This window comes from Flavobacterium sp. K5-23 (genome assembly GCF_023278045.1).
Classification (GTDB): Bacteria; Bacteroidota; Bacteroidia; order Flavobacteriales; family Flavobacteriaceae; genus Flavobacterium.
On sequence record NZ_CP056783.1, the window covers coordinates 1,512,843 to 1,570,513 of the forward strand.

Here is a 57,671-nt window from a genome sequence, read left to right on the forward strand (position 1 = left end):
ACTATTTCAAAGAAAGACGTTGCGTCTTTTAAATTGAGAAAAGGGATGCCAATTGGTGCAAAAGTAACCTTACGTGGAGAAAGAATGTATGAGTTTTTAGATAGACTTATTACTTCAGCTTTGCCACGTGTTAGAGATTTTGGTGGTATTAAAGCTACTGGTTTCGACGGAAGAGGAAATTACAACCTTGGAGTTTTGGAGCAAATCATTTTCCCAGAAATTGATATTGATAAAGTAAACAAAATTTCAGGAATGGATATATCTTTTGTTACTACTGCTAAAACAGACAAGGAAGCAAAATCATTATTGGCTGAATTAGGATTACCTTTTAAAAAGAATTAAGTTATGGCTAAAGAATCAATGAAAGCCCGTGAGGTTAAGAGAGAAAAAACGGTAGCTAAGTATGCTGAGAAAAGAAAAGCTTTGTTAGAAGCTGGAGATTTCGTAGGTTTGCAAAAACTTCCTAAAAATGCTTCACCAGTTCGTTTGCACAATAGATGTAAAATAACAGGTAGACCAAGAGGGTATATGCGTCAATTCGGTGTTTCACGTGTAACATTCCGTGAAATGGCTAATAATGGATTGATACCAGGAGTTAAAAAAGCATCTTGGTAGAAACGTGATTTATCACGTTTGTTCAAAAGAATTATAAATTGATTAAAGGTTCGGTAAATGAGTATTTGCCGAAAACCATAATCGCAAATTAATACATATGTATACAGATCCTATTGCGGATTATTTAACAAGAGTTAGAAACGCTGTGGCCGCAAACCACAAAGTTGTCGAAATTCCTGCTTCTAATCTAAAAAAAGAAATCACAAAGATCTTATTTGATCAAGGTTATATCTTAAGTTACAAATTTGAAGACAACGCTGTACAGGGTTCAATCAAAATTGCTTTGAAGTATGATAAAGATACTAAAGAGTCAGTAATTAAAGATATCCAAAGAATTAGTAAACCAGGTTTACGTAAATATTCAAGTTCTTCTTCTATTCCAAGAATCCTTAACGGATTAGGTATTGCAATTGTTTCTACATCAAAAGGATTGATGACAGGAAAAAAAGCAAAACAACTTAATGTTGGTGGTGAAGTAATTTGTTACGTATACTAATTAAATATTCTATAAGATGTCAAGAATAGGTAAAAGTCCAGTTGTAATACCTGCTGGAGTAACTGTTGAAGTTGCTGGTGGTATTATAACGGTAAAAGGAAAAAATGGTCAACTTACACAGGAGTTTTCGGACGTAACTGTAACAGTTGAAGACGGTAAGGTTCTAGTTGAAAGATCGTCTGATCACAAAGACCAAAGAGCAAAACACGGTTTATACAGATCTTTAATCAATAATATGATTATCGGTGTGACTGATGGTTTTACAAAATCTTTAGAATTGGTAGGAGTTGGTTATAGAGCTTCAAATCAAGGACAAAAATTAGATTTAGCTCTTGGATATTCTCACAATATTGTTTTAGAAATTGCTCCAGAAGTAACTTTAGAAACTATATCTGAAAAAGGTAAGAACCCAATAGTGAAGTTAACATCATTTGATAAACAACTTTTAGGTCAGGTTGCGGCAAAAATTAGAGGTTTCCGTAAGCCAGAACCATACAAAGGAAAAGGTGTTAAATTTGTAGGTGAAGTATTAAGAAGAAAAGCAGGTAAATCAGCTTAAAAAATAAGATTATGTCATTAACAAAATCTGATAGAAGACAGAGAATTAGATATAGAATTAGAAAAACGATTAGTGGTACTGCTACTAATCCAAGACTTTCTGTATTTAGAAGTAATAAAGAAATCTACGCACAACTAATTGATGATGTGAATGGAGTAACTTTATTAGCTGCATCTTCAAGAGAAAAAGAAGTAGAAAAAGGTACAAACGTTGAAGTTGCTACTGCAGTTGGAAAACTTGTAGCAGAAAAAGCGTTAAAAGCTGGGATTGAAGTAGTAACTTTCGATAGAGGAGGTTATTTATATCACGGTCGTATTAAATCATTAGCAGAAGGCGCGAGAGCGGCTGGGCTTAAATTCTAATATAGTATGTCTAATAGTAAATACAAGAATGTAGAGCTAGTAAAACCAAGTGGTCTTGAATTAAAAGACCGTTTGGTAAGTGTTAATCGTGTTACTAAAGTTACAAAAGGTGGTAGAGCTTTCGGTTTTTCTGCTATTGTAGTTGTAGGTGATGAAAATGGTGTTGTAGGACACGGATTAGGAAAATCTAAAGATGTTTCTGAAGCAATTGCGAAAGCAGTAGAAGATGCTAAGAAAAATTTAGTAAAAATTCCTTTGAACGGTCTATCAGTACCTCACGAACAAAAAGGTAAATTTGGTGGTGCACGTGTATTCTTAATTCCTGCCTCTCATGGTACAGGAGTTATTGCTGGTGGAGCTGTTCGTTCAGTTCTTGAATCAGTAGGTATTCACGATGTATTATCTAAATCACAAGGATCATCAAATCCTCACAACGTAGTAAAAGCAACTTTTGATGCTTTATTACAAATGAGAAGCGCTTACACTGTTGCAAAACAAAGAGGGGTTTCTTTAGAAAAAGTTTTTAAAGGTTAATTCAAGGAAATTATGGCTAAATTATTAGTAAAACAAGTTAGAAGTAAAATCAACTGTCCACTTGATCAAAAAAGAGGATTAGAAGCTTTAGGTCTACGTAAAATGGGTCAGGTTGTTGAACATGACTCAAACCCTGCAATCCTTGGGATGATAAATAAAGTTAAACACTTAGTTTCTGTCGAAGAAGCTAAATAACAAATACTGTTATGAATTTAAGTAACTTACAACCAGCTGAAGGGTCAACACACAATCAAAATAAAAGATTAGGTAGAGGAGAAGGTTCTGGAAAAGGTGGTACTTCTGCAAGAGGTCACAAAGGAGCAAAATCTCGTTCTGGTTATTCTAAAAAGATTGGTTTTGAAGGAGGGCAAATGCCACTTCAAAGACGTGTGCCTAAGTTTGGTTTTACAAACATCAATCGTAAAGAATACGAAGGTGTGAATCTTGATACACTTCAATTATTGGTAGACAATGGTGTGATTACAGATACTGTCGATATGACAACATTTGTTGCAAACCGTTTGGCTACTAAAAATGAAATCGTTAAGATTTTAGGAAGAGGTGAATTGAACGCTAAATTAAAAGTAACTGCTCACAAATTTACTGCTACTGCAAAAGCCGCTATTGAAGCTGCTGGAGGAGAAGCTGTAACAATGTAATTTTTCAATTAATATGAAGAAATTTATTGAATCAATAAGTAATGTTTGGAAAATCGAGGAACTAAAAAACAGAATCCTAATTACATTAGGTCTGCTTTTAGTTTATCGTTTTGGAGCTCAAGTAACTCTTCCGGGTATTGATGCAACACAATTAGCTAATTTAGCTGGTCAAACAAAGGAGGGAATTGGTTCAATTCTTGACATGTTTACTGGTGGTGCATTTTCTCAAGCATCTGTTTTTGCTTTAGGAATTATGCCTTACATTTCTGCCTCTATTGTTGTTCAGCTTATGGGAATTGCTATTCCTTATTTGCAAAAACTTCAAAATGATGGTGAAAGTGGTAGAAAGAAGATTAATCAGATCACACGTTGGTTGACTATTGTTATTACTTTAGTGCAAGGACCAACATATATCTATAATCTATACAGAACTTTACCTGGTAGTGCATTTTTATTAGGGTTTAATTCTTTTGAATTCTTATTTTCTTCAGTAATTATCTTAGTTACAGGTACAATTTTTGCCATGTGGTTAGGAGAAAAGATAACTGATAAAGGAATTGGAAATGGTATATCCCTTTTAATTATGGTAGGTATACTTGCTAGATTTCCTCAAGCATTTATACAAGAATTTACAACTAGAGTTACAAATAACAACGGTGGACCAATGTTATTGGTTATCGAAATTATTATATGGCTTTTAGTTATTATTGCATGTGTTTTATTAACAATGGCAATTCGTAAAATACCTGTTCAATACGCTCGTCGTACAACTTCAGGTGATTTCGAACAAGATATGATGGGTGGTAATAGACAATGGATTCCATTGAAGCTTAATGCTGCAGGGGTTATGCCAATTATCTTTGCTCAAGCTATCATGTTTGTACCTGCTGCATTAGCAGGATTGTCAAAATCAGATACTTCACAATCTATTGTTGGCGCTTTTAGTAATATGTTCGGTTTTTGGTATAACCTTGTATTTGCAACTTTAATAGTTGTGTTTACATACTTTTATACTGCGATTACCGTTCCTACTAATAAAATGTCAGATGACTTGAAAAGAAGTGGTGGATTTATTCCAGGGGTAAGACCAGGAGTAGAAACTTCTGATTTTCTTGACAAAGTGATGTCTTTGATTACCTTTCCTGGATCATTATTTCTTGCTTTGATAGCTGTGTTCCCAGCGATTGTTGTAAGTCTTATGGATGTTCAGCAATCTTGGGCAATGTTTTTTGGAGGTACCTCATTAATAATAATGGTTGGTGTCGCAATAGATACGATTCAACAAATTAATTCATACTTGTTAAACAAACATTATGATGGTTTAATGAAAAGTGGAAAAAATAGAAAAGCAGTAGCTTAATTTTATGGCAAAACAATCAGCAATAGAACAAGACGGGTCAATCATTGAAGCATTATCAAATGCAATGTTCCGTGTAGAATTAGAGAATGGACATATAGTAATTGCTCATATTTCTGGAAAAATGCGTATGCATTATATCAAGTTATTACCTGGTGATAAAGTGAAACTGGAAATGAGTCCTTACGATTTGTCAAAAGCAAGAATTACTTATAGATATTAAAGGATATTCACAATGAAAGTTAGAGCATCAGTAAAAAAGAGAAGTCCCGAGTGCAAAATTGTGCGTAGAAAAGGGAGATTGTACGTTATAAACAAAAAGAATCCTAGATTTAAACAAAGACAAGGATAGTTATGGCAAGAATAGCAGGGGTAGATATCCCGAAAAACAAGAGAGGTGTTATAGCACTTACCTACATCTTCGGATTAGGAAAAAGTAGAGCTATTGAGATTTTAGAAAAAGCTCAAGTAAGCCAAGATAAAAAAGTTCAAGATTGGAATGATGACGAGATCGGAGCAATTCGTGAAGCTGTTGGAGTTTTTAAAATTGAAGGAGAATTACGTTCTGAAGTTTCTTTAAACATCAAACGTTTAATGGATATTGGATGTTATAGAGGTATTCGTCATAGAACTGGTCTTCCTTTAAGAGGACAAAGAACTAAGAATAACTCTAGAACTAGAAAAGGTAAAAGAAAAACTGTTGCTAACAAGAAAAAAGCAACTAAATAATAAGTAATATGGCTAAAGCAACTGCAAAAAAACGTAAAGTTATCGTTGAATCAACGGGAGAAGCTCATATTTCTGCTACCTTCAATAACATCATCATTTCTTTGACAAACAAAAAAGGTGAAGTTATTTCTTGGTCTTCAGCTGGTAAAATGGGTTTTAGAGGTTCTAAAAAGAATACTCCATACGCAGCCCAAATGGCAGCAGAAGATTGTAGTAAAGTAGCTCTTGAAGCAGGACTTAAAAAAGTGAAAGTGTATGTTAAAGGACCAGGAAACGGACGTGAGTCTGCTATCCGTTCTTTGCATAACGGTGGAATTGAAGTTACAGAGATTATCGATGTTACTCCAATGCCTCACAACGGATGTCGTCCTCCAAAAAGACGTAGAGTTTAATAATATATTTAAGTATAACTAGGTAGAATATACGATTATCGAAGGATATGACCTGAATTCATAATCTCTACCTTAATTTAATTTTTTAGAAATGGCAAGATATACTGGTCCAAAAACTAGAATTGCTCGTAAATTTGGCGAAGCAATATTCGGAGATGATAAATCTTTCGAAAGAAGAAATTACCCACCTGGACAACACGGGATGGCTAAAAAAAGAGGTAAAAAATCTGAATATGCTATCCAGTTAATGGAAAAGCAAAAAGCTAAATATTCTTACGGAATTTTAGAAAAACAATTCAGAGGTTTATTTAAAAAAGCATCAGCTACTAAAGGTGTTACTGGTGAAGTTCTTTTACAATTATGTGAAGCAAGATTAGACAACGTTGTTTTTAGAATGGGTATCGCTCCTTCTAGAAGAGGTGCTAGACAACTTGTATCTCACAGACATATTACTGTTAACGGTGATGTTGTAAATATCGCTTCTTACCACCTTAAGCCTGGTGATAAAGTTGCTGTTCGTGAAAAATCTAAATCATTAGAAGCTATCGAACGTTCTTTATCTAATTCAAGTCATGTTTATGAATGGATTACTTGGAATAATGACGTTAAAGAAGGTACTTTTGTTACTGTACCAGCTAGACTTCAAATCCCAGAAAACATTAAAGAACAATTAATCGTAGAGTTGTACAACAAATAATAATTGACTTAGTCGAAATTTATGGCAATATTTAATTTTCAGAAGCCCGATAAAGTTATCATGATCGATTCAACCGATTTTGAAGGTAAGTTTGAATTCAGACCTTTAGAACCAGGATACGGATTGACCGTTGGTAATGCACTTAGAAGAGTTTTGCTTTCAGCATTAGAAGGTTATGCAATTACATCTGTCCGCATAGAAGGTGTAGATCATGAGTTTTCTACTATCTCAGGAGTTGTTGAAGATGTTACCGAAATTATTCTTAATCTAAAACAAGTACGTTTCAAACGTCAAATTGAAGATATAGATAATGAATCAGTTACTATTTCTGTTTCAGGTAAAGATCAATTAACAGCTGGTGATTTTCAAAAATTTATTTCAGGTTTCCAAGTTTTGAATCCAGAACTAGTTATCTGTAATTTAGATAGTAAAATCAAACTGGCTTTCGATTTAACAATCGAAAAAGGTAGAGGATATGTTCCTGCTGAGGAGAACAAAAAACAGAATGCTGCAATTGGAACCATTTTTACAGATTCAATTTTTACTCCGGTAAAAAATGTAAAATATGGAATTGAAAACTTCCGTGTAGAGCAAAAAACAGATTATGAGAAATTAGTTTTTGAAATAAAAACTGATGGATCAATCAATCCAAAAGATGCACTTACTGAAGCTGCCAAAGTTTTAATTCACCATTTCATGTTGTTCTCTGACGAAAGAATTACACTCGAGGCTGATGAGATCGCACAAACAGAATCGTATGATGAGGAATCATTACATATGAGACAATTGCTTAAAACTAAGCTTGTTGATATGGATTTGTCTGTAAGAGCATTAAATTGTTTGAAAGCGGCTGAAGTTGATACACTTGGTGATTTAGTATCGTTCAATAAAAACGACCTGATGAAATTCCGTAATTTTGGTAAAAAATCTTTAACTGAACTAGATGAACTAGTTGCAATTAAAAATTTAAACTTCGGAATGGATTTAGCAAAATACAAACTAGATAAAGAATAATCTAAGCCGCAAGGTTTAAATTTACATAGCAATGAGACACGGAAAAAAATTCAATCACTTAAGCAGACAGACTGCGCATAGAAAATCTATGTTAGCTAATATGGCTTGTTCTCTTATCGAGCACAAACGTATTAACACAACTGTTGCTAAAGCAAAAGCGCTTAAACAATTCGTTGAGCCTTTAATAACAAAATCTAAAGCAGATACGACTCACAATCGTCGTATTGTTTTTTCATACTTACGTAGCAAATATGCGGTAACTGACTTGTTCAGAGACGTAGCTGCTAAAGTTGGAGACCGTCCAGGTGGATACACTCGTATCATTAAAGTTGGAAATCGTTTAGGAGATAATGCTGATATGGCAATGATCGAATTAGTAGATTTCAATGAACTTTACAATGGTGGTAAAAAAGAAGTTACAAAAGCAAAAAGCCGTCGTGGTGGAAAAGCTAAAAAAGCAACTGACGCTACTGAAGCTCCAGATGCTGAAACTGAAACTTCAACAGACGCTGCTGAATAATTATGAAGATAATCATTCAATAAAATTTAAGGATAAGCTATTTATAGTTTATCCTTTTTTTTTGCTTTTTTTTGGATAACTAAATACATAAATATATGAAATCTATTAATCTTTTTTTGCTTTTTGCTTTTTTATATTCTTTGTCAGTTTTGTCTCAAGATAATAATTTGGGGGTCAAAACTACCATGAGATCTTTTGATAGTGAAATTAATATTGGTAAAGCGGGTCTTTGGATTCCTGGAAAAGACGTTGACAATTATGTTAAGGGTTCTTTATATTTATTTCCCAATTGGATTGGTCCTTATTACGTTTTTTCAAAAAACCGAAAAACCACACAGCTTTTGAATTTGAATTATAATTTAAAAACTAAGAATTTAGAGTATTTAATGTCAAACGATTCTGTTTTTCAATATGATTTAGATCAAATTGATCATTTGGTTTATTTGAATAAAACGTATAAAATTATCCAAAACACTCAATTAAATGGATTGTTTTTTGAAGTATTTAATGGTGATAAACTGAAAATATTCAAAGAAACCAGTATTGTTGTGGGAAAAGGTGGCTTTGACCGTCTTACACAAACGAAGTTAAATGAAGATAAATATGTACAGGTATATTCCTATTATGTTTTTGCAGATGGTAAGTACGAAAAAGAAAAAATAAACAAGAAATTTATCCTTAAAAACACAATTGATAAAGCGGATCTTATTAAAAAATTTGTTTTAAAATATAAATTGAACTATACATCAGATGATGATGTAAAAAGAATATTGAATTATTATTATTATTCCCTTTAAAAAATCAATGAAGGTGCTTTTTTCTTTTTAATTGAGTTCTCTTAGATTTCGTCAGAAGAGCTGCTAGCATAATTTTGACGTTAATGAGAATTTAGTATTTAGAATTTTTTGAATAAAGATGATTTAGATTTGAATGACTATTTATTATTGTAACAAAATGAAATAAAAACAATAATGAATATAGAATAAAGGCTTTTAGGACTGAAGTAATGTTGGCTTATATTTTATAAAACACCATCATAAAATTTGCTTCCATTGGATTAATGAATTAAATTTGCACAATATTTAACTACAGATGAAATATACAACAAGACAAAGCGCCATTCTTTTATTAAGTGATGGTACGATTTTTCACGGAAAATCAATTGGAATTAGCGGAACTACTTTTGGTGAAGTTTGTTTTAATACGGGGATGACTGGATATCAAGAGATATTTACGGACCCTTCCTATTTTGGACAAATTATGGTAGCGACTAATCCTCATATTGGAAATTATGGGGTAAATGAAAAAGAAGTTGAATCAGATGAAATTAAGATATCTGGTTTAGTTTGTAAAAATTTCAGTTTCAATTATTCGCGTGCAGATGCTTCAGGAAGTTTAGAAGACTATTTTATCAAGCAAAACCTAATATGTATATCTGATGTCGATACACGTGCATTAGTAAGTTATATACGTGATAACGGTGCTATGAATTCAGTTATTTGTACAGATGGTACTTCTATTGAAGAATTAAAAATTGCTTTACAAAAGGTCCCTGATATGAAAGGATTGGAGTTAGCTTCAAAAGTTTCTACAAAAGAACCTTATTTCTACGGAGATGAGAATGCTACTTATAAAATATCAGCTTTGGATTTAGGGATCAAAACTAATATCCTGCGTAATTTTGCTAAAAGAGATTGTTATATTAAAGTTTTCCCTTTTGATGCTTCTTATAACGATATGGCATCATTCAATCCTAATGGTTATTTCTTGTCAAATGGACCTGGTGACCCAGAGCCTCTTTCAAGTGCTATACAAGTTGCAAAAGAAATTATTGCAAATGACAAGCCATTATTTGGTATCTGTTTAGGACATCAAGTTATTGGATTGGCTAATGGGATTTCCACTTATAAAATGTTTAATGGACATAGAGGGATCAATCATCCGGTTAAAAACCTGATTTCAGGTAAGGGGGAAATAACTTCTCAGAACCATGGTTTTGCAGTAAATAAAGAAGAATTAGAAAACAATCCTGATTTAGAAATCACACACCTTCATTTAAATGATGGGACCGTTGCCGGAATGCGTATGAAGGACAAAAATTGTTTCTCTGTACAGTATCATCCGGAGGCTAGTCCAGGACCACATGACTCTTCTTATTTATTTGATCAATTTATTGAAAACATAAAAGGTTAAGATTTTACATATGTAAAACATAGTACTCTAATTTTAAAAAAGGCTTGCATTTTAATGTGCAAGCCTTTTTTTATGTTTTGTAGTGTTTCTTTTCTGATATAATTGAATCCTTTTGTTCTAAATATATAATTATAACGTTTTCGTTAATAAGATTCATTATTTTCATTATATCATTCCAAAAGATAGAATATATTTGTATTTTAAAAATTAAAATTAAAGAACATGAGTATAATTATCAAAATTCACGCAAGACAAATATTTGATTCTAGAGGAAATCCTACCATAGAAGTTGATGTAGTTACTGACAACGGTGTATTAGGAAGAGCTGCAGTTCCATCTGGAGCATCAACTGGAGAACATGAAGCAGTAGAGTTACGCGACGGTGGTAAAGCATTTTTAGGAAAAGGGGTTTTAAATGCAGTGAAAAATGTTAATACCCTTATTGGTGATGAACTTTTAGGGACTTCGGTTTTTGAACAAAATTTAATTGATCAAATGATGATTGATTTAGATGGTACCCCAAATAAATCTAATCTTGGCGCTAATGCTATTTTGGGAGTTTCTCTTGCTGTTGCAAAAGCAGCTGCAAACGAACTTGGTTTACCGCTATACAGATATATTGGAGGAGTTTCTGCAAATACATTGCCTGTTCCTATGATGAATATCATAAATGGAGGATCTCATTCTGATGCGCCTATTGCATTTCAAGAATTTATGATTATACCAGTTAAAGCTACTTCTTTTACTCATTCTATGCAAATGGGAACAGAGATTTTTCATAGCCTTAAAAAAGTATTGCACGATAGAGGATTAAGTACTGCTGTTGGGGATGAAGGTGGTTTTGCACCTAACTTACCTGGTGGAACTGAAGATGCTTTAGATACTATTAAAAAAGCCGTTGAAAATGCAGGTTATACTTTTGGTGACGAAATCAAAATTGCTTTAGATTGTGCTGCGGCAGAATTTTATGTAAATGGGAAATACGATTATTCAAAGTTTGAAGGAGATACTGGTAAAGTAAGAACTTCAGCTGAACAAGTTGATTATTTAGCTGAATTAACTGCTAAATATCCAATCATTTCCATAGAAGATGGTATGGATGAAAATGACTGGGATGGATGGAAAATGCTTACCGATAAAATTGGAGATAAAGTTCAATTAGTAGGTGATGATTTATTTGTTACTAACGTTACTCGCTTGTCTACAGGTATAGAAAAAGGAATTGCTAATTCTATTCTTGTGAAAGTTAATCAAATAGGTACTTTAACTGAAACGATTGCTGCTGTAACTATGGCGAAAAATGCGGGTTATACATCAGTTATGTCTCATCGTTCAGGTGAAACTGAAGACAATACTATTGCTGACTTAGCTGTGGCATTGAATTGTGGTCAAATTAAAACGGGTTCAGCTTCTCGTTCTGACCGTATGGCTAAGTACAATCAATTGTTGAGAATTGAAGAAGAACTTGGGAATACCGCTTATTTTCCTGGTAAAAATGCCTTCAAAATAAAGTAATTTTACTGTAAATATATTTAAAAGCCATTCATATAACTTGTGAATGGCTTTTTGTTTATAAATTTTAACAATTTCATTTTGGAATTCTCTTTTTAATTCATGTTAAATTTCTTAGATTTGGTAAATTATTATTTAATAAGATTTATTTCCAAATTATATTATGTCAAAAACAGCAACAATAGAAATTGATGGTAAGAGATACGAGTTTCCTGTAATAGTAGGAAGCGAAAATGAAGTGGCTATCGATATTAACAAATTAAGAGATTTATCGGGTGTAATTACCCTAGATCCAGGTTACAAAAACTCAGGTTCATGTACAAGTGATATCACTTTTTTAGATGGTGAACTTGGAATCTTGCGTTATAGAGGATATTCAATAGAAGATTTAGCTGACAAAGCTGACTTTTTAGAAGTTTCTTATCTTTTAATCTTTGGGGAATTGCCTACTAAAGTTCAGTTAGAGCAATTTGAAAATGATATTAGAAAACATACATTAGTTAACGAAGAGATGAAAAACATCATAGATGGTTTTCCTAGAACAGCACATCCTATGGGTGTTTTGGCTGCTTTGACTAGTGCTTTAACTGCATTTAACCCTAAATCAGTAAATGTTGACAATGATAAAGAGATGTACCACGCTGTTTGTAAAACGATGGGTAAGTTTCTAGTAATTGCAACTTGGACTTATAGAAAAAATATGGGTTATCCTTTGAATTATTATGATAATACAAAAGGGTATGTTGAGAATTTTATGCGTTTAATGTTTGAATTACCTACTGAGCCTTTTATGGCTAATCCAGTGATAACAGATGCATTAGATAAATTATTCATTCTTCATGCTGATCACGAGCAAAATTGTTCTACTTCAACGGTAAGAATGGTGGGTTCTTCTCACGCAGGTTTATTTGCTTCAATTTCTGCAGGTGTTTCTGCTCTTTGGGGTCCATTACACGGTGGTGCTAATCAAGCAGTACTTGAGATGTTAGAAGAAATTCATCAAAATGGTGGGGATGCTGACAAATATATGGCAAAAGCCAAAGATAAAAATGATCCTTTCCGTTTAATGGGATTTGGTCACAGAGTCTATAAAAACTTCGATCCAAGAGCAAAAATAATCAAAAAAGCTGCAGATGAAGTGTTAGCAACTCTAGGGGTTAATGATCCTATTTTAGCTATTGCTAAAAAACTGGAAGAGGCTGCTTTAGTAGATGAGTATTTTGTATCTAGAAAATTATATCCAAATGTAGATTTCTATTCTGGAATTATTTATCGTGCTTTAGGTATTCCTACTGATATGTTTACCGTATTGTTTGCGATAGGACGTTTACCAGGTTGGATTGCACAATGGAAAGAAATGCGTGAAAACAAAGAGCCTATTGGAAGACCTAGACAAGTTTATACAGGACCAACCTTAAGGGACTTCGAGTCAATTGATAAAAGATAAAAATATTTTTAAAAGCTTCACTTAAACGTGAAGCTTTTTTTATCTTTGATAAAAAAGGAAATTAAACACACTAAAATGAAATCCTTTTTTATTAGATTGAAAACCATAGAATTTTATTAATATTGAAATGAATTAGGATAACATTCATTTGCTCCTTATTAAATATCTTTGTGGTTTAATAAATACTCTAAATATAGATTGTGAAATAATAAACTTTGCTTCAGGTTTAAAGTTTTGGTTGTTAAAACTGAATCTTTAAACCTGAAATTTTAAACTTAAAAGATATGAAACAAACAACAAATTCCATACTAATGATTCGCCCGGTTGCGTTTCGTATGAATGAACAGACAGCTGTAAATAATTATTACCAAAAAGTGCTGGATGAACTTTTGCCAGCGACTGTTAATCTAAAGGCTCAGCAGGAATTTGATGCTTTTGTAGAAAAGCTAAAATCCGTAGGGGTAGATGTGACAGTATTTGATGATACATTAAATCCAGATACTCCAGACAGTATTTTTCCTAATAATTGGATTTCATTTCATGAAAATGGTGATGTAGCTTTGTATCCTATGTTTGCGGATAATCGACGTAGAGAACGTAGAGAAGAGATTCTTGATGTTTTGGAGGAAAAAGGGTTTCAAATTGAAAACATTGTTGATTATACCTCTGCAGAGGAGGATGGTTTTTTCTTAGAAGGAACAGGTAGTTTACTGCTTGATAGGGCTAATGGAATTGCTTATTGCGCTTTGTCACCTAGAGCTGATGAAGAACTTTTTATCGAATTCTGCGAAGATTTTGATTACGCGCCTGTTTTGTTTGAATCGTTTCAGACAGTAAATGGAGAACGCAAACTGATTTATCACACTAATGTAATGATGTGCTTAGGAGAAACTTTTGCGGTTATTTGTGCTGATAGTATAGATGATAAAAAAGAGCGCAAAATGGTTTTAGATAGCCTTAAAAAAGACAAAAAAGAAGTTGTTTTGATTACTGAAGATCAAGTCAATAATTTTGCTGGAAATATGCTAGAAGTTCGTGGAGCTAATGATAAAAGATATTTGGTTATGAGTTCTGCAGCTCACAAATGTTTAACAGATAAGCAAATTTTGCAATTGGAGAAACATGCTGAAATTTTGAGCTCAAGTTTAGATACCATTGAGGCTTGTGGTGGCGGAAGCGCTAGATGTATGATGGCAGAAATCTTCTTGCCTAAAGTATAAAGTTAACCGCGTTATCTTAAAATTATTTTTAAGGTAAATACAATAACAAAAAAGAGAAGCTATCCTAATGGGTAGCTTCTCTTTTTTGTTATTGTAAATTGTTTTTGACTATTGTAATAAACGAACTGATTATATATTGTACTCCAATGGCGATTACGATGAATCCTACAATTCTCGAGATGGCCACAATTCCAGATGCGCCAAGTATTTTTGCTAAATAATGGGCGCTCCTTAATACTATAAAAATAGAAACAGCAACTGCAAGTATAGCTAAAACGGATATGACGATTTCCGAAATTTCGTGATGTTCGTGATAAAAGGCAATAAGTAAAGACATTGATCCTGGTCCTGCAAGCATTGGGATGGCTAAAGGTGTCAGTGCTATGTCATTTCGTTTTTGAGCATCGCTTTCTACTTTTTTATTAACTCCTCTTTTCTTGTTGAAATTCCCCGTTAGCAATGAAAATCCAGAAGTGGCAATAACAATTCCTCCGGCGATACGTAAAGCTTCAATACTGATTCCAAAAAAAGATAAAACATATTCACCTAAAAAGAAGGAGATAATCAAAATCACAAATACATTGATGGCAGTCCACAATGAGATGCGGGATCGTTCTTTTTTATCATCATCTTGGGTAAGTCCCACGAAAATAGGTACAGTGCCAATTGGATTTAATACTGAAAAAAGTGCGGCAAATAAATAAATAAAAAGTTCCATGTTTTTTTGCGAAATTAGTTGGTTTAGATATGGAGAAGGTATTGTTTTAGATTAAGAAAAGGTTAAATTAAAAATGGCGAATGTTTTTTTTAACCTTAGAAAACGAAAGATATTAATTTTAATTGAAAACGGACTATAGTATTTTAGTACTTTTGCATAAAAATAATTATTAAAACATGAAAAATAAAAAAACTTTGGTTCTTGGCGCATCCAGTAAACCGGACAGATATTCATACAAAGCAATTACTATGCTTGTTGAAAAAGGACATTCTGTTTTAGCCATTGGTCAAAACGCGGGGGAAGTGGCAGAAGTTAAAATTAGAACTAAAGCAATTCCTTTGTCAAACATTGATACGATAACTTTATATTTAAATCCAGCGCGTCAACGTGATTATTACAATTATATAGTAGAGACAAAACCCAAGCGTGTGTTATTTAATCCAGGAACTGAAAATCCAGAATTATACCAACTGTTGGAATTAAATAATATAAAGTCTGAAGTTGCCTGTACATTGGTTTTGTTGGCTACAAACAAGTATTAGGTTAATTTCTATATTTTTTATTCAGGAGCTATTCCTGAATTTTAGTTAAACCACGCTGAAATTGCGTGGAATATCTTTCTGAAAAGCACCTTTACTTAAAAGGGTGTTTTCAATCTAACAAAGTTTTTTCATAATGTATTTTTTATAAATTGTCTGATTGCAAATTGATAAGTTAAAAAACAGTTTAATCAATTAAACAATTTGTTACATTTGTAGTTATGGAATTTTCTTCGAAATTAATTGAAAAAGCAGTAGGCGAAATGTCGCAATTGCCTGGTATAGGTAAGCGAACTGCGTTGAGACTTGTATTGCATCTCTTGAAACAGCCAAAAGAGCAAACCGGTTTTTTGACTCAGGCATTAATGAATATGCGGGAAGATATTAAATATTGTGTCAATTGTCATAATATTTCGGATAGTGCCACTTGTGAAATATGTGCTAATAAAAATAGGAATCATCAATTAGTTTGTGTCGTTGAAGATATTAGAGATGTTATGGCTATTGAAAACACAGCTCAATTTAGAGGGGTTTATCATGTGCTAGGTGGTAAAATATCACCTATAGACGGTATTGGTCCCAGCCAATTGAATATTAATTCACTAGTGGAGAAAGTTAAATTAGGATCAGTATCCGAGGTGATTTTTGCATTAAGCTCCACAATGGAAGGAGATACCACTAATTTCTATATTTACAAACAAATTGCGGAAGTAGATATTATGATTTCAACCATTGCTCGTGGAATTGCGGTAGGTGATGAATTAGAATATGCTGACGAAGTTACTTTGGGAAGGAGTATTTTACAAAGAGTTCCTTTTGAAAAAACATTTAGAAGTAATTAATTCGTTTTATAAAAAACTAAACTTTTTATATAGTAAATGAAAAGCTATATTTGTTACTTAAAATATTTAAATGAAAAGGAATAGACTCTATTTGTTGTTGTGTATTAACGTATTGTTTACTTCTTGTATTTCAACTCAAGACTTAATTTATTTACAGAAAAAAAACGGTCCTGAAATTGAAAATTCTATATCCTTAGTGGCTTCAAAGCCTTACAGATTGCAAACAAACGATGTTTTAAGTATTTCAATTAAGGCAATTGACCCAAAATTAGTTGCTATTTTTAGCACAACAAATGGTGCGGAGTCTAGTGGTAAGTCTGAGTCAGGATTGTATTTTGATGGTTTTACTGTTGATGACCATGGGAATATCAGGATGCCGGTTCTAGGCGAAATTAATGTGATAGGGTATACTCTCGACGAAATTAGAATCAGAATCGAAAAGCAGCTACTTTCAGAATATTTTAAAAAAGAGGCTAATATTTTTGTGACTGTTAAACTAGCCGGATTTAGATATACCATTAATGGCGAAGTAGGGAGTACGGGTACTAAGACGTTATTTCAAGAACATGTGAATATAATGGAAGCAATTGCTAATTCAGGGGATATAACTATAACAGGTAACAGGAAATCAGTCTCTATTATTAGGCAGTCACCAACTGGGAGCGAAATTCACGATATTGACCTTACTGATATAAACGTGATGAAATCCCCATATTTTTATTTGCAACCAAACGATTATATTTATGTAAAACCGCTTAAGCAAAAAACTTGGGGGACCGGGAAAACAGGGATAGAATCTTTGGGAACGATAATCACTTTGCTATCTTTGGCAACCACTACTTTTCTACTATTAAAAAATTAACACACCTTTCAAAGAATGTTAGACATAAAAGATTTTTCAATTTTTGAAAACCAAGTAAGTTTCGACTTTAAGGGATTCTTAATAAAAATAGGGAGTTATTGGATGTGGTTTTTAGTGAGTTTGCTAATCACTTTTACAATTGCTTACCAGGTTAATATTCGTAAAGAAAAAATTTACGGGATGGAAACCGTTATTTCCGTAAAGGAAGAAAGCAACCCATTATTCACTTCAAATACAAGTTTGGTTTTCAATTGGGGGGGTACTTCTGATCAGGTTCAAACAATTTCAACAACATTGCAATCAAGATCTCATAATGAATTGGTTGTTGATAAATTGCAATATTATATAAACTACTTATCACAAGGGGAATATAATCTTGTTGATGCCTATGGTGCAGTTCCTTTTTATGTAGATATCAATAAATCAAAAGGTCAGATTGCCGGTACTCTTGTAGGGATTACTTTTTTGAGTGAAACTGAATATGAGATTCGAATTCCTTTTGCTAATCCTAGTGTATCGTTAATAACTTATTCTGATAATTCTTATAGCACTACATCAGTAGTGGCAGGCGATTTTGTTAAAAAATTTAAAGTTGGGGAACCCGTTTCATTGCCTTTTTTGAATTGGAAATTGCAAATAAAAGACAACCCTGGTTTTTATAAAGGGAATGAATATTTTGTAAGTTTTAGTGATTTTGACGGAACAGTATCTGGATATAAAGGGGTAAATGTAAGGTCTGACGATAAAGGAGGTTCTATCATTACACTTGGAATGCAAGGAACCAATAAGGCTAGGATGGTCGAATATTTGAATTCGACAGTAAAAATGCTAATTAAAAGGCAATTAGATGGCAAAAACCAATTTGCAACTAATACCATAAGCTTTATAGACAGTACGCTTATAGATATGGAGTCTAAGTTGAAAGAGACTGGAAATGAGCTGAAAACATTTAGAAAAGATAAAAATATATTTGATATTGAGGAAGGTGGGGCTAAATTCTCGGATAAGATATTAGAGTTTGATGTGAAAAAGGACGAGATAACTCGTAAGACAGCGTATTATAATTCTTTAAAGGCTTATTTGAAAAACAGTACTGATTATTCAAAGCTTCCGGCTCCGTCAGTGGCGGGTATTGATGACCCAAATATTGTTGTAAATGTTTCTAAGTTGATTGCGCTTTCTACCCAAAGATCGGAAATGGCTTATGCTGTAAAAAGTGATAAGATATTCAAAGATTTTGATAATCAAATGGAGGCCATTAAAAATGTACTGTTAGTGAATATTGGATCGGCAAAATCTGCTTTACAGTACGATTTGGCTATGATTAACAGTAAAATAAATGAGGCGGAAAACACGATAAAACAATTGCCTGATGATCAACAGGAGTTAATTAAAATCAAAAGAAAATACGATTTAAGCGACAATATTTACAGTACCTTTTTACAGAAAAGAAGTGAAGCCGATATTGTAAAAGCGGCAAACCTATCTGACATACATTTCGTTGATCCTGCCAAAGATGTTGGTGGTGGTCTCATAGGCCCTAAGACTTCCGTGAATTATGTATTAGCTTTATTTCTGGGGATTTTGATTCCTTTGCTTTTTGTTTTCACCATTTTCTTTATAAATAATTCTATTCAAAATACGGAGGATATTAGTAAGCTAACTCAAATTCCATTAATTGGAGTGGTTGGTTTAAATAAAGAAATTACGGAATTGGCAGTTTTTGAAAAACCAAAATCAGCTTTATCAGAATCCTTTAGGGCTATTCGGTCTTCTTTGCAGTTTTTATATAAAAAACAAAATGTAGATGGAGCGAAAACCTTAATGATCACCTCTTCTGTCAGTGGGGAAGGTAAAACGTTTTGTTCCATTAATATTGCTACTGTTTTTGCTTTAAGCGAAAAAAAGACTGTGATTATTGGTTTGGATTTGAGAAAGCCTAAGTTGTATAATGAGTTTAATTTGAAAAATGATGTTGGTATCGTTAACTATTTGATAAAACAAAAAACGGTTGACGAAATTATTAATCCTACACAGATTCCATATCTAGATGTTATACTATCTGGACCGGTGCCGCCAAATCCTGCGGAGATGATTATGAGTGACGGGATGGGAGAGTTGATTGAAGAATTAAAGAAAAAATACGATTATATTATTTTGGATACACCACCAGTCGGGTTAGTGTCGGATGCTCTTGAATTAGCCCAGTATTGTGACGTGACTTTGTATATCGTAAGACAAAATTTTTCTAAAAAAGAAATGATTACATTATTGAATAATAGGGTGAAACGTGGGGAGCTACACAATGCAAGTATCATTTTTAATGGTTTTGAAAACAAAGCTAAATATGGTACGGCTTATGGATATGGTTACGGTTATGGATACGGCTATGGTTCTTATTCGAATGGGTATCATGATGAAGAAAAGCCTAAAAATATTTTTGAAAAAGTAATGGAGAAATTCCGTAAGAAATAAATTTAATTTCTTTCTAATAATAGTTTAAAAATGCAAGTAAAGAAAAAGGATACTATTTTAATAACAGGAGGTGCTGGTTTTATCGGCTCTAATCTAACGGAGTATTTTTTGTCAAAAGAATATAAAGTGATTTGTTTGGATAATTTTGCGACGGGTCATCGACATAATTTAAAAGATTTTATAAATAATCCGAACTTCCGTTTAATAGAAGGGGATATAAGAAACGTTGAAGACTGTCAAAATGCCGTTAAAGGCGTTGATTATGTGCTGCATCAAGCTGCTTTGGGTTCGGTTCCGCGATCGATAAATGATCCGGTTACCACAAACGATGTTAACGTTTCAGGGTTTTTAAATATGCTTGTAGCTTCTCGTGACGCTAAGGTCAAGCGATTTGTTTATGCCGCAAGTTCGTCTACTTATGGAGATTCTATTGGATTACCAAAAGTGGAAGATGTGATTGGGAAACCATTATCACCTTATGCGATAACCAAATATGTAAATGAGTTGTATGCTGAAATTTTTAGCAGAACCTATGGTATAGAAACAATAGGCCTTCGCTATTTTAATGTTTTTGGAAGAAAACAAGATCCTAATGGTGCTTATGCAGCAGTAATTCCAAAATTTGTTATGCAATTAATGAATCAGGAAAGCCCGGTGATAAACGGAGACGGAAACTTTTCTCGTGATTTCACTTATATTGATAATGTAATTCAGATGAACGAATTGGCGATGACAACGGCGAATCCAAAAGCAATCAATACGGTTTATAATACAGCCTATGGAGATAGAAATACTTTAAATGACTTAGTTGGGTATTTAAAAGAATTTTTGGCTGAATTTAATCCTGAAATTGCAAATGTTGAAATAAAATATGGTCCTAACAGAGCTGGAGATATTCCACACTCGTTGGCCAGTATTGATAAGGCAAAAGAATTGTTAGGTTATGATCCAAAATATTCGCTGCAAGAAGGGCTGAGGGAAGCGGTAAAATGGTATTGGGAGAATTTACGTTAATCGATTTTGGGTTATGGGTTATGGGTTATAGGTTATGAGTTGTGGGTTATTCGTTATCAGTTATGATTTGGAATTGAAAAACTGAGAACCGAAAACTGGGAAGTGAAATCATGGAAATTAAATAATATGAAATAGCCATGATTCAATCCCGAAGCTTCGGGACGCGATCACTAATAAAAATAGTTCCTTATGGGGCATTCCATATGACCGATAAAAAACAATAAATATCAACATATGAAAAGCTATAAAGATTTAGAAATATATAATTTGAGTTTATCCTTATTTTATACAACACATGCTGTTTCTTTAAAATTGCCCAGGTATGAATTATATGAATTAGGGAGTCAAATAAGAAGATCATCAGATTCAGTAGTTACCAATATTGTTGAGGGATACGGAAGAAGACGTTATAAATTAGATTTCATCAAGTTTTTAACTTATTCACATGCAAGTAATCTGGAAACGATTTGTCATTTGGAGAAATTAGTAATACTCTACCCTGCCATAGCAAATGAGATGGTCCTGCTTCAAAACGAATATGATAAATTAGGCGCTAAACTGTTTTCTTTTTTGCGCTATGTAGAAAATAACTGGAATAAATTTGAGTGACGAGATGTTAGTTATGGGTTATGGGTTTTCGGTTATGAGTTATGTGTTTTGGGTTACCGTATGGTAGTGGAAAACAGAGAACAGAGAACAGAGAACAGAGAACTGAAAAAATAAAATAAAAGTAAAATGAAAATTACAAAAATTTGTTGCATTGGAGCAGGATATGTTGGAGGGCCAACAATGGCAGTTATTGCTCAAAAATGTCCGCATATACAGGTTACAGTTGTCGATTTGAATGAAGAAAGAATTGCGGCTTGGAATGATGAAAATGTTGAAAATATTCCTATTTATGAACCGGGTTTAGATAAAATTGTGGCGGAAGCAAGAGGGAGAAATTTATTTTTTTCCACAAATGTAGATCAGGCGATTGATGAGGCTCAAATAATTTTCATCTCCGTTAATACCCCAACTAAAACCTATGGTAAAGGGAAAGGTATGGCTGCAGATTTGAAATATATTGAATTGTGTGCCAGACAGATTGCCAGGGTTTCAAAATCGGATAAGATCGTTGTGGAGAAATCCACATTGCCAGTTAGAACCGCGGAAGCGATTAAAAGTATATTAGATAATACGGGAAATGGGGTTCAGTTTCAAATCCTTTCCAATCCAGAGTTTCTGGCTGAAGGAACTGCGGTTACTGATTTGTTGAATCCAGATAGAATATTAATTGGAGGAGACTCATCCGAAGAGGGCCAAAAAGCTATACAAGCACTTGTTGATGTGTATTCCAATTGGGTTGCTAAAGACAAAATATTAACCACAAATGTTTGGTCGTCTGAATTGTCAAAGCTGACAGCTAATGCGTTTTTGGCACAACGTATTTCGTCTATTAACGCAATGTCTGAACTTTGTGAGAAAACCGGTGCGGATGTGAATGAAGTGGCGAAAGCCATTGGTATGGATAGCCGTATAGGTTCTAAATTCCTGAAGTCATCTGTTGGTTTTGGAGGTTCTTGTTTTCAAAAAGACATTTTAAATTTAGTATATATAGCTAAATCATACGGTTTAAATGAAGTGGCTGATTATTGGGAACAAGTAATCATTATGAATGATTATCAAAAAAGACGTTTTTCGAATACTATTGTAAAAACCCTTTATAACACTGTTGCCGATAAGAAAATTGCATTTTTGGGTTGGGCTTTCAAGAAAGACACTAATGACACCAGGGAGTCTGCAGCCATTTATGTGGCGGATGATTTAATAAATGAGCAGGCAAACATTGCGGTTTACGATCCAAAAGTGTCCGGGAAAAAAGTATTGGCTGATTTGGATTATTTAGAAACAAGATCTTCTGAAAAGAATAAAAAAGGAATAGTGTCATTTGAAGATCCATATTTAGCTTGTAAGGACGCACATGCTATTGCTGTGCTTACGGAATGGGATGAGTTTAAAGGATATGATTGGAAAAGAATATATGAATCCATGCAGAAGCCTGCCTTTATATTTGATGGCAGGAATATATTAAACCGTTCTGAAATGGAATCAATCGGATTTATTTATCAAGGTATTGGTTCTTGAATTTAGTGCGATTTAGAATGATATTGCCTTTGGTTATTACGCTGAAGGCAATAATTGTTTAAAAGGAGAAAGCTCTTAAACAGTAAATCGGGATGTTTTTCTATTCCGTAAAAAGTGAATAATGTATTGGTTAATCCTGTTTTAATGTTTAAATAAGTAGAATGGAAGCTTATCAAACTGAATGAGGGAAAAAAAATAATATAAATGGGTTCAAATTTAAAAATTGCGGTTATTGGCTTGGGTTATGTAGGTTTGCCTTTGGCTAGGTTATTTGCAACGAAATATGCAGTAGTGGGATTTGATATTAATCATTCTAGAGTTGCATCATTAAAATCAGGGATAGATTCAACTCTTGAGATTAGTGATGTTGATTTGCGAAAAGTACTCTTGGAAAAGCCAAGTGATGCTGTTGGATTGTATTGTTCTTCCGTTTTGGAAGATATTTCGGATTGTAATTATTATGTAGTTACCGTTCCAACTCCGGTTGATAAAAATAATCGTCCCGATTTAACTCCTTTATACAAATCATCAGAAGCCGTAGGTACCGTTTTGAAAAAGGGGGATATTGTTATTTATGAATCTACGGTTTATCCAGGTGTTACCGAAGAGGAATGTGTTCCTGTATTGGAAAGGGTTTCCGGCTTACAATTCAATGTTGATTTTTTTGTGGGATATTCTCCCGAAAGAATCAATCCCGGAGATAAAGCGCATACTGTAGACAAAATTTTGAAGGTTACATCAGGCTCCACTCCTGAAATTGGACAAAAAGTAAACGAGTTGTATTTGTCCGTAATTACGGCAGGGACACATCTAGCACCTACAATACGAGTTGCGGAGGCTGCCAAGGTAATTGAGAATTCACAACGGGATATCAATATTGCTTTCGTAAATGAATTGGCTAAAATATTCAACTTGATGAATATTGACACTAAGGCTGTTTTGGAAGCCGCTGGAACCAAATGGAATTTCTTGCCTTTTAAACCGGGACTGGTTGGTGGACATTGTATAGGTGTTGATCCCTACTATTTAGCCCAAAAAGCACAAGAACTGGGGTATCATCCTGAAATTATTTTAGCAGGAAGGCGATTGAATGATAGTATGGGTGAGTATGTGGCGTCACAAATAGTGAAGTTGATGATTAAGAAGGGGATTTCAGTAAACGGAGCGAGTCTTTTAATGCTTGGAATTACTTTCAAAGAAAATTGCCCAGATGTTCGAAACACTAAAATTGTAGATGTCATCGCATCTTTAACAGATTACGGAATTACAGTAACTATATATGATCCATTAGCTAATTCAGCTGAGGTGGAACACGAATATAATTTAGAAACATCTAATGAAATATCTGGACATAAATTTGACGCGGTTGTTTTAGGTGTTGCTCATAAACAATTTTTAGATATGGATCTTTCCGTTTTGCAAAATGAAAATAGCATTTTGTATGATGTAAAAGGAGTTCTGGGTGATGCTGTTGACGGGAGATTATAGTTTTATTATATAGAAAAAAGAATAATTATGAAAATAGGTATAACATTCAGTGCATTTGATTTACTGCATGCCGGACATATAAAAATGTTGGAAGATGCTAAAAGACAATGTGATTATTTAATTGTTGCCTTACAGACTGACCCTACTATTGACCGCCCGGAAAAGAATAAGCCTACGCAATCAGTTGTAGAAAGATACATTCAGCTCAAAGGATGTGTGCATGTGGATGAAATTGTTCCTTACGCAACAGAGCAAGATTTAGAGGATATTTTACGTTCTTTTAAAATCGATGTACGTATTATAGGGGATGAGTATAAAGACAAAAATTTTACTGGTCGTGATTATTGCGAAGAAAAAGGAATAGCATTCCATTTCAACTCAAGAGATCATCGTTTTTCCAGCAGCAGTCTTCGCAAAGAAGTTGTGGAAAAAGAATTGAAAAAAGTTATATAGCAGGTTATGGGTTATCAGATAACAGATAACTATCGAACTAACGAAAACAGAATACATCGATTAACGTCACTTCGAGTTTTTTTGCTTGAACAAATTTATTTTAAAGCAAGAATTGGTTAAGCAAAAAAGTATCGAGAAGTAACAGATACACAAGGGTTCTCGATACGATTTCAAAATAGCTGTCGCAATTTTTAAAATCTACTCGAACTGACGGAAAGGAATAACAGATAAAGGATAACAGATTACAATGAACAAAAAACACTCGATCACACACGTAATACTCACTGGAGGAGTTGGCAGCCGTTTGTGGCCGCTTTCGCGAAAAAGTCAACCCAAACAGTATTTGGATATATTCGACGGGAAATCTTTGTTTGAAATGACGGTGGATCGCAATCGCGATTTAGCGGATAAGATAATAGTGGTTGGTAACATTGACAATTGTCATCTGAGTAAACAAGTTTTGGATAAGACAGGTACTTCCTATATAGATATAATTGAATCAACTCCCAGGAACACGGCCGCGGCAATAGCTTTTGCCGCTTTTGCATCACAACCGGATGATATACTAATTGTAACACCTTCGGATCATATAATTGGGGAAATGAATCATTATAAAGGGGCAATTAATGAAGCGGTCGAAAAAGCTTTAAATGGTTTTATCGTTACATTCGGAATTGTTCCCACAAAGCCTGAAACGGGATATGGTTACATTGAACGCAAGGGAGATGACGTGATTTCTTTCCGTGAAAAACCAAACCAAGTCACAGCTGCTGATTTTATTGCTAAAGGAAATTTTCTTTGGAATAGTGGGATGTTTTGTTTTAAAGCCGGTGTGTTATTGGATGAATTGAAATTGTATTCTCCTGAGGTATACGAAAAATCCAAATTGGCATGGGAAAAGAACGACAATGGAAACCTGGATTTAAGTCTTTCACTTGAAATACCTTCCATAAGTATTGATTATGCGGTAATGGAAAGAAGTAAAAAAATCAAGGTGGTTTCATCTCAATTTTCTTGGTCTGATTTAGGGTCTTTTGAATCTGTTTATGATTATTTAGTTTCTATAGGACATCCAGTGGACAAAAACAGAAATATGACAATAGGAACAAATAACTATACCGCTTTTATCGGACTTAAGGATACAATATTTGTTTATACAGCTACCGCTAATTTAATTTTGCAAAAGGAATTTTCACAAGATGTTAAGAGTTTATATGGTAAGCTGGAAAGAGAAAATTCTGATTTATTGGATTGATACAAAATGTCATAATTATTTAATAGGAATAATTACTATTTTTTTCTTTTTTTTTAAACTAAAAGCATCACTAAATTAGGTGATATTTGTTTTTATTTTAAACAACTGCTATTGTGTTAATTGCCTTAATATTAAATTGTTGCAATTTTCAAGTTCGATATTGGAAGGCTACGGAATTTCTAAGGGGTAAAGGGCCTTTTTTTTTGGTTATATTTGCCGTCGAAAAGTTCTATTGATAGGTTATGAATTTTATGATTTTTTTATGGTTTTAAGTGATTGTTGTCAGGAGTAAAAGATAAACCATCAAACAGGACTATTCGATAAAAAGGGATTACAATCAATTTTTTGGTCTGTCTTATTTTCTTGGGAAGTGGAATGAATTAAAGTTGAGAACACTAGTTTATGAAAATGAACATCTGGTAAATAATTGATTCGACTTATTTACTTAGTAAAAAACTAAAGCTTAAATGTTAACGGAGTCGAATTCCCCTCTTGAAATCGAAGATTCAACGACTCCAAAAAGAATGTAAACCGGAGTTATAGGGGTTAGGGGTGTGTTTATTGTTTTGATAAAAATCATTAATCAAATGGCTAAAGTTTGAAAAATAAAAAGTTTAATGATTTCGAATCGTATTTCCCTCTCAATCCCGATGCTGCGGTAGGGAGTTAGGAGTGGAATTAATTAATAATACGGTAAAAGATGAATTGGTATGTGGTGTACACCAAGCCCAAGTGGGAAAAAAAGGTGGCAGAACGGTTAAATGAAATAGGTATAGTGACCTATTGTCCATTGATTTCGAAAACGAGTCAATGGTCTGATCGTAAAAAAATAGTGCATGTGCCGTTATTTAATTCGTATGTTTTTGTTCAACTGACGGAAAAAGAGCGTAATCTTATATTTGAAGTGCCTGGAGTTGTTCGGTATTTATTTTGGCTAGGGAAACCTGCCATTGTGAGAAGTTCAGAAATCGAGGCCATAAAAAAATGGCTTTCGGAACCGGAAGGTTATGAAGTGTCTATGGACAAATGGCAAAAAGGGGATAAAATCGTATTGGAGTCGGGACCCTTTGCAACCCAATCCGCAATCATCCAAGAAGTGAAGCAAAATCATTATATTTTAATATTGGAATCTTTAGGCTGCGTCCTTAGAGTGGAAAAGAAAGTGTTTTAAAGTGTTTTATAACATTTTTTAAATTTAAATTTGTAAGAACTGTATTTAATAGTATGTAAGTGTTTTGCTCATAGAGTATTATATATGTTGGGAATTATTCTTTTTAAATACGATGGTTTCTTTTTTTTATTAAGGTAAAAAAAAGAGGTATTCCACTTTAAATTTGTCTAAATTTGCAGCCGAATAAAATAGGGGGATCTCAAATATGGGACTCACCACGGCGAAGCCGTGAAAAAACAAGACTGTTTCAAAGGTTTTTTGTTTAATATTATAGAAGAGAATATTCGAAATATGTATCAGTTTAAGGGTTTTAAATCTTTGATAGTTTTCGATTTTAATATAAAAATGAATATGAGAAAAATAATTATTGCCATTGTATTGTTTATGGCTCTTTTTCAATCGGCAACGGTGTTGGCCCAAGATTTATTGAAAGGAAGTGATTTAAGTACTGTAAAAGTGGATTATTTATCAGATAGTGATATTTCGAAAATAAAAACTCAATTACAATCTAATAATATGACAATTGAACAGGCAGAGCCTATTGTTTTGGCTAAAGGAATGTCTGTGACGGAGTTTGCAAAATTAAAAAGCAGATTGCAAAATCAAACATCTTCTTCTACTGTTAAAGAAGGTGATTTTTCGGGAAACAGTAACGAAGAATTTAGTAGAAAACAAGATAAAATTCTAAATGTAAAAGTTAAGGATTCATTAAATGCCAAGATTTTTGGTTCGGAACTATTTGATAATCCAACTTTGAATTTTGAGCCTAATTTGAAACTGGCTACTCCAGTTAATTATATTTTAGGTCCTGGAGATGAATTGCAAGTGAGTGTATTTGGTGTTCAGGAATTTAATGCAAGTGTTCCTGTTACTGTTGAAGGGAAAGTAATTATTCAATATGTCGGCCAGATTCCTGTTTCAGGTATGACGATTGAAGCAGCCGCACAAAAAATAAAAAATGCAATTGCCGGGGTGTATAGTACCGTAAGATCAGGTCAATCGCAAGTGGGTGTGAGTTTGAGTCGAATCAGGACCATCAGAGTGACCATTATTGGGAGTAAACAACCTGGGAATTATTCTGTTTCTTCATTGGCTACCGTTTACAATGCATTGCATTTGGCTGGTGGTCCGGGAAAAAACGGGAGTTATAGAAACATAGAATTAATCAGAAATAATAAAGTATTGACAAAAGTTGATATTTATAATTTTTTGGTAAACGGTAATCAATCCGATAATATGGGTTTAAAAGACAATGACGTGATTCGAATTCCTGCTTATGTGAATAGAGTTACTCTAGAAGGACAGGTAAAAAGACCGGGAATTTTCGAATTGAAACCGGGAGAATCTTTTTCAGATTTAATTTCTTTTGCTTCTGGGTTTAATGAGTATGCCTATACCGCTTCGGTAAATGTGATACAAAAAACAGCTAAAGAATTTAAGGTTAAGGATATAAAAGCAATAGAATTTAATAGCTATAAACCGCAAACAGGTGATGTGTTTAATGTTTCTAAAATATTAAACAAGTTTGAAAATCGCATTAAAATCGAAGGGGCTGTTTTTAGACCAGAAACGTATTCCTTTTATGAAGGTATGCGCGTTTCCAATTTAATTGCCAAGGCTGACGGTTTAAAGGAAGATGCTTACGGTAAAAGAGCCAGGATAACACGATTAAAGCCTGATTTGACAACGGAAGTGGTAAATGTAAACTTGGTAAGTGCTATTGCAGGAGATGTTCAATTTGATATTTTATTGCAAAAAGAAGATGTGATGACTGTTTATTCAATTTTGGATTTCGAAGAAGAATATAAAATCACTATTGACGGTGAAATTAAAAAGCCGGGTGTTTATGACTACTTTCAAAATCTGTCTTTGAATGATTTATTTATTCAAGCGGGTGGATTAACAGGGTCAGCCTCAAAAAGGGTGGAAGTGGCGCGAATGATAAAATCCGATGAAATAGACAATAGCAATACTGCTAAAGTGCAATTGTTTAACATTGAGATTACGCCCGGTAACAATGAGCAATTGAAAAATTTTGAACTGGAACCGTTTGATGTGGTTAATGTTCGTAGAATGGCAGTTTATGAAAAACCGGAGATGGTGACCGTTAGTGGAGCCGTAAATTACTCGGGGAAATATGTGTTGGCCAATAAACAAGAAAAACTATACGATGTCATCCAAAGAGCGGGCGGTCTGACTTCCATTGCCGATTTGAATGGGGTAAAAATCAAGCGACCAATTCAAGCCAAGCAAATCGAGGATTTAGAAAACGTGAATTTGAATTTGGGTAAAAATGACAGTATTCAAAACAAAATCACAAAAAAAATAAAGGAAGAATTAAAATATGCAACCATTCCGGTGGATTGGGAAAAAATTCTTAAAAATCCAAGAAGCGCCGCTAATGTAACCTTGTTGGTGGGGGATGAAATAGAAGTGGCTGCCTATAATGAAAGCGTAAAAGTAACCGGAAATGTGTTGTTGACATCTGAGATTCCTTACAATAAAGGCAAGGGATTCGGTTATTATCTGGATGCTGTTGGTGGCGTAGATGCCAAAGGATGGAAAAGAAGAGCCTATGTCATTTATCCAAATGGCAAAGCGGCAGTGTCGAAGTCTTTTATGTTTATCAGATCCAGTCCTAAAGTATTGCCGGGTTCGCAAATTGTGGTGCCGGAAAAGCCAGAGGTAAAAAAGATGAGTACGGGTGAATTTGTGAGTATAGCGGGGGTATTGGCCAGTTTGGCGGGAGTTATAATAGCGATATTAAGATAGTAGTAATCAGTGATCAGTATTCAGTGGTCAGTATTCAGTGATCAGTATTCAGTGATCAGTATTCAGTTTGCAGTGATCAGGTATTCAAGGGTCACCCTTCATTCGACAAGTTCAGGATGACTGTAAGGAGTAATAAGTGAGTGGTGAGAAGTGATTCGTGTTCAGATAGCAGATTTCATTTGTTTTACCCCTACCCTAAAGGGAGACAAATGAAAACAGACAACAAGCTTTTATCGACACCGTTTAAAATACATATTTCAATACTAAATAAAATACAAGCGTAAAATCTTGATACAATGATAGAAAATAATAACAGCGACGAAATATCGTTAAAAGAATTACTGGATAAAGCCAAGGAATGGTATGTCTATTTACTGTCGCAGTGGAAAGTCATTGTATTGGCAGGAATTATAGGAGCAGCACTAGGATTGACGTATTCTTTTATAAAAAAACCCGTTTATACGGCTACTTTGTCTTTTGCATTGGAAGATGAAAAAGGCGGTGGAGGATTAGGTGGGGCACTTGGTTTGGCCAGTTCATTAGGTTTAGACCTAGGCGGAGGCGGAGGGAGTATCTTTACCGGATCTAATTTAACCGAGTTGTTTAAGTCTCGAAGCATGGTGGAACAAACTTTATTGAGTCCCGTTACTTCCAATGGTAAGCTTATTTCTTTGGCCGAAATGTACATCCAAAATAACGAATGGAGAGTTAGTTGGAACGACAATCCTAAATTCAAGGACATACAATTTCTTCCAGAAACTAAACGTAAATATTTCACAAGAGTTCATGACAGTATCTTGGGGGTCATATATCAAGATTTGTCTAAAACGGGATTGGCCGTTGGTCAAAAAGACAAAAAAATAGCAATTATTAGCATTGATGTTGCTTCCACTAATGAATTGTTTTCTAAATATTTTACGGAAGCTTTAGTCAAAGAAGTATCTGATTTTTATATCGATTCCAAAAGCAAAAAAGCAAGAATGAATATGGATATACTGGAAAGACAAACCGATTCCATTCGTGCTGAGCTGAACGGAGCGATTACCGGAGTAGCGGTGGCTAATGATAATACTTTTGGATTGAATCCTGCGATGAATGTTCGTCGTGCGCCTTCTGCCAGAAGACAGGTGGATGTACAAGCCAATACCGCTATTTTGACGGAATTAGTCAAACAATCGGAATTGGCTAAAGTGACTTTACGTAAAGAAACACCGTTAATACAAGTGATTGATCGACCTATTTTGCCTTTGCCCAAAGAGCGTTTTGGCAAGGCTAAAGGATTGGTAATGGGAGGTTTTTTAGCAGGGTTTCTAGTAGTCTTTTGTTTGATTGTGAGACGGATTATAAAACAGTTGACATCCTCGTAGTTTTGCCAAATAAAAACAGACAGTTTTTTTTAATAATTACATCCAATGGGATGAAAAATAATATTATTTCACAAATATATATATAATATGAATCTTGAGAATAAAACAATTTTAATCACTGGGGGAACAGGTTCTTTAGGTAAGGCACTTACATCTCATATTTTTAGAAATCATCCCAATATAAAGAAACTTATAATTTTGTCGAGAGACGAACAAAAGCAGTTTCAAATGGCTCAGGAATTTCCTGAAAGCCAATACCAACAAATCCGTTTTTTGTTAGGAGACGTTAGAGATGAACAAAGATTGGTAAGAGCGTTTCAAGGAGTGGATATTGTGATTCATGCAGCTGCAATGAAGCATGTGCATTTGGCTGAATACAACCCAGATGAATGTATAAAGACAAATATTGGTGGAGCTCAAAATGTTATTCATGCGGCTTTGCAAACTAGTGTTAGTAATGTTGTGGCGCTATCAACTGATAAAGCTTGTGCGCCAATCAATTTATATGGTGCTACTAAATTGACTTCCGATAAATTATTTGTAGCCGCGAATAATATTAAGGGAACTAATCCAATTAAATTCTCGGTTGTTCGATACGGTAATGTAATGGGGTCGAATGGTTCTGTTATTCCATTCTTTATGAAAAAGAAATTGGAGGGTAAATTACCAATTACCGATGCAACAATGACACGTTTCAATATATCGCTTCAAGGAGGTGTTGATATGGTGATGCATGCTATTGATCAAGCCTGGGGTGGTGAAATTTTCATACCTAAAATTCCATCTTATAAAATTACCGATATAGCCGAAGCAGTAGCTCCGGAATGTACATTGGATATTATAGGAATTAGACCGGGTGAAAAAATTCATGAAGAGATGATTACTTCTTCGGATTCTTATAATACGTACGATTTAGGTAAGTATTTCACGATTTTACCATCTATTCCTCGTTTTAATCTTGATGAATTTATTACTTCATTTAAAGCGGTAAGAGTACCAGAAGGGTTTAATTATAATTCAGGCACCAATACCGAATGGGAAACCGTTGCTGGTTTGAGAGCGTTAATAAAAGAACATGTAGATTCGAATTTTGAATAAATGATTAAGAATGTTTTAATTACAGGTATATCAGGAATGCTTGGAATGGCAGTATATAGTCATTTCAAGCAATTAAAGTCATATAAAATATTCGGGATATCAAGAAATACTGATTTTAAACTTGAAGGGGCTGAGATTTTAATAGGTGATTTAACATCAAAAGAATTTTTAAATTCTATTCGAAGTTTAAAATTTAATTCAATTATTCACTGTTCGGCTGAGGTAAATGTTAACTTATGTGAAATTGATAAAGAGTTGGCATATAAGTCAAATGTTTCTGCAACGGAGTTAATATTTTCACTTTTAGATTCAGATAAATATATTTATATTTCTACAGATTCAGTTTTTGATGGTAAAGGGGGTAATTATGCTGAAGACTCATTAGTTAATCCTTTGAGTTATTATGCTGAGACAAAATTTTTGGGTGAAGAAGCAGTTAAAAATAATACTATAAATCATTATATATTAAGAACTAATATTTATGGTTTTAATATACCGATGAAAAAATCGCTTTTCGAATGGGGATATTCTGAACTTAGAAAGAGTAAGGATATTAATGGTTTTAGTAATATGTATTTTAACCCATTATATGTTGGACAATTAGCAATGCTTTTGGAAAAATTAATTTCTTCTAATATTGATTTCGGAATTTATAATGTTACATCGGATGAGGGTATTTCAAAGTATGATTTTCTTTTAAAAATAGCTGAAAATTTCGATTATTCTCCGGATTTAATAAAAGCAGTTGAATTTAATCAATCTGAAATAGTAGCTCCAAGAGCTTTGAATACAACACTTAATAATTCTAAAATAAAATCTGTTTTCGAAAATTTTGATTTTTCGTTTGAAAAAGGTTTTTCAATGTTAAAAAAAGATTTTTCTGTTTTCAAAGAATAACTACAAAATAAATTCATGTTAGATGTCTATGTGGTCCAAGATGATTTAGAATTGGTGTTACATTAGAGAATAATAATTAAAAATATTTATCTATGAAAAAAATTAAATTCGGGAATAAAGTTATAGGACAAGGCGAACCATTATATTTTATAGCTGATATAGGTGCGAATCATGATGGAGATATCAATAAGGCATATAAATTGATTGAGTTAGCTAAGGAAGCAGGTGCGGATGCTGCTAAATTTCAAAATTTTCAAGCTTCAAAAATCGTTAGTAAGCTTGGTTTTGAAAAATTAGGAAGTCAGTTATCACATCAGTCTTCTTGGAAAAAAAGTGTGTATGAAGTATATGAAGATGCAAGTATCTCGTTAGATTGGACACCTTTATTGAAAGCTAAATGTGATGAAGTAGGGATAGATTTTTTTACAAGTGCTTATGATTTTGAGTCTGTTGATGCAGTAGATCCTTTTGTTGATTTATACAAAATAGGTTCTGGTGATATTACTTGGATTGAAATTATTAAACATATTGCAAAAAAAAATAAGCCAGTATTAATTGCAACAGGTGCATCTGAAATGACTGATGTTGTTAGAGCGATGAATGCTATTGAAGCAATTACAGAAGATGTCGTATTAATGCAATGCAATACAAATTATACTGTCGATAAGGATAAATTTAGATATGTTAATTTAAATGTTCTTAAAAATTTTGCTCAACGTTTTCCAGGTACGATATTAGGTTTGTCAGACCATACTTTAGGGCATGCAACGGTATTAGGAGCTATAGCTTTGGGAGCAGTAATAATTGAAAAACATTTTACCGATAGTAATGATAATGAAGGTCCGGATCACAAGTTTGCTATGAATCCAATCACTTGGAGAGAAATGGTTGATAATGCGAATGAAGTCTATTATGCTTTGGGGGATGGTATAAAAAGAATAGAAGAGAATGAAAAAAAATCTTTAATAGTTCAAAGAAGATCTTTAAGAGCAGTTTCAGATTTTGAAATAGGTCATATTATAACAAAAAAGGATCTAGAAGCACTTCGTCCTATACCAGAAGACGGGTTTTCACCATACCAAATTGGGGAACTTGTTGGAAAAGAATTGGTAACCCCAATTGTAAAAGGAGAACATATTACAAAAAAACATATTCAATAAACAGCTATGCTACAAGGAGAAATAACAGGACTTAGAGCCATGGAAAAAGAGGATTTAATTCTTTTACGTGATTGGAGAAATAATCCTGATTACAGAAAAAATTTTAGGGAACATAAGGAATTAAACTTATTGAATCAAGAAAATTGGTTTAATAGGACTTACGGTAATCCAAATGATTTTATGTTCGTTATTGTTGACTTGGAAAATAATGAACCAATTGGGGCTTGCGGACTTTTATATACGAATTGGATTAATAGATCAACCGATTTTTCTTTTTATATAGGTCGTGATCAATTATATATTGATGAGAAATATGCTTATGATGCCGCTAAGACTTTAATAAAGTACGGTTTTGAAGATCTTAACTTAAACAAGATATGGATGGAATTGTATGAATACGACTATAAAAAATTAAATTTTTTTAGAGAGAAATTTAATTTTCAAGTTGACGGTAAGCTAAGGCAAAATGCTTTCAGTGAAGGTAAATATTGGGATTCTTATATTATATCTATTTTGAAATCTGATTTTTTTTTAGATAGTAGGGGTGAATTTTGAAAGTTTATAACAATATAGATAAGATGATTAGTAAAGTTATATTAGGCACAGTTCAAATGGGATTGGATTATGGAGTGAACAATCATTCGGGTAAAATTTCTTTTGAAGATAGTTGTGCTATTTTATCAGAAGCATTTGAAAATGGTATAGGACTATTAGATACAGCAGAAGCTTATGGCAATGCACATCAAGTAATAGGCGATTTTCACAGATTAAATCCAAAAGTCAAATTTAAAGTGATTACCAAAATTCCACACAGTACTGTGTATGATGAGGTAGCGCAGAAAATAAAGAAATATTGCGAAGAGCTTCATGTTGATTGTCTGGAAGTGTTGATGTTTCATTCTTTTGATTCATACAAAAACTGCAATGAGGATTTGAGTGTTTTAGAATCATTGAAAGAGCAAGAGGTTATTAACCATATTGGTGTTTCTGTTTATACGAATGAACAAATTGAAGAATTATTGTTAGACGATAGAATCACGGTTGTTCAATTGCCTTATAATTTGTTAGACAATGAGACGGTTAGAGGTAAATTACTCAGTCAATTGAAGGACAAAGGTAAAATAGTGCATACGCGTTCTGCCTTTTTGCAAGGATTATTCTTTAAAGATACTTCTGAAAAAAACAGAATTTATCAGGAATTATCAAATGATATAGAGTCAATAAAACACATTGCAGGAGAGGAAAATACTACGATTGCTAATTTAGCTTTGAGTTATTGTTTGAGTCAGAATTCTATTGATAATGTTTTAATTGGAGTTGATTCGGTAGGACAGTTGGAAGAAAATTTAAAATCGTTGAATTACGCTATTAGTAAAGAAGCTGTGGCAAAAATAAATTCAATAAAAGTTAAAAATACTGATTTATTAAATCCTTCATTATGGAAAAAATAAAAGTAGCGGCAATAATTCAGGCTAGAAGAGGATCAACTAGATTGCCGGATAAAGTTTTTCTTGAATTAGCAGGCAAACCATTGTTGGAGCATGTTGTTTTGAGACTGAAAGTATCAAGCTTACTAGATGAAATTATAATTGCAACCACTGTTTCTGCTAATGATGATTTTGTTGAGTTATGGGCAAATAACAATAATATTAAATTTTTTAGAGGATCTGAAGAAAATGTGTTAGAACGTTATTACCAAGCTGCTAAGGAATACAATGTTGATATTATAGTAAGAATAACAGCTGATGATCCTTTTAAGGATGTCAGATTAATAGATGAAGCTGTTAATTTGCTGATTGAAAACAATTTAGATTTTGTATGTAATAATAGTCCTGTTTCCTTCCCTGAGGGGCTAGATGTAGAAGTTATGACTTTTGAAGCTTTAGAGAAATCTTACAAAAATGCCGTAAGTGATTTTGATAAAGAGCATGTAACACAATATATACACAAAAATAAAAATAATTTTAATGTTTGTAATATTCAGAATGACAAAGATCTGTCTTCATATAGATGGACTTTGGATACCTTTGAAGATTATGAATTTGCAAAAAAAATATATTCTGAATTATACAAAGAGGGAGAGGTCTTTTTAAGGGAAGAAATGTTTAATATATTAGAAGAAATACCTTCAATTATGGAATTGAATAACAAGGTAAAAAGAAGTGATTTATATCGTTAATTTAATTATAATTTTATGAAAAGAATATCTGATTTAGAAAAAAAATATGTTTTAGAGGCTTTAGAAAATGAATTTGCTACATCGAAAAATGGGTTGTTTACGAATAGAATGGAATCAAAATTCACAGAGGTATTCCAGAACGAATTTTCTATTAGCCATGTGAATGGTACTGCAACGATGCATACTGCATTGCATGCATTAGGTGTTAAAGAAGGGGATGAGGTTATTGTTCCAGCTTTAACTATGTCTAGTACTTCTTTATGTGTGTTACAAAATGGGTCGATACCCGTTTTTGCTGATGTGGATAGAAATACTTTTAATATTGACCCGAAATCCATTAGAGAGAAGATTACGGAAAAGACTAAAGCAATTATAACAGTTTCTTTGTATGGTCTTTCACCAGAATATGATGAAATTATTCAAATTTGTAAAGAGTTTAATTTGTTTTTAATAGAAGATAATGCAGAATGTTTTTTAGGTTATTATAAAGATAAATTAGTCGGTACTTTTGGGGATTTTTCTAGTTATAGTTTTCAAGCAAGCAAGCACATAAGTTGTGGAGAAGGAGGAATGTTAACCACTAATGATGTTGAATTAGCGGATGTTGCGAGAAGATTTACTTCTTTAGGTTATGCTGGTGTGAGTGCTAAACAGGCTAAAATAACAAGGAATGATATTCAAGACCCAAACTATAATAGACACGTGTCTGTAGGGTATAACTATAGAATGTCAGAGGTTCAATCAGCTGTAATTTTGGGGCAGTTGGAAAGAATAGAAGAGTTAGTAGATGTTAGGATAGAAGTGGCTAAACTTTTTGATGAAGCAATTCTGGGGAGTGGATTAGTTACAAAGCAATATACTCCGGATTATTGTGTTAATTCTTACTGGAGTTATTCTATGGTTTTGAATACGGATAACCCAAAGGTTGATTGGTATAGATTCAGAGATTTGTTTCAAAAAAATGGAGGAGATGGTTTTTATGCAGCTTGGAAATTGACTTATATGGAACCATTATTTTTGAACGAAATACAAAATTATTCAGGAGTATATCAAAAATATGAAAAAGGCTTATGCCCTAATTCAGAATTTTTACAGGAAAGAATGATTCAGTTGAAAACTAATTATTGGGATTTGAGTGAAGCTAAGATTCAGGCTGATATTCTTAAGAAAACTTTGAACGAATTTGAGCAATAATTTAGTTGCCGAATTTGTGTATAGATTGAAAAATTTAGTATACCATTAAAAATGTTATTTTTAATGGTATACTAAATTTTTATCGTTCTCTAATAAATTACATACTTATTTTTTTTGTTTAGCCAATCTTAAATTTTTTTAATAATTTTTTTAAAGTAGTATTAATAGTGAAAATGTTTACCTCAGTCTTAACAAGTAGTAATAAATTTAGAAAAGGAGGGATAGTTCCATTAATTTCTAAAATCACTTCAAACAAGGTGTTAAATTACACCATTTCTACTTATATTATTTATGTGCTGTATTTTGTGAATTCTATATTTATTGCAATGTACTTAGGGCCTTATTATTTAGGAGTATGGGGCTTTATTAATTTGGTTATACAATATCTTGCCCAACTTAATTTTGGTATAACACATTCTGTTAATTCAATAGTTTCAATTTCAAAGGAAGATAAAATTCATATTACTAAAGTGTTAGGGTCTTCGATTAGTATTCTGAGTTTGTTATCTATTACTTTGTTATTATTTTGGGTATTTAGTATAGTATTTGATTTTGATATTGGGGAAAAGTATCATTTTTATAAATATCTTCCATTAGTTTTAGTAATTGCTATAATGGCTTATTTTAATAGCTTGATTTCTAATATTTTCAGGGCATATGGCAAATTAAATGAAATAATGTTTAATCAAATATTCTATCCTTTATTATCCCTTTTATGTATAATTATTTATATGGGTATTGATTTGTTATGGGCCTTGGTAATAAGTAATGCAATTTCATCAATTATTATATTTGTTGTGTTAATTGTAAGATGTCCAATAAAAATAACCCCAGTTTTTGATGTGTCAATGGCAAAAATGATTGTAAGAAAGGGATTGTATTTGTTTTTATATAATACCTCTTTTTATCTTATAATAATTACAACTAGATCTTTTGTAAGTGCATATTATCCTGTGTCAGAATTTGGTTATTTTACATTTGCATTTACTTTGGCTAATGCGGTATTACTATTATTAGAATCTTTTTCTTTTCTTATTTATCCAAAACTTTTAAATCGTTTTTCTAAATACTCAAACTCTCAAAGTTATTCTTTATTGAAAGAAGTTAGAAGTGCTTATTTAACTGTTTCTCATTTAATTATTCATTTGGCTATTTTATTTGTTCCAGTTTTTTTATTGTTTTTCCCTAAATATGAATCTGCTCAAAAGGCATATCATTTGATAGCCTTAACTGTTGTGTTATTTACAAATTCTTTTGGATATCAAGAACTTTTAATTTCAAGGAGTAATGAAAAGAAACTTGGCTTCTTGGCTTTTAGTTGTTTGATCTTAAATATCGTAATATGTTGTTTAATGGTAAAAATATTTGATGTTCCCTATTATTTAATTGCTTTTGGGACCATGATTACATATATGGTTTATATTTATTTAGTAGGTAAAAATGGGATTAAGTTGTTGGATGTAAAGCCTGATTTTATTAGTGTTATAAAAGACATATATCCATTTAGAATTATGATTCCATATTTCTCAAGTCTATTAATTTTCTTTACAGTTAAAAACAATATTTATTTAGTTGTACCGATAATAATTTTTTTAATATTAAATTTTAAAACAATATTAGCATTTAAAAAAATAATAAATTTAGTCATGACTAAACCTGAAATAATTAATATATAATCGTAAAATCTTGTTTATATTAATTACAATGATTTTTATTAATTTTCTATATCCGATTAAAGCAATATGATAATTCAAAAAATAAAAACAACAAAGTTGTATTATATTCTATCAATAATAAAAGCTGGAATTTATTATTATTATTATTATTTAAGAAATAAAAAAGTTTCATATTTTGATTATAACCAATTATCTAAAAGCTATCCTGTTTTTTCGTTATCTAGAAATCCAGGAGTAATTGGAAATAAGTGTTATGGTAATTTATGGGCAGTGAAAAATGGACTATCTTCTAAATTTAATAAGAATTGTATAATTGAGCATGGTTTGTATTTTGGTGAATATGTTTTATTAGATGACCTTAAGCTAAAAAAACCAGAAGTTATATATACATATGGAAATTATAGAAAAAATGTTTTGGAAAATTGTGATCACGAATTTCTGAAAGGTGTTAGAATTGAAGCCATAGGGCCATATATTAATTATGCTTCTAATTTTAGTAATAGCAAAGTTTTAGAAAAAATAAAAAAAAAATATGGTAAGATTCTTTTAGTTTTTCCTACTCATGCTTCCCCAGAGGTAGATTTAAATTACAAGGAAAACGATTTTTTTGAAAAAATAGGTGAAGTAGCAAAGGACTATGACAAAGTTTTTGTTTCATTATTTTGGTTAGATATAATTAAAGGTAAACATTTACTATATGAAAAACTTGGATACAAAGTTGTTACAGCTGGTTCAAGAAATGACCCAAGATTTTTAAACAGATTAAAAGATTTAATAGAAATTTCAACCATGACTATGTCTAATGATATAGGGACACATATAGGTTATTGTATTAGTCTTAACAAACCACACTACTATTTTTATCAAAAAATAGAAACTAAAATTGTTCAGCCTGTATTTTGTGAAGATATCGATAGTAATCGTAAAGTTTTAATTGAAAAAGAAAGAACAATGTTTTCTGAAATATTTTATTCTAAAAATCCAATGATTACCGATGATCAAATGAAACTGGTAGAACACTATTGGGGAAAAAATATTTATATATGATAGTAGCTATTAACTATTCAAATGAAGTGTTTAAAAATGCTGCCAAGTTGAATTCATTTACCGCAAAATATTTCGGAAAAGTAGATAAAATCATTTCTTATAGTCCAAATGATATTGATGAATATTTTAAAAATAAAAATTTCAAAATATTTGAAAATAAAAGAGGAGATGGGTGTTGGCTATGGAAACCTTATTTTATAAATAAGACACTTCAAGAATTGAATGAAGGAGATTATCTTATTTATCTAGATGCAGGGATATGTTATTTGAATGATGTTAATCATTTGATTAATAAAATGAATAATGTGAATCAAGACGTCTTTTTTACACAAACTCCATTATTAGAAGTACAATATACGCATCCAAATGTATTAAAAAAAGTTAACGCTGAATCGTTTAAATTTACAAATCAAGCACAAGCAGGTTTGATGATAATTAAAAAATCTAATTTTACATTAAAATTTATACAGGAGTGGTTGGATTTGTGTCAGAATTTTGATTTGTTAACAGGTAATTTTCAAGATCATATTTTTGATGAGTTATATATTTCTCATAGAGAAGATCAATCGTTATTTAGCATATTGACAAAAAAACATGGACTAACTCCGTTTATGGATTGTACTGATTATGGCAGATTTCCGGTTCATTACTTCAACAGTGGAGTACTTTTTAGAGTTCCTAAATATGGATCAAATTACAAGGTTGAAAAAACTTTTTTTTTGCTTTTTAGAAGATCAAACCCTATTGTTTATTTTTTAAAGTTTATGGTAAAAACATTATTTGCTTATTTTGGTTTTGCCAGTTATAAAATTTTATCGAATATCGCAAATTTAAGATCATGAGTAAAACAACTATTATTTTTGATTATTCTGTTGAAGGACATCATTTAGAGTATCTTAATCACTTATATAATTTTTGCGTTAATCTTAAAGGTGAACAATTTATTTTTATTATTCCAGAAACTTTTGAATTAGTTTCTAATAAATTGAATTGGCCTTATTCTGAAAATACTAAAATTTTATTTATAGATAATTTGGATTTGACAAATTCAAATATTACAGGTATTCTCAAGTCTTTTTATCTTTGTCGTTATTTAAAAACTCAAGTAAAAAAATATAAAGCTACCGATGTTTTTTTGATTTCTATGATGGAATTCATGCCTTTTTTGCCATTATTTATAAACAAAAAAACCAAAATTTCAGGAATTATATACTTGATATATTTATATCGTTGGAACAAATCAAATATGCTTTCTCGCATAATTGATTCAGTAAAATATGTTTTATTTTCCAAATTAGATGTGTTTAAAAATATTTTTTTATTAAATGATAATATTGCTCCTACATATTTAAATAAAATATTTAAAACTACAAATTTTAAATATTTGCCAGACCCATTTATGCCATTGTCAATTAATGAGCTAAAGGATTTAAGAGGTGATTTGAATATTGATGCGGAAAAAATTGTTTGTTTGCATTTTGGTGCATTAACAGAGAGAAAAGGAACATTAGAAATCTTAAAAGCCATATTAGAGGTTGACCCAGAAAAAATCAGTCGATACTGCTTTATTTTTGCGGGTAAAATTAGTGCGGATATTAAAGAAGATTTTTATTCTTTATCAAATGAAGTAAAGACAAAAACAGAAATAATTATATATGATGATTATATTGATTATAATTTTATAGGCTCATTATGTATAACAAGTGATTTTGTATTAATACCTTATAAAAATACGGAGCAAAGTAGCGGTGTTATTTGTTATTCCGCTCAGTTTGAAGTTCCAGTGGTTGGGCCAAGAATTGGGTTGTTAGGGAAAATTATTAAGCGAAATAAATTAGGAATATTATTAGACAATAGCTCTGTTGAAAGTATTAAAAAATTTCTCAATAACACAGAAGACAATAAATATTTGGTTAAAAGTAATTATCTTAAAAATAATACAATTTCTCAGTTTGTAAATATAATTTTTAAGGAGTAAATATTCTATGAGATATGTTTTTTCTTTTGTTGATTTATGGCCTTATTTATTAATTGCTGTTGTCTTTTTTATATGCTTATTTCTAAAATCTAAGCATAATTCTGTAATTATTTATTTAACACTATTTATTTTTTGTGCCCTTAGATATGATGTAGGATGGGATTACATGTCTTATATTTCCGATTTGGAAAGTGGATATGAGGAGATATTAGATTCACGATATGAACTCTTTAGTAAGGGCATTTTTCTGATAGGGAGTTATCTTAATTTTTATCCAATAGTCTTTATTATTTTTGCGTATTTAACTTTAAAAATTGTCTATGATTCAATAAATTTATATTCAATTAACCCTTTATTGTCATGGGTAGTATATTATTCGATGCCACTTTTCTTTTTTTCTGCTTTATCTACAATAAGACAATCTTTAGCAACCGTTATTGTTTTTTATTCGTATCGATTTGTTAAAGAAAAGAAGTATGTTTACTTTTTACTTACTATATTAATTGGAAGTCTGTTCCATGTTTCAGCGGTTATAGGTATTTTAATTTTGCCACTGGTAATGTTTCCAATAAGTAAAACTAAAAATATTATATTATTTATTTTGTCATTTTTTATTTCAACAATAATCTATAATTATTTAATAAATTTAAACGCAGGAATCAGTAGTTTAACTAGGTTGCAAAGTTATATTTTAAATGATGAGAACGTTAAACCTAATAAGATCATTTATTTATATTATGCAATTGGGGTATTTAATCTTCTGTTTTTTGATAAATTAATTAGTTATAATAATAGGAATAAAGATTTTATAACTCTTTTTAATTTTGGATTGATAATGCTTAATTTATTGTCATTTGAGCCTATTAGTTCATTAAGAATTAGCGCTTTTTTTATGCTTTATATTATTTATTTAATTCCTTATTATGTTAAGTTTTTTACAGCTAAAGATCATTTAATCGTGCAGTTTTCCATCACAGGAGGCTTTCTAGCCTTATCTTTTTTTTATATTTATTTATATGTTAATTCGTACAATGAATTTGTGTTAGCAAAAGTTTCGTTTTTACCATACAAATTCTGGTTTTTCGAATAAAAAAATATTTTAACTTAATTAGTTTATGAAAGTCGGTATAGTATTATCAGGAAATATAGAATCACAACCTTATGTTAGTTATTATACTGATGTGTTTGACAATATAGATATTGATTATGAATATATTTGTTGGGATAGAGAGAAAGTAAATCCTTCTGTTTATAATAATCATAATGTGATTTCTATTGATGTAAAAGGTTCAGTTAGAAATAATAATTTCAGAAAGTTATATGATTATTGGCTTTTTTCAAAGAATGTAAAAAATCATTTAGACAAAAATCATTATGATTTTCTATTGATACATACTATTGTTAATGGAGTTTTTCTTAAAAATTATTTGATAAAATATTACAAGAACAAATATATATTTGATATAAGAGATTATTCGCCTATTTATCCTTTTGTGAAAAATACGGTAGAAAAAATAATAACTCAAAGTTTATTTACCTCAGTATCTTCTGAAGGGTTTTTAAAATGGCTCCCTAATAAAAGTAAGGTTGTAATTAGTCATAATGTATCAAAATATAGTCTAGATGTTTCTTTGTTAAATAATAATGGGTTATTAAATAATAACGATTCGATTACAATTTTGACAATAGGGAAAATAAGGGATTTTTATTCAAATAAAAGAGTAATTAATGACTTAGGGAACAAGCAGGGTATAAAAATGATATTTTCTGGATCTGGTATAGAGAGTGAAAAATTAGAAACATTTTCTTTAAATAATTATAATAACATATTATTTACTGGTCCCTATGAAAAAAAAGACGAGTCAACTTTTGTAAAGTCTTCAAATATGCTAAATATAGTTTTACCTAAAAATATTTTAAGTACATCATTGATAAGTAATAGGTTTTATTTAGCATTAACTCATAGAAAACTGATGATAGTAAATGAAGAAAGTTTTCAGGCAACTTTTATAAAAAAATATAATTTAGGTATAATAGTCAAATCTGAGGATGATATTTATGTTAAAATGATGGAATATATTAAAGATTTTGATTACAATTCTTTCGATAAAGGATGTGATGATTTAATTGGAATAATTAAAAAGGACATCGTAATTTTTGAGAATACCATTAAAGAAAAATTAAGCTGAAAAGAAAGAATAATAATACCATTGTGTTATTAAATTAGTAAAAAAATGAAAATTTCTATAATAACAGTTTGTTACAATAGTGCAATTACTATTGAAAGGACTATTCTTTCTGTAAAAAGTCAGACCTATTCAAACATTGAATATATAATAGTTGATGGTAACTCAAAAGATAATACCCTTGAAATTGTAAAAAAACACGAGGAAAAAAGCATAAAGTGGATTTCAGAACCTGATAAAGGACTCTATGATGCCATGAATAAAGGTATATCTATGGCAACGGGAGATCTAATAGGGATTTTGAACTCAGATGATACTTTTAACTCTACTACTGTAATCGAGGAAATTGTAGGTTTTCATCGGCAGAATACTATTGATGCATCTGTTGGAAACATCATTCAACACAAAGACAATGGTAAAATTGTAAGATTGTATTCTTCTAAATATTGGAGTCCAGAAAAACTTAAAATTGGGTTCATGCCTCCTCATCCTTCTATTTTTTTTAAAAGAGAGTTGTTCAATAAGTATGGTGTTTATGATTTAGGGTTCAAAATTGGAGCCGATTATGAGTTAATTACCCGATTTTTTCTTAAAAATAAAATAAGTTGGAAATATTCTGGAATTACAACCACTGCAATGCTAGTTGGAGGTTTGAGTAGTTCAGGTACTTCGTCGTATAAATTGATTACCAAAGAAATTCAAAAGGCACTTACTATGAATGGAATTGAGTTTTCTCCATTTAAGATTAAAATGCGTTTTTTTTGGAAAATAATTGGGTTTTTGAAAAAATGAAAATAGTAATAACTGGAGCTAGAGGATTTGTAGGTACAAATCTACAAAACTATTTGAAGACTTCACACGAAATAGAATCTTTGAGTGTTCGTTATATCTCGAATCAACGGTTTGATATAAATGGGGATGCTATAATTCATCTCGCGGGTAAAGCCCACGATTTAAAAAAGGTTTCGAATCCATCAGATTATTACGAAGCTAATTTTGAATTAACAAAACAATTATTTGACGCTTTCTTACTATCTGATGCCAAGGTTTTTGTTTTTATGAGTACCGTAAAAGCGGTGGCAGATGAAGTAAAAGGAATATTACGTGAAGATGCTATTCCCAATCCCAAAACACATTACGGAATAGCCAAGCAACAGGCAGAGGAATATATTATAAGTAAAGAATTACCAAGGGACAAAAGGGTTTATATTCTAAGACCCTGTATGATTCACGGTCCAGGAAATAAAGGGAATCTCAATTTATTATACCAATTGGTCTCTAAAGGAATACCTTGGCCATTAGGGGATTTTGAGAATCAACGTTCTTTTCTGAGTATTGAGAATCTTTGTTTTATTATTAAAGAATTATTAGGAAATGAATCGATTCCTTCGGGTGTCTATCAAGTAGCGGACGACAAGCCGTTATCTACAAACGAATTAATTCAATTATTGGGTAATAGTTTAGATAAAAAAAGTAACATTTGGTCAATTCCTGTTTCTTGGGTTAGAGGAGTAGCTAAATTGGGAGACAGTTTGCATTTGCCGCTGGATTCAGAGCGTTTGCAAAAGCTAACGGAGAATTATGTGGTAAGTAACGAGAAGATTGTAAAGGCAATTGGGAAACCATTGCCTGTATTTGCAAAGGAAGGTTTAATGAAGACATTTATGTCGTTTAGAAAATAACAAAAATAATTAAAAAAATGAAAATAGCACTTATAACAGGAATCACAGGTCAAGACGGTTCTTACTTGGCAGAATTATTGTTAGAAAAAGGATATATGGTTCATGGTATTAAAAGAAGGGCTTCGTCCTTTAATACCCAAAGAATTGATCATATTTATCAAGATCTACATGAAGAGCATGTGAATTTGAAATTACATTATGGTGATTTAACAGACTCCACTAATATTATTCGAATTATTCAAGAGGTGCAACCTGATGAAATCTATAATTTAGGAGCGATGAGTCATGTGAAAGTGTCTTTTGATTCACCTGAATATGTTGCTAATGTAGATGGATTAGGAACGCTAAGAATTTTGGAAGCCGTTCGTATTTTAGGTTTGGAGAAAAAAACACGTATTTATCAAGCTTCTACTTCAGAATTGTACGGAGGTTTAGCAGAAAATAAAAATGATAAAGGATTCTATGATGAACATTCTCCTTTTTATCCTCGTTCTCCTTATGGTGCTGCTAAAATTTATGGTTTTTGGATTACAAAAAACTATAGAGAAGCTTATAACATGTTTGCTTGTAACGGGATTTTATTTAATCATGAATCACCTCGTCGTGGAGAAACGTTTGTAACCCGCAAAATTACGATGGCAACAGCTGCAATAGCCCTGGGAGAACAAGATTGTTTGTATTTAGGTAATTTGAATGCACAACGGGATTGGGGTCATGCTAAGGATTATGTAGAGGCAATGTGGAGGATTTTACAACAAGACGTGCCTGAAGATTATGTAATTGCTATGGGAGAAACGACTTATGTACGTGATTTTGTCACTATGGCGTTTGCAGAAGTAGGAATAGCTCTCGAGTTTAAAGGTGAAGGTGTGAATGAAAAAGGTTTTGTTGCTTCATGTGTTAATCCTGAGTTTCAGCTTGAAATAGGGAAACAAGTAATTGCTATTGACCCTGAATATTTCCGTCCAACTGAGGTGGATTTATTAATAGGGGATCCTACTAAGTCTAAAACACAATTAGGATGGGTGCCTAAATATACTTTAAAGAGTATGGTTGAAGAAATGATGGTGTCAGATCTTGTATATGTTCAAAAAGAAAAGATGTTAAAAGATGTTCGTTTAAGTTTTAAAAAGTAATTGATTATTAGGGGGATTTTTCCTTGAAAGAAGAAGAAGAGATTATGAATGTAAATGATAAAATATACATAGCAGGACATCGCGGAATGGTAGGATCAGCTATTTTACGAGCATTGAAAGACAAAGGGTACACTAATTTTTTGTTGCGTACGTCAACTGAATTAGACTTGAGGAATCAACAAGAAGTAGCTGATTTTTTTGCAAAAGAAAAACCGGATTATGTTTTTTTGGCTGCAGCGAAGGTTGGGGGGATTATAGCCAACAATACGTATAGGGCTGATTTTATCTATGAAAATTTGATGATCCAGAATAATGTAATTCACCAAGCCTACTTAAATGGCGTAAAGAAATTGATGTTTTTAGGGTCTTCTTGCATTTATCCAAAGTTGGCACCACAACCGCTAAAAGAAGAATATCTGCTTACAGGAATTTTAGAGCCCACTAATGAACCCTATGCCATTGCCAAAATTGCGGGCATCAAGATGTGTGATGCCTATAGGAATCAATATGGTTGTAATTTTATTTCTGTAATGCCTACCAATTTATACGGCCCAAATGATAATTATGATTTGACTAATTCACATGTTTTGCCTGCAATGCTTCGTAAGTTTATAATGGCAAAACGCAATGGGGATGCATCAGTAACCATTTGGGGAACGGGTAGTCCAAAAAGAGAATTTTTGCATGCCGATGATTTAGCGGAAGCTTGTTTGTTCTTGATGAAAAATTACAATGAATCCGGATTGGTTAATATTGGAATTGGGGATGATATTTCTATTTTAGACTTGGCTTATTTGGTTAAAAAAACAGTAGGATTTGAAGGAGAAATTTTAACAGACCCTACAAAACCAGACGGAACGCCCCGAAAATTAATGGATGTTTCTAAATTAAACGGTTTGGGTTGGAAAGCCAAAATCACGTTGGAGGAAGGGATTCAAAAAGTATATGAAGAAATAAAAAATCAGGACTGGAGATAAGAAATTCCAAAAAAGGGAATAGAGTTTAAATTGTTTAGGGGTTTAATTGTTTAAAGTTGTTTGTCTCTTCAAGTATTTAAAACCAAATGAGACAAAATCGGGTGTGAATATTGGAACGGCAATACTTGATGAGATGCTTCCTTCGTCAGCATGACAAGATTGCGGGTAAACTGGATTTGATAATTGGAGAAGATCAATTTCACGAGGTTAATATCCGTAAATTATTCATATAGTGATATCATACTTACCACCCCGTCACAAGAAAAACCCTTCGATATTTAATATAATAAGAATGAGAGAAAATAACAGAAACAACTACGTCCTAATTATGGCCGGTGGAGTTGGCAGTCGGTTTTGGCCTAAGAGTCGCAACCACTTTCCCAAGCAGTTTATTGATTTTCTAGGAATAGGCAAATCGTTACTGCAATTAACTTATGAGCGTTTTGCCAAAATTTGTCCTGCGGAGAATATTTATATTTTAAGCAATCAGCAATATCTCGGTCTAATTCAGGAGCAATTGACGGGGATTTCTGCGGATAACATCTTATTAGAGCCGAGCCGCAATAATACGGCTCCTTGTATTGCGTATGCCTCGTATAAAATCTTAAAATCGAATCCGGAAGCCAATATTGTGGTGGCACCATCAGATCATTTGATTTTAAAGGAAACGGAATTTTTAGATAAGATTTCACAAGCTCTAGAATATACCGCAGCAAATGATGCCTTGGTTACCTTAGGTATTAGCCCAACACGACCAGATACAGGTTATGGCTACATTAATTTTCATAAAGAGGCTATTGATGGTGTCCATAAAGTGGAATGTTTTTTGGAAAAACCTGTTTTAGAAAAAGCACAAGAGTATGTAGCTAGTGGAGATTATTTGTGGAATGCCGGAATTTTTATTTGGAGAGCCCAAAGTATTAAACAAGCCTTCGAAAAATATGTCCCTGAAATCCATGTATTGTTTGAACAAGGGAATGATGTCTATAATACCAATGCGGAAGCGGTATTTATAGCAGATAACTATCCTAAAAGCCCAAACATCTCTATAGATTATGCCATTTTAGAAAAGGCAAATAATGTGTATACCATTCCTGCGGATATCGGTTGGTCTGATCTAGGTACTTGGGCTTCCTTGCATGAAGTAGCCGAGAAAGATGATTTTAATAACTCGGTAACCGTTTCCCAAAAGCATTTAAGCAATACCAATAATTGCTTGGTTCAAGTGCCAAAAGGGAAAGGGGTAGTTATAGATGGGCTTGAAAATTTTATTATTGTTGATGACGCCAATGTGTTACTAATTTATCCTAAAGAGAAGGAACAAGAAATCAAACAGGTATCGATACAAATGAGTAAAGATTACGGGATTGATTTTCAGTAAGCTCAAGTAATAATTAGTAAAGAAGCAATGTAAATGAAAGCTATTATATTTAATCAAATTAAAGAATCCTTACAAGAAGGAGGATTTACAATAGGTTCCTATGATGACAACCGCCCATGGGGTGGTTTTTTTGTTATTGACGAAGATCAAGCGCAACAATTTGCCAACCACTATTTTGAAGGATTGGATGTGTCGTCACTTAAAATATCAGGTAAACTTAGTCCAAAAATATTGTTAGTGGCGCCTGAGCAAAGATTATCTTGGCAATACCATCATCGTAGGGCCGAAATATGGCGATTAATTGATGGTGCCGCCGGTGTGATTCGTAGCCAAGATGATACCCCAGGACAACTTGAAGTATTAAAAAAAGGTGATTTTATCACATTGCAGCAAGGAGAACGCCATCGTTTAGTGGGACTTGAGGATTGGGGTGTTATTGCTGAAATCTGGCAACATACTGATACGGAAAACCCATCTGATGAGGATGATATTGTGCGGGTTCAGGATGATTTTGGGAGATGTTAATTATTCCTCCCTCTAATAAAAACAATAAACAAACTTGGAAAATGTTTGTATTTGCCGTTAAATTCATAACGTTTAGAAAAACGTTCAGAAAATGATGTAGTTAGTAATAAAAAAAATGTTACGCAATAGTTAACCCATTACCAGTTAGTGCTAAAAAAGGTTGTTGAAAACCTTTCAGTCATTTATTAAATAGGGTTTCTATCTCATTTTTAACTAATACCTATATAGTTACTCCATTTGAAAAGTAATTTTAATTAATTGATTTTATAACCAAAAATGCAATACGTACTAATCGTTTTTGTTCTGTTCCTGCTGGAACTGCTCTATTTCAAAATAGCCAATCGCTATAATATCATTGATAAGCCGAATCACAGGTCGGCACATACGGAAATCACTTTAAGAGGTGGTGGTATTATCTTTTGGTTTGCCGCCCTTATTTATTTCACGCAAAATTATTCGGAAAACCTGTTGTTTTTTGCCGGAATCACTTTAGTGAGTGTGGTGAGTTTTTGGGATGACATACTGAGTTTGCCTAATAAGATTCGGTTGTTGGCTCACTTTACGGCTATTTCATTAGTGTTCTATCATTTGGGTTTGTTTGCTGTTTTGCCAATATGGGGTGTTATTTTAGGATATGTTTTTTTTATAGGAATCATCAATGCCTATAATTTTATGGATGGGATTAATGGAATTACGGGTGTTTATACGCTTGTTGTTTTAGGGTCATTATTATACGTTAATCAGTATATCCAAGAATTTACGACTTTCAATCTTATTGTTTATCCAATGTTAGCGGCAGTTGTTTTTCTTTTTTTTAATTTTCGAAAAAAAGCCAAATGTTTTGCCGGAGATATTGGTAGTATTGCCATTGCTTTTTGGGTAGTGTATTTGCTTTTGGAATTGGTGTTAAAAACGAATTCGATGCTTTGGATTTTGTTTTTGGCCGTTTATGGAGTGGATGCCATTATAACAATCAGTCATCGATTGTATTTAAGACAAAATATATTTGAAGCGCATCGTTTGCATTTTTACCAAATACTAAGTAATGAGTATAAAATACAGCATAGGGTAGTGGCGTTGGGTTACGGTATTGCACAAGTGATTGCCTCGGGATTGGTGGTTTTTCTAGTGGATAAAGTACCTGATTTGGTTATTTTTGCTATTGTATTAGTACCTCTTATTGGTATTTACTCTTTAAAGTTTTATTTAATAAAAGGACATGGCGAAAGATAACAACTATCCTAAGTTGATAAAAGGCGGTATTCATACCGACGATAGAGGACAAATTTCTTTTGTAAATGATATGAAATTTGATGCCATTACACGGTTTTATATTATCAATAACTCAGCAGAAAATCCTTTGAGAGCTTGGCAAGGTCATAAGATTGACAATAAATATTTTTATTGCATACAGGGAACCATAAAAGTGCATTATGTTAAAGTTGATAATTGGGAATATCCTTCGAGGGATTTAAAAGTGGAGAGTGTAGTGCTCAAAGCAAATGAGAGCTCCATTTTACATATACCGGAAGGCTTTGCCAATGCCATACAATCGTTGGAATTGGGGTCAAAACTAATTTCATTTTCGACTTTACCACTTGACCGAACTTCAGAAGACGACGTGCGATTTGATAGTAATACTTGGGAAATCGATGAAATAGCCCTGTTTGCCAATAATACAAACAGAAAGGAAGAATTTCGTTAAACCGGCGTATTCTACACTCCTTTAAAGAGTAAATAGTGTCTACTTATGAATGATAAAAGAATTTTTCTGTCATTGGCCCATGAATCAGGTTCAGAAATGAAATATATTCAGGAAGCTTTTTCAAGTAATTGGATTACATCAGGAGGTCCTTTTGTGGATGCTTTTGAAAATGACCTGGAGAATTATTTTTCAAATGAGGTTTTTGTGGGAGCTCTTAGTTCCGGAACTGCCGCGATACATTTAGGATTGATATTATTGGGGGTACAAGCAGGTGACGAGGTGATTTGTCAGAGTATGACTTTTTCAGCTTCCGCTAATCCTATTCTTTATTTAGGGGCTACACCTGTTTTTATTGATAGTGAGCATGAAACTTGGAATTTATGCCCCGCAGCTTTAGAAACTGCCATTATTGACAGAATCGCAAAGGGTAAAAAACCAAAAGCTATAATAGCCGTTCATTTATATGGAGTGCCTTATCAAGTGGAAGCGATAAAAGCCCTTTCAGAGAAATATGGAATTCCGGTTTTGGAAGATAGCGCAGAGGCTTTGGGAAGTAGTTACAAAGGTAAAAAGTGTGGGACTTTCGGGGATATAGGGGTTTTGTCCTTTAACGGGAACAAGATCATCACTACTTCAGGTGGGGGCGCAATTGTTACTAAAACAAAACTGCTTAAAGATAAGGCCGTATTTTATGCCACTCAATCCAGGGACGATGCCCCACATTATCAGCATAGTGAGATTGGGTATAATTATCGAATGAGTAATATTTGTGCTGGAATCGGCAGAGGACAAATGGAAGTTTTAGACGATCATGTTGCGTTGCGAAGAAAAATGAATGCTTTCTATGTTGATTTATTCAAAGACATTCCAAACGTTACCGTTTTTACCGTTCCTAACGATGATTATTATGCTAACTATTGGTTGAGTGCCATTGTGATAGAACCCAATCAAGACAAAGGAATTGATAGTGAAACTTTACGTTTGGCTTTTGAGGCCGCGAATATTGAATCCCGTCCTTTGTGGAAACCGATGCATTTGCAACCTATTTTTGAGAAATATCCCTATTATGGGAAAAGAGTAGCCGAAACCTTGTTTGAAAAAGGTTTGTGCTTTCCTTCAGGGTCAAATCTTACAGACTCCGATAGAGATAGAATTGCTACAGCGGTGCATGAGTTTTTCAAGATTGCATTAATATAATTTTATAAATGTGGGCTAACCACGATTTTTAAGTAAGATGAATATAGAATTTACAGATATAAAGGATTTAGTAATAATAACACCTACCGTTTTTGAAGACGAGCGTGGGTATTTTATGGAGTCCTATAATAAAACAAAACTAGGTGACTTGGGAATCAACATTGATTTCGTACAAGACAACCAGTCTTTTTCTAAAAAAGGAACATTGAGAGGATTGCATTATCAAAATCCACCTTTTGCACAAACGAAACTGGTTCGTGTATTAGAGGGGGAGATTATAGATGTGGCTGTCGATTTAAGAAAAGAATCCCCTACATACGGGCAGTCATTTGCGGTGCTATTGACTTCTAAAAACAAAAAACAATTATTAGTTCCTCAAGGTTTTGCTCATGGATTTTCGGTTATAAGTGAAACTGCTGTGGTTATGTATAAATGTGATCAATTTTACGACAAAGCCAGTGAAGGTGGAATTCGTTTTGATGATTCAAAGTTAAACATTGATTGGGGAATGGATTTAAAGGAGGCGATTGTCTCTGAAAAAGATTTGGTTTTGCCTGATTTCGCTAATTGTAACAGTCAGTTTTAAAGAAAGTGATCAGTTATCGGTTGTGAGTTTTAGGTTATCGGTTAGATTTTGTATACTTGAATATACAAAATAATGCTTATTTTGTATAGCTCAACACGTGATTTTTGTTAGGTGTAACGAACAATAATTTGTTATTTTGTATTGCGCATCGAACAAAAAAAAGTATTTTTGTATTGTAAACAAAACAATATGGAAGAGTTAGTTGAAAAATTTCGTTTTAAATTAAGTCTTACTTCAACGGATTTCGTTAGGAGTTTGGGTAGTGATATTAATTGGAACGCAAGGTTAATAGGAATTAAAGGGGCAAGAGGTGTTGGGAAAACAACAATGCTCTTGCAGCATATTAAAATGAATCTGACGGAGGTGTTAGATAAGACATTGTATGTGTCTTTGGATTCCATTTGGTTTAGCAATAACACACTGGTCGATTTAGCGGATGATTTTGTAAAAAAAGGAGGTGAGTATCTTTTCTTGGATGAGGTACATAGATACGACAACTGGTCGCAGGAGTTGAAAAATATCTATGATGATTACCCGATGCTAAAAGTCGTGTTTACAGGGTCTTCTTTGTTGCAAATATTGAATGCCAGAGCTGATTTGAGTCGCAGGGCTATTACTTATACTATGCAAGGGCTTTCGTTTCGTGAATACCTTTGTATTGAAACGGGACAACATTTTGATCAATTGACTTTAGCGTCTATTTTGAGTAATCACTCAAAAGAATCGACTTTGATTAATGCCAAGGTAAAACCATTGCAATATTTTGATAGGTATCTCAAGCAGGGGTACTACCCTTTTTATAAAGAAGAATTAGATTTGTACGTGCCTCGTTTGGAGGAAGTTATTAATATGATGCTTGACATTGAGTTGCCTTTGTTGCGAGGTTTGGATTTGGCTTATGTTCATAAAATAAAGCAATTGTTGCTTATTATTTCCGAATCGGTACCTTTTATCCCTAATGTGAGTAAATTGAGTACAAAAATTGGAATTGCCAGGAGTACTTTGCTTTTGTATTTTCATTATTTGGATGAAATTGGTCTTACTATCAACTTGTTTAAAGAGTCGGGTGGTATTAGTAAACTACAGAAACCGCTTAAAGTGTATTTGGAAAACTCAAATTTGATGTATGCTTTAACTTCGAGTGCTGCTAATACTGGAAATATAAGAGAAACCTTTTTCGCAAATCAGCTTGGGTATGCCCATAAAATTATGTATTCTGACAAGGGTGATTTTTTGATCAATGAGAAGTACGTTTTTGAAATAGGCGGAAAGGATAAATCGATGAAACAAATTGAAGGTGTTGAAAACGCCTTCATAGCAGCAGACGGTATTGAGTATGGTTTTCAGAACAAAATACCATTATGGTTGTTTGGATTTTTGTATTAATTGGGGGGGTGAATAGTGAGTGGTGAATAGTGAGTGGTGAATAGTGAGTGGTGAATAGTGAGTGGTGGGAAGTGTTCCGTTTTTTTGGAGAGAATAAAGAATAGAGGCAAGAGCCAATAGGCAGAAGCCAATAGTTATGGTTATGAGTCCAGATGGTTAAGGAGACGATAGTCATTGGAATCGGATATGGGTTGGGTGTAGGGAATTGAAAAGATTAAAAATTAAATGAAAAAAATATTAGTAACGGGTGCTCAAGGGCAGTTGGGATCAGAGTTGCAGGTTTTGGCGGTACATTATCCGCAGTATGAATGGGTTTTTGCTGACAGGGCGCAAGTTTCATTGGATAATTTGGAGGTCTTGTCAAGTCAATTGGATGTGATAAGCCCAAATGTCATATTGAATTGTGGAGCCTATACCGCAGTTGACAAAGCAGAGACGGAGCAGGATTTAGCGGATACGGTCAATCATTTGGCAGTGGCTATTATTGCTCAATATGCAAATAAGAATAAGGTGAAACTAATTCATATTTCAACGGATTATGTTTTTGACGGGAGTTCGGCTGTCCCTTTAAATGAAGAGGCGCCAACAAATCCAATCAATATATACGGAGCCACTAAAAGAGCAGGAGAATTAGCTTGTTTGGTTGAAAACCCCAATGCTATTATCATAAGGACTTCATGGGTTTATAGTGAATTTGGGAACAATTTTGTGAAAACGATGCAACGTTTGATGCAAGAACGGGACAGTATTAGTGTTGTCAATGACCAGATAGGTTCGCCTACATACGCTGCCGATTTAGCAAAGGCTATGCTTGCGATTGTAAATGCTCCAAAATGGATTCCTGGAATTTATAATTATTCCAATGAAGGGGAAATTAGCTGGTATGATTTTGCTCTGGCTATAAAAGAGATCGGTGGGTACTCTTGCGAGGTAAATGGTATTCCTTCAGCGGCGTATCCTACACCTGCAAAGCGACCTGTTTATTCTTTATTGGATAAAAATAAAATAAAAAATACATATGGCGTTAGTGTTCCAGATTATAAGGAGAGTTTGGAAAAATGTTTAAAGTTTAAAGTTTAAAGTTTAAAGTTGTTCAATGGTTCTCGATACAATTTTATAAAAACGCTTTCGCTATTTTATAAAATCACTACCATTGACGTTTTTTGTTTGCACCGTCAGTTCGAGTGTTTTTTAAGCTTCCGAAAGCCTTTTAGTTTAAAAAGACTTTCAAGCTTTAAAAAATGTATCGAGAACCACTCGTTAAGGTTCTCGATATATTTTTGGCTTAAACATAATTGTAATCTAATTTACGATTTTCAAGCCGAAAAACACTCGAACTGACGACTCCATAAACTAAACGTCATAGCATATTGTTTTTTTGGCAAAAAAAATATACCTCGAACTGACGAACGTAAAAATATAATATAAAAATGAAAAAAATATTAATCACCGGTGGTGCCGGTTTTATAGGGTCGCATGTAGTGCGGTTATTTGTTATAAAATATCCACAATACCAAATATTTAATTTAGATGCTCTTACATATGCAGGGAATCTAGAAAACATAGTGGATATTGAAAAGGAGCCCAATTATACTTTTATCAAAGGAGATATAGTTGATGCCGCTTTTATTGATGATTTATTTGCTGAACATCAGTTTGAAGGTGTATTGCATCTTGCTGCAGAGTCTCATGTTGATCGCTCCATAACTGATCCATTATCATTTGTGAAAACGAATGTTATAGGGACAATGAATTTGCTAAATGCAGCCAAAACCATTTGGAAAGGAAATTTTGAAGGGAAAAGATTTTATCATATTAGTACTGATGAGGTTTATGGTAGTCTAGGTGCCGAAGGTTTGTTTACTGAAACTACTGCTTATGATCCTAATTCTCCGTATTCAGCATCTAAAGCGAGTTCTGACCATTTTGTTAGGGCTTATGGAGAAACGTATGGTTTGCCATATGTACTTACTAATTGTTCCAATAATTACGGTCCTTTTCATTTTCCTGAAAAATTAATCCCATTATTTATTAACAATATTATCCAAAACAAACCTTTGCCTGTATATGGTGATGGGAAGTACACCCGTGATTGGTTGTTTGTGGAAGACCATGCTGTTGCTATTGATTTGGTTTTTCATAAAGGTAAAAACCATGATACTTATAATATTGGTGGTTTTAACGAATGGCAAAACATTGATCTGGTAAAATTGCTTTGCAAAATAATGGATGAGAAATTAGGTCGTTCCGCTGGAACTTCGGAACAATTGATATCTTATGTTAAAGATCGCC

Annotated in this window: 61 protein-coding genes (2 of these 61 cut by a window edge); 60 read left to right on the forward strand and 1 reads right to left on the reverse strand. The window is 32.7% G+C overall.

The window, feature by feature from the left end:
* The 21 genes from rplE to ctlX form a co-directional block, all read left to right on the forward strand.
* A protein-coding gene (rplE, locus tag FLAK523_RS06635; RefSeq protein WP_248907731.1) for a 50S ribosomal protein L5 crosses the window boundary here: on the forward strand, positions 1–342 show its 3' portion. The gene continues 210 nt to the left of window position 1, outside the view; the window shows 342 of its 552 coding nt (coding positions 211–552); the start codon falls outside the window, past its left edge; it ends in the stop codon at positions 340–342.
* Positions 343–345: 3 nt separating this feature from the next.
* A complete protein-coding gene (rpsN, locus tag FLAK523_RS06640) occupies positions 346–615 on the forward strand; it encodes a 30S ribosomal protein S14 (RefSeq protein ID WP_074724338.1) in 270 nt (89 codons plus the stop codon).
* 97 nt (positions 616–712) lie between these two features.
* The gene (gene rpsH, locus FLAK523_RS06645; protein ID WP_026707006.1) at positions 713–1,111 is read left to right on the forward strand and encodes a 30S ribosomal protein S8; all 399 of its coding nucleotides are present in this window, start codon (positions 713–715) and stop codon (positions 1,109–1,111) included.
* A gap of 16 nt (positions 1,112–1,127) precedes the next feature.
* Complete coding sequence (gene rplF / locus FLAK523_RS06650) at positions 1,128–1,670, forward strand: 50S ribosomal protein L6 (protein WP_248907732.1); 543 nt, start codon at positions 1,128–1,130, stop codon at positions 1,668–1,670.
* 11 nt (positions 1,671–1,681) lie between these two features.
* Positions 1,682–2,032 carry a 50S ribosomal protein L18 gene (gene rplR, locus FLAK523_RS06655; protein ID WP_248907733.1) on the forward strand — a complete coding sequence of 117 codons (351 nt, stop codon included), beginning with the start codon at positions 1,682–1,684 and terminating at the stop codon, positions 2,030–2,032.
* Between the two features lie 6 nt (positions 2,033–2,038).
* Positions 2,039–2,566 carry a 30S ribosomal protein S5 gene (rpsE, locus tag FLAK523_RS06660; protein ID WP_248907734.1) on the forward strand — a complete coding sequence of 176 codons (528 nt, stop codon included), beginning with the start codon at positions 2,039–2,041 and terminating at the stop codon, positions 2,564–2,566.
* Between the two features lie 12 nt (positions 2,567–2,578).
* Positions 2,579–2,761, forward strand: a complete 183-nt coding sequence (rpmD, locus tag FLAK523_RS06665) for a 50S ribosomal protein L30 (protein WP_026707002.1) — start codon at positions 2,579–2,581, stop codon at positions 2,759–2,761.
* 11 nt (positions 2,762–2,772) lie between these two features.
* Positions 2,773–3,225, forward strand: coding sequence for a 50S ribosomal protein L15 (gene rplO / locus FLAK523_RS06670; RefSeq protein WP_248907735.1), 453 nt, complete (start codon positions 2,773–2,775; stop codon positions 3,223–3,225).
* A gap of 13 nt (positions 3,226–3,238) precedes the next feature.
* Entirely contained in the window at positions 3,239–4,585 is a 1,347-nt protein-coding gene (gene secY / locus FLAK523_RS06675) for a preprotein translocase subunit SecY (protein WP_248907736.1), read from the forward strand.
* A gap of 4 nt (positions 4,586–4,589) precedes the next feature.
* Complete coding sequence (gene infA, locus FLAK523_RS06680; RefSeq protein ID WP_007136545.1) at positions 4,590–4,805, forward strand: translation initiation factor IF-1; 216 nt, start codon at positions 4,590–4,592, stop codon at positions 4,803–4,805.
* Positions 4,806–4,817: 12 nt separating this feature from the next.
* Complete coding sequence (ykgO, locus tag FLAK523_RS06685) at positions 4,818–4,934, forward strand: type B 50S ribosomal protein L36 (protein WP_008992256.1); 117 nt, start codon at positions 4,818–4,820, stop codon at positions 4,932–4,934.
* 2 nt (positions 4,935–4,936) lie between these two features.
* On the forward strand, positions 4,937–5,311 hold the full coding sequence (gene rpsM / locus FLAK523_RS06690; protein WP_072945376.1) for a 30S ribosomal protein S13: 375 nt from the start codon (positions 4,937–4,939) through the stop codon (positions 5,309–5,311).
* A gap of 8 nt (positions 5,312–5,319) precedes the next feature.
* On the forward strand, positions 5,320–5,703 hold the full coding sequence (rpsK, locus tag FLAK523_RS06695; protein ID WP_024981527.1) for a 30S ribosomal protein S11: 384 nt from the start codon (positions 5,320–5,322) through the stop codon (positions 5,701–5,703).
* 91 nt (positions 5,704–5,794) lie between these two features.
* Positions 5,795–6,400, forward strand: a complete 606-nt coding sequence (gene rpsD, locus FLAK523_RS06700; RefSeq protein WP_026706998.1) for a 30S ribosomal protein S4 — start codon at positions 5,795–5,797, stop codon at positions 6,398–6,400.
* Between the two features lie 21 nt (positions 6,401–6,421).
* Positions 6,422–7,414, forward strand: coding sequence for a DNA-directed RNA polymerase subunit alpha (locus FLAK523_RS06705; protein WP_248907738.1), 993 nt, complete (start codon positions 6,422–6,424; stop codon positions 7,412–7,414).
* Between the two features lie 31 nt (positions 7,415–7,445).
* Positions 7,446–7,934 (forward strand): 50S ribosomal protein L17, encoded by a 489-nt coding sequence (rplQ, locus tag FLAK523_RS06710; protein WP_248907739.1) that lies wholly within the window; start codon positions 7,446–7,448, stop codon positions 7,932–7,934.
* A gap of 95 nt (positions 7,935–8,029) precedes the next feature.
* Entirely contained in the window at positions 8,030–8,731 is a 702-nt protein-coding gene (locus tag FLAK523_RS06715) for a hypothetical protein (protein ID WP_248907740.1), read from the forward strand.
* 295 nt (positions 8,732–9,026) lie between these two features.
* Positions 9,027–10,127: a glutamine-hydrolyzing carbamoyl-phosphate synthase small subunit gene (gene carA / locus FLAK523_RS06720; RefSeq protein WP_248907741.1), complete on the forward strand. Its 1,101-nt coding sequence runs from the start codon at positions 9,027–9,029 to the stop codon at positions 10,125–10,127.
* Positions 10,128–10,349: 222 nt separating this feature from the next.
* Positions 10,350–11,642, forward strand: coding sequence for a phosphopyruvate hydratase (gene eno / locus FLAK523_RS06725; protein ID WP_248907742.1), 1,293 nt, complete (start codon positions 10,350–10,352; stop codon positions 11,640–11,642).
* A 160-nt stretch (positions 11,643–11,802) separates the two neighbouring features.
* The gene (locus FLAK523_RS06730; protein WP_248907743.1) at positions 11,803–13,086 is read left to right on the forward strand and encodes a citrate synthase; all 1,284 of its coding nucleotides are present in this window, start codon (positions 11,803–11,805) and stop codon (positions 13,084–13,086) included.
* Between the two features lie 284 nt (positions 13,087–13,370).
* Positions 13,371–14,306, forward strand: a complete 936-nt coding sequence (gene ctlX / locus FLAK523_RS06735; RefSeq protein WP_248907744.1) for a citrulline utilization hydrolase CtlX — start codon at positions 13,371–13,373, stop codon at positions 14,304–14,306.
* Positions 14,307–14,394: 88 nt separating this feature from the next.
* Here ctlX and FLAK523_RS06740 read toward each other — a convergent pair whose 3' ends face one another.
* Positions 14,395–15,024, reverse strand: coding sequence for a MarC family NAAT transporter (locus FLAK523_RS06740; protein WP_248907746.1), 630 nt, complete (start codon positions 15,022–15,024; stop codon positions 14,395–14,397).
* 176 nt (positions 15,025–15,200) lie between these two features.
* Between FLAK523_RS06740 and FLAK523_RS06745 the strand changes: the two genes are divergently transcribed.
* The 39 genes from FLAK523_RS06745 to rfbB all read left to right on the forward strand — a co-directional run.
* On the forward strand, positions 15,201–15,566 hold the full coding sequence (locus FLAK523_RS06745; protein WP_248907747.1) for a CoA-binding protein: 366 nt from the start codon (positions 15,201–15,203) through the stop codon (positions 15,564–15,566).
* A gap of 218 nt (positions 15,567–15,784) precedes the next feature.
* A complete protein-coding gene (gene recR, locus FLAK523_RS06750) occupies positions 15,785–16,405 on the forward strand; it encodes a recombination mediator RecR (protein WP_248907748.1) in 621 nt (206 codons plus the stop codon).
* Between the two features lie 70 nt (positions 16,406–16,475).
* Positions 16,476–17,267, forward strand: coding sequence for a polysaccharide biosynthesis/export family protein (locus tag FLAK523_RS06755; protein ID WP_248907749.1), 792 nt, complete (start codon positions 16,476–16,478; stop codon positions 17,265–17,267).
* Between the two features lie 15 nt (positions 17,268–17,282).
* Positions 17,283–19,742, forward strand: coding sequence for a polysaccharide biosynthesis tyrosine autokinase (locus FLAK523_RS06760; protein WP_248907750.1), 2,460 nt, complete (start codon positions 17,283–17,285; stop codon positions 19,740–19,742).
* 30 nt (positions 19,743–19,772) lie between these two features.
* Positions 19,773–20,756 carry an SDR family oxidoreductase gene (locus FLAK523_RS06765; RefSeq protein WP_248907751.1) on the forward strand — a complete coding sequence of 328 codons (984 nt, stop codon included), beginning with the start codon at positions 19,773–19,775 and terminating at the stop codon, positions 20,754–20,756.
* A gap of 234 nt (positions 20,757–20,990) precedes the next feature.
* Positions 20,991–21,365 (forward strand): four helix bundle protein, encoded by a 375-nt coding sequence (locus FLAK523_RS06770; protein WP_248907752.1) that lies wholly within the window; start codon positions 20,991–20,993, stop codon positions 21,363–21,365.
* 126 nt (positions 21,366–21,491) lie between these two features.
* Positions 21,492–22,883 (forward strand): UDP-glucose 6-dehydrogenase, encoded by a 1,392-nt coding sequence (locus FLAK523_RS06775; protein ID WP_248907754.1) that lies wholly within the window; start codon positions 21,492–21,494, stop codon positions 22,881–22,883.
* A gap of 204 nt (positions 22,884–23,087) precedes the next feature.
* The gene (locus FLAK523_RS06780; protein ID WP_248907756.1) at positions 23,088–24,371 is read left to right on the forward strand and encodes a nucleotide sugar dehydrogenase; all 1,284 of its coding nucleotides are present in this window, start codon (positions 23,088–23,090) and stop codon (positions 24,369–24,371) included.
* Between the two features lie 27 nt (positions 24,372–24,398).
* Positions 24,399–24,824 carry an adenylyltransferase/cytidyltransferase family protein gene (locus tag FLAK523_RS06785; RefSeq protein WP_248907758.1) on the forward strand — a complete coding sequence of 142 codons (426 nt, stop codon included), beginning with the start codon at positions 24,399–24,401 and terminating at the stop codon, positions 24,822–24,824.
* Between the two features lie 247 nt (positions 24,825–25,071).
* Positions 25,072–26,079, forward strand: a complete 1,008-nt coding sequence (locus FLAK523_RS06790; RefSeq protein ID WP_248907760.1) for a mannose-1-phosphate guanylyltransferase — start codon at positions 25,072–25,074, stop codon at positions 26,077–26,079.
* A 745-nt stretch (positions 26,080–26,824) separates the two neighbouring features.
* Positions 26,825–27,250 (forward strand): UpxY family transcription antiterminator, encoded by a 426-nt coding sequence (locus FLAK523_RS06795; protein WP_248907762.1) that lies wholly within the window; start codon positions 26,825–26,827, stop codon positions 27,248–27,250.
* A gap of 351 nt (positions 27,251–27,601) precedes the next feature.
* Positions 27,602–30,022, forward strand: a complete 2,421-nt coding sequence (locus tag FLAK523_RS06800) for an SLBB domain-containing protein (RefSeq protein WP_248907764.1) — start codon at positions 27,602–27,604, stop codon at positions 30,020–30,022.
* A 296-nt stretch (positions 30,023–30,318) separates the two neighbouring features.
* Complete coding sequence (locus FLAK523_RS06805; protein ID WP_248907766.1) at positions 30,319–31,389, forward strand: Wzz/FepE/Etk N-terminal domain-containing protein; 1,071 nt, start codon at positions 30,319–30,321, stop codon at positions 31,387–31,389.
* A gap of 87 nt (positions 31,390–31,476) precedes the next feature.
* Positions 31,477–32,487, forward strand: a complete 1,011-nt coding sequence (pseB, locus tag FLAK523_RS06810; RefSeq protein WP_248907768.1) for a UDP-N-acetylglucosamine 4,6-dehydratase (inverting) — start codon at positions 31,477–31,479, stop codon at positions 32,485–32,487.
* Positions 32,488–33,384, forward strand: coding sequence for an SDR family oxidoreductase (locus FLAK523_RS06815; protein WP_248907771.1), 897 nt, complete (start codon positions 32,488–32,490; stop codon positions 33,382–33,384).
* Between the two features lie 92 nt (positions 33,385–33,476).
* A complete protein-coding gene (locus tag FLAK523_RS06820; protein ID WP_248907774.1) occupies positions 33,477–34,544 on the forward strand; it encodes an N-acetylneuraminate synthase family protein in 1,068 nt (355 codons plus the stop codon).
* Positions 34,545–34,550: 6 nt separating this feature from the next.
* Positions 34,551–35,099 carry a GNAT family N-acetyltransferase gene (locus tag FLAK523_RS06825; protein WP_248907776.1) on the forward strand — a complete coding sequence of 183 codons (549 nt, stop codon included), beginning with the start codon at positions 34,551–34,553 and terminating at the stop codon, positions 35,097–35,099.
* A 23-nt stretch (positions 35,100–35,122) separates the two neighbouring features.
* Positions 35,123–35,995 (forward strand): aldo/keto reductase, encoded by an 873-nt coding sequence (locus FLAK523_RS06830; RefSeq protein ID WP_248907778.1) that lies wholly within the window; start codon positions 35,123–35,125, stop codon positions 35,993–35,995.
* Positions 35,983–36,723 (forward strand): glycosyltransferase family protein, encoded by a 741-nt coding sequence (locus FLAK523_RS06835; RefSeq protein WP_248907780.1) that lies wholly within the window; start codon positions 35,983–35,985, stop codon positions 36,721–36,723. Before FLAK523_RS06830 ends, FLAK523_RS06835 begins: the two co-directional genes overlap by 13 nt.
* A 15-nt stretch (positions 36,724–36,738) precedes the next feature.
* A complete protein-coding gene (locus FLAK523_RS06840; RefSeq protein WP_248907783.1) occupies positions 36,739–37,917 on the forward strand; it encodes a DegT/DnrJ/EryC1/StrS aminotransferase family protein in 1,179 nt (392 codons plus the stop codon).
* A gap of 173 nt (positions 37,918–38,090) precedes the next feature.
* Positions 38,091–39,593 (forward strand): lipopolysaccharide biosynthesis protein, encoded by a 1,503-nt coding sequence (locus tag FLAK523_RS06845; protein ID WP_248908057.1) that lies wholly within the window; start codon positions 38,091–38,093, stop codon positions 39,591–39,593.
* A 66-nt stretch (positions 39,594–39,659) separates the two neighbouring features.
* On the forward strand, positions 39,660–40,640 hold the full coding sequence (locus FLAK523_RS06850) for a hypothetical protein (protein WP_248907785.1): 981 nt from the start codon (positions 39,660–39,662) through the stop codon (positions 40,638–40,640).
* Positions 40,637–41,482, forward strand: a complete 846-nt coding sequence (locus FLAK523_RS06855; RefSeq protein ID WP_248907787.1) for a hypothetical protein — start codon at positions 40,637–40,639, stop codon at positions 41,480–41,482. The genes FLAK523_RS06850 and FLAK523_RS06855 overlap by 4 nt, the downstream gene beginning before the upstream one ends.
* Positions 41,479–42,618 carry a hypothetical protein gene (locus FLAK523_RS06860; RefSeq protein ID WP_248907789.1) on the forward strand — a complete coding sequence of 380 codons (1,140 nt, stop codon included), beginning with the start codon at positions 41,479–41,481 and terminating at the stop codon, positions 42,616–42,618. Before FLAK523_RS06855 ends, FLAK523_RS06860 begins: the two co-directional genes overlap by 4 nt.
* 7 nt (positions 42,619–42,625) lie before the next feature.
* Positions 42,626–43,708: an EpsG family protein gene (locus FLAK523_RS06865; RefSeq protein ID WP_248907791.1), complete on the forward strand. Its 1,083-nt coding sequence runs from the start codon at positions 42,626–42,628 to the stop codon at positions 43,706–43,708.
* A 25-nt stretch (positions 43,709–43,733) separates the two neighbouring features.
* Positions 43,734–44,807, forward strand: coding sequence for a hypothetical protein (locus tag FLAK523_RS06870; protein WP_248907793.1), 1,074 nt, complete (start codon positions 43,734–43,736; stop codon positions 44,805–44,807).
* Between the two features lie 45 nt (positions 44,808–44,852).
* Positions 44,853–45,596: a glycosyltransferase family 2 protein gene (locus tag FLAK523_RS06875; RefSeq protein ID WP_248907794.1), complete on the forward strand. Its 744-nt coding sequence runs from the start codon at positions 44,853–44,855 to the stop codon at positions 45,594–45,596.
* Complete coding sequence (locus FLAK523_RS06880) at positions 45,593–46,486, forward strand: NAD-dependent epimerase/dehydratase family protein (protein ID WP_248907795.1); 894 nt, start codon at positions 45,593–45,595, stop codon at positions 46,484–46,486. Before FLAK523_RS06875 ends, FLAK523_RS06880 begins: the two co-directional genes overlap by 4 nt.
* 17 nt (positions 46,487–46,503) lie before the next feature.
* Entirely contained in the window at positions 46,504–47,622 is a 1,119-nt protein-coding gene (gene gmd, locus FLAK523_RS06885) for a GDP-mannose 4,6-dehydratase (protein WP_248907796.1), read from the forward strand.
* A gap of 44 nt (positions 47,623–47,666) precedes the next feature.
* Entirely contained in the window at positions 47,667–48,599 is a 933-nt protein-coding gene (locus FLAK523_RS06890) for a GDP-L-fucose synthase (protein WP_248908058.1), read from the forward strand.
* Between the two features lie 292 nt (positions 48,600–48,891).
* Complete coding sequence (locus FLAK523_RS06895) at positions 48,892–49,980, forward strand: mannose-1-phosphate guanylyltransferase (protein ID WP_248907797.1); 1,089 nt, start codon at positions 48,892–48,894, stop codon at positions 49,978–49,980.
* Positions 49,981–50,013: 33 nt separating this feature from the next.
* Entirely contained in the window at positions 50,014–50,505 is a 492-nt protein-coding gene (locus tag FLAK523_RS06900) for a phosphoheptose isomerase (RefSeq protein WP_248907798.1), read from the forward strand.
* A 276-nt stretch (positions 50,506–50,781) separates the two neighbouring features.
* Complete coding sequence (locus FLAK523_RS06905) at positions 50,782–51,738, forward strand: glycosyltransferase family 4 protein (RefSeq protein WP_248907799.1); 957 nt, start codon at positions 50,782–50,784, stop codon at positions 51,736–51,738.
* On the forward strand, positions 51,725–52,210 hold the full coding sequence (locus FLAK523_RS06910) for a dTDP-4-dehydrorhamnose 3,5-epimerase family protein (protein WP_248907800.1): 486 nt from the start codon (positions 51,725–51,727) through the stop codon (positions 52,208–52,210). Before FLAK523_RS06905 ends, FLAK523_RS06910 begins: the two co-directional genes overlap by 14 nt.
* 45 nt (positions 52,211–52,255) lie before the next feature.
* Positions 52,256–53,407, forward strand: coding sequence for a DegT/DnrJ/EryC1/StrS aminotransferase family protein (locus FLAK523_RS06915; RefSeq protein ID WP_248907801.1), 1,152 nt, complete (start codon positions 52,256–52,258; stop codon positions 53,405–53,407).
* A gap of 37 nt (positions 53,408–53,444) precedes the next feature.
* A complete protein-coding gene (rfbC, locus tag FLAK523_RS06920) occupies positions 53,445–53,993 on the forward strand; it encodes a dTDP-4-dehydrorhamnose 3,5-epimerase (protein ID WP_248907802.1) in 549 nt (182 codons plus the stop codon).
* 189 nt (positions 53,994–54,182) lie between these two features.
* Positions 54,183–55,379, forward strand: coding sequence for an ATP-binding protein (locus FLAK523_RS06925; RefSeq protein WP_248907803.1), 1,197 nt, complete (start codon positions 54,183–54,185; stop codon positions 55,377–55,379).
* A 225-nt stretch (positions 55,380–55,604) separates the two neighbouring features.
* Complete coding sequence (rfbD, locus tag FLAK523_RS06930) at positions 55,605–56,459, forward strand: dTDP-4-dehydrorhamnose reductase (RefSeq protein WP_248907804.1); 855 nt, start codon at positions 55,605–55,607, stop codon at positions 56,457–56,459.
* A gap of 350 nt (positions 56,460–56,809) precedes the next feature.
* Positions 56,810–57,671, forward strand: partial view of a dTDP-glucose 4,6-dehydratase gene (gene rfbB / locus FLAK523_RS06935; RefSeq protein ID WP_248907805.1) — the 5' portion only. Its footprint extends 188 nt past the window's final position; only the first 862 of its 1,050 coding nucleotides appear in the window; its start codon is at positions 56,810–56,812; its stop codon lies off the right edge, out of view.

Excerpts from the sequence above, each read along its gene's own strand:
- carA (WP_248907741.1), top strand. The coding sequence starts at position 9,027 with ATGAAATATACAACAAGACAAAGCGCCATTCTTTTATTAAGTGATGGT.
- FLAK523_RS06800 (WP_248907764.1), top strand. The coding sequence starts at position 27,602 with ATGAGAAAAATAATTATTGCCATTGTATTGTTTATGGCTCTTTTTCAA.
- FLAK523_RS06790 (WP_248907760.1), top strand. The coding sequence starts at position 25,072 with ATGAACAAAAAACACTCGATCACACACGTAATACTCACTGGAGGAGTT.
- FLAK523_RS06740 (WP_248907746.1), bottom strand. The coding sequence starts at position 15,024 with ATGGAACTTTTTATTTATTTATTTGCCGCACTTTTTTCAGTATTAAAT.
- FLAK523_RS06905 (WP_248907799.1), top strand. The coding sequence starts at position 50,782 with ATGCAATACGTACTAATCGTTTTTGTTCTGTTCCTGCTGGAACTGCTC.
- FLAK523_RS06865 (WP_248907791.1), top strand. The coding sequence starts at position 42,626 with ATGAGATATGTTTTTTCTTTTGTTGATTTATGGCCTTATTTATTAATT.
- FLAK523_RS06830 (WP_248907778.1), top strand. The coding sequence starts at position 35,123 with ATGATTAGTAAAGTTATATTAGGCACAGTTCAAATGGGATTGGATTAT.
- FLAK523_RS06770 (WP_248907752.1), top strand. The coding sequence starts at position 20,991 with ATGAAAAGCTATAAAGATTTAGAAATATATAATTTGAGTTTATCCTTA.
- FLAK523_RS06745 (WP_248907747.1), top strand. The coding sequence starts at position 15,201 with ATGAAAAATAAAAAAACTTTGGTTCTTGGCGCATCCAGTAAACCGGAC.
- FLAK523_RS06900 (WP_248907798.1), top strand. The coding sequence starts at position 50,014 with ATGAAAGCTATTATATTTAATCAAATTAAAGAATCCTTACAAGAAGGA.
- FLAK523_RS06890 (WP_248908058.1), top strand. The coding sequence starts at position 47,667 with ATGAATGTAAATGATAAAATATACATAGCAGGACATCGCGGAATGGTA.
- ykgO (WP_008992256.1), top strand. The coding sequence starts at position 4,818 with ATGAAAGTTAGAGCATCAGTAAAAAAGAGAAGTCCCGAGTGCAAAATT.
- FLAK523_RS06820 (WP_248907774.1), top strand. The coding sequence starts at position 33,477 with ATGAAAAAAATTAAATTCGGGAATAAAGTTATAGGACAAGGCGAACCA.
- FLAK523_RS06755 (WP_248907749.1), top strand. The coding sequence starts at position 16,476 with ATGAAAAGGAATAGACTCTATTTGTTGTTGTGTATTAACGTATTGTTT.
- FLAK523_RS06815 (WP_248907771.1), top strand. The coding sequence starts at position 32,488 with ATGATTAAGAATGTTTTAATTACAGGTATATCAGGAATGCTTGGAATG.
- FLAK523_RS06880 (WP_248907795.1), top strand. The coding sequence starts at position 45,593 with ATGAAAATAGTAATAACTGGAGCTAGAGGATTTGTAGGTACAAATCTA.
- rpsM (WP_072945376.1), top strand. The coding sequence starts at position 4,937 with ATGGCAAGAATAGCAGGGGTAGATATCCCGAAAAACAAGAGAGGTGTT.
- infA (WP_007136545.1), top strand. The coding sequence starts at position 4,590 with ATGGCAAAACAATCAGCAATAGAACAAGACGGGTCAATCATTGAAGCA.
- rplF (WP_248907732.1), top strand. The coding sequence starts at position 1,128 with ATGTCAAGAATAGGTAAAAGTCCAGTTGTAATACCTGCTGGAGTAACT.
- FLAK523_RS06850 (WP_248907785.1), top strand. The coding sequence starts at position 39,660 with ATGATAATTCAAAAAATAAAAACAACAAAGTTGTATTATATTCTATCA.
- FLAK523_RS06785 (WP_248907758.1), top strand. The coding sequence starts at position 24,399 with ATGAAAATAGGTATAACATTCAGTGCATTTGATTTACTGCATGCCGGA.
- FLAK523_RS06825 (WP_248907776.1), top strand. The coding sequence starts at position 34,551 with ATGCTACAAGGAGAAATAACAGGACTTAGAGCCATGGAAAAAGAGGAT.
- secY (WP_248907736.1), top strand. The coding sequence starts at position 3,239 with ATGAAGAAATTTATTGAATCAATAAGTAATGTTTGGAAAATCGAGGAA.
- eno (WP_248907742.1), top strand. The coding sequence starts at position 10,350 with ATGAGTATAATTATCAAAATTCACGCAAGACAAATATTTGATTCTAGA.
- rplR (WP_248907733.1), top strand. The coding sequence starts at position 1,682 with ATGTCATTAACAAAATCTGATAGAAGACAGAGAATTAGATATAGAATT.
- FLAK523_RS06925 (WP_248907803.1), top strand. The coding sequence starts at position 54,183 with ATGGAAGAGTTAGTTGAAAAATTTCGTTTTAAATTAAGTCTTACTTCA.
- FLAK523_RS06780 (WP_248907756.1), top strand. The coding sequence starts at position 23,088 with ATGGGTTCAAATTTAAAAATTGCGGTTATTGGCTTGGGTTATGTAGGT.
- pseB (WP_248907768.1), top strand. The coding sequence starts at position 31,477 with ATGAATCTTGAGAATAAAACAATTTTAATCACTGGGGGAACAGGTTCT.
- FLAK523_RS06855 (WP_248907787.1), top strand. The coding sequence starts at position 40,637 with ATGATAGTAGCTATTAACTATTCAAATGAAGTGTTTAAAAATGCTGCC.
- rpsD (WP_026706998.1), top strand. The coding sequence starts at position 5,795 with ATGGCAAGATATACTGGTCCAAAAACTAGAATTGCTCGTAAATTTGGC.
- gmd (WP_248907796.1), top strand. The coding sequence starts at position 46,504 with ATGAAAATAGCACTTATAACAGGAATCACAGGTCAAGACGGTTCTTAC.
- ctlX (WP_248907744.1), top strand. The coding sequence starts at position 13,371 with ATGAAACAAACAACAAATTCCATACTAATGATTCGCCCGGTTGCGTTT.
- rpsK (WP_024981527.1), top strand. The coding sequence starts at position 5,320 with ATGGCTAAAGCAACTGCAAAAAAACGTAAAGTTATCGTTGAATCAACG.
- rpsH (WP_026707006.1), top strand. The coding sequence starts at position 713 with ATGTATACAGATCCTATTGCGGATTATTTAACAAGAGTTAGAAACGCT.
- FLAK523_RS06705 (WP_248907738.1), top strand. The coding sequence starts at position 6,422 with ATGGCAATATTTAATTTTCAGAAGCCCGATAAAGTTATCATGATCGAT.
- FLAK523_RS06875 (WP_248907794.1), top strand. The coding sequence starts at position 44,853 with ATGAAAATTTCTATAATAACAGTTTGTTACAATAGTGCAATTACTATT.
- FLAK523_RS06835 (WP_248907780.1), top strand. The coding sequence starts at position 35,983 with ATGGAAAAAATAAAAGTAGCGGCAATAATTCAGGCTAGAAGAGGATCA.
- FLAK523_RS06715 (WP_248907740.1), top strand. The coding sequence starts at position 8,030 with ATGAAATCTATTAATCTTTTTTTGCTTTTTGCTTTTTTATATTCTTTG.
- FLAK523_RS06765 (WP_248907751.1), top strand. The coding sequence starts at position 19,773 with ATGCAAGTAAAGAAAAAGGATACTATTTTAATAACAGGAGGTGCTGGT.
- FLAK523_RS06860 (WP_248907789.1), top strand. The coding sequence starts at position 41,479 with ATGAGTAAAACAACTATTATTTTTGATTATTCTGTTGAAGGACATCAT.
- rplO (WP_248907735.1), top strand. The coding sequence starts at position 2,773 with ATGAATTTAAGTAACTTACAACCAGCTGAAGGGTCAACACACAATCAA.
- rfbC (WP_248907802.1), top strand. The coding sequence starts at position 53,445 with ATGAATATAGAATTTACAGATATAAAGGATTTAGTAATAATAACACCT.
- rplQ (WP_248907739.1), top strand. The coding sequence starts at position 7,446 with ATGAGACACGGAAAAAAATTCAATCACTTAAGCAGACAGACTGCGCAT.
- FLAK523_RS06845 (WP_248908057.1), top strand. The coding sequence starts at position 38,091 with ATGTTTACCTCAGTCTTAACAAGTAGTAATAAATTTAGAAAAGGAGGG.
- rfbD (WP_248907804.1), top strand. The coding sequence starts at position 55,605 with ATGAAAAAAATATTAGTAACGGGTGCTCAAGGGCAGTTGGGATCAGAG.
- FLAK523_RS06760 (WP_248907750.1), top strand. The coding sequence starts at position 17,283 with ATGTTAGACATAAAAGATTTTTCAATTTTTGAAAACCAAGTAAGTTTC.
- FLAK523_RS06910 (WP_248907800.1), top strand. The coding sequence starts at position 51,725 with ATGGCGAAAGATAACAACTATCCTAAGTTGATAAAAGGCGGTATTCAT.
- FLAK523_RS06775 (WP_248907754.1), top strand. The coding sequence starts at position 21,492 with ATGAAAATTACAAAAATTTGTTGCATTGGAGCAGGATATGTTGGAGGG.
- FLAK523_RS06870 (WP_248907793.1), top strand. The coding sequence starts at position 43,734 with ATGAAAGTCGGTATAGTATTATCAGGAAATATAGAATCACAACCTTAT.
- FLAK523_RS06840 (WP_248907783.1), top strand. The coding sequence starts at position 36,739 with ATGAAAAGAATATCTGATTTAGAAAAAAAATATGTTTTAGAGGCTTTA.
- recR (WP_248907748.1), top strand. The coding sequence starts at position 15,785 with ATGGAATTTTCTTCGAAATTAATTGAAAAAGCAGTAGGCGAAATGTCG.
- FLAK523_RS06805 (WP_248907766.1), top strand. The coding sequence starts at position 30,319 with ATGATAGAAAATAATAACAGCGACGAAATATCGTTAAAAGAATTACTG.
- rpmD (WP_026707002.1), top strand. The coding sequence starts at position 2,579 with ATGGCTAAATTATTAGTAAAACAAGTTAGAAGTAAAATCAACTGTCCA.
- rpsN (WP_074724338.1), top strand. The coding sequence starts at position 346 with ATGGCTAAAGAATCAATGAAAGCCCGTGAGGTTAAGAGAGAAAAAACG.
- FLAK523_RS06895 (WP_248907797.1), top strand. The coding sequence starts at position 48,892 with ATGAGAGAAAATAACAGAAACAACTACGTCCTAATTATGGCCGGTGGA.
- FLAK523_RS06730 (WP_248907743.1), top strand. The coding sequence starts at position 11,803 with ATGTCAAAAACAGCAACAATAGAAATTGATGGTAAGAGATACGAGTTT.
- rpsE (WP_248907734.1), top strand. The coding sequence starts at position 2,039 with ATGTCTAATAGTAAATACAAGAATGTAGAGCTAGTAAAACCAAGTGGT.
- FLAK523_RS06915 (WP_248907801.1), top strand. The coding sequence starts at position 52,256 with ATGAATGATAAAAGAATTTTTCTGTCATTGGCCCATGAATCAGGTTCA.